General features: G+C 62.3%; 55 protein-coding genes and 5 tRNA genes (2 of these 60 only partly in view). 30 read left to right on the plus strand and 30 right to left on the minus strand.

Annotated features, from left to right (window positions below; all coding sequences use genetic code 11):
- A protein-coding gene (locus I6L33_RS01345) for an MFS transporter (RefSeq protein ID WP_216973432.1) crosses the window boundary here: on the minus strand, positions 1–1,195 show its 5' portion. Its footprint begins 50 nt before the window's first position; only the first 1,195 of its 1,245 coding nucleotides appear in the window; the start codon lies at positions 1,193–1,195; the stop codon falls past the left edge of the window.
- An 87-nt stretch (positions 1,196–1,282) separates the two neighbouring features.
- Between I6L33_RS01345 and I6L33_RS01350 the strand changes: the two genes are divergently transcribed.
- Positions 1,283–2,191: a LysR family transcriptional regulator gene (locus tag I6L33_RS01350; protein WP_216973433.1), complete on the plus strand. Its 909-nt coding sequence runs from the start codon at positions 1,283–1,285 to the stop codon at positions 2,189–2,191.
- A 626-nt stretch (positions 2,192–2,817) separates the two neighbouring features.
- Here I6L33_RS01350 and I6L33_RS01355 read toward each other — a convergent pair.
- From I6L33_RS01355 to nudF, 12 genes are all read right to left on the minus strand, one after another.
- Positions 2,818–3,246 carry a hypothetical protein gene (locus I6L33_RS01355; RefSeq protein ID WP_157850303.1) on the minus strand — a complete coding sequence of 143 codons (429 nt, stop codon included), beginning with the start codon at positions 3,244–3,246 and terminating at the stop codon, positions 2,818–2,820.
- 112 nt (positions 3,247–3,358) lie between these two features.
- On the minus strand, positions 3,359–5,653 hold the full coding sequence (parC, locus tag I6L33_RS01360; protein ID WP_201899968.1) for a DNA topoisomerase IV subunit A: 2,295 nt from the start codon (positions 5,651–5,653) through the stop codon (positions 3,359–3,361).
- A gap of 83 nt (positions 5,654–5,736) precedes the next feature.
- Complete coding sequence (parE, locus tag I6L33_RS01365) at positions 5,737–7,632, minus strand: DNA topoisomerase IV subunit B (protein WP_216973434.1); 1,896 nt, start codon at positions 7,630–7,632, stop codon at positions 5,737–5,739.
- Positions 7,633–7,746: 114 nt separating this feature from the next.
- On the minus strand, positions 7,747–9,756 hold the full coding sequence (locus I6L33_RS01370; protein WP_216973435.1) for an FUSC family protein: 2,010 nt from the start codon (positions 9,754–9,756) through the stop codon (positions 7,747–7,749).
- Position 9,757: 1 nt separating this feature from the next.
- Positions 9,758–10,624, minus strand: a complete 867-nt coding sequence (locus tag I6L33_RS01375; protein ID WP_042006176.1) for an HlyD family secretion protein — start codon at positions 10,622–10,624, stop codon at positions 9,758–9,760.
- Complete coding sequence (locus tag I6L33_RS01380) at positions 10,617–10,835, minus strand: DUF1656 domain-containing protein (protein ID WP_005305321.1); 219 nt, start codon at positions 10,833–10,835, stop codon at positions 10,617–10,619. Before I6L33_RS01380 ends, I6L33_RS01375 begins: the two co-directional genes overlap by 8 nt.
- Positions 10,836–10,952: 117 nt before the next feature.
- Complete coding sequence (locus I6L33_RS01385) at positions 10,953–11,354, minus strand: GFA family protein (protein WP_042006178.1); 402 nt, start codon at positions 11,352–11,354, stop codon at positions 10,953–10,955.
- Between the two features lie 37 nt (positions 11,355–11,391).
- A complete protein-coding gene (locus tag I6L33_RS01390) occupies positions 11,392–12,015 on the minus strand; it encodes an NUDIX hydrolase (RefSeq protein ID WP_042006180.1) in 624 nt (207 codons plus the stop codon).
- Positions 12,016–12,017: 2 nt separating this feature from the next.
- Positions 12,018–12,605 (minus strand): YqiA/YcfP family alpha/beta fold hydrolase, encoded by a 588-nt coding sequence (locus I6L33_RS01395; protein WP_042006181.1) that lies wholly within the window; start codon positions 12,603–12,605, stop codon positions 12,018–12,020.
- 9 nt (positions 12,606–12,614) lie between these two features.
- Complete coding sequence (gene cpdA / locus I6L33_RS01400) at positions 12,615–13,433, minus strand: 3',5'-cyclic-AMP phosphodiesterase (RefSeq protein WP_126880572.1); 819 nt, start codon at positions 13,431–13,433, stop codon at positions 12,615–12,617.
- Between the two features lie 26 nt (positions 13,434–13,459).
- On the minus strand, positions 13,460–13,906 hold the full coding sequence (locus I6L33_RS01405) for a DUF1249 domain-containing protein (RefSeq protein WP_010636038.1): 447 nt from the start codon (positions 13,904–13,906) through the stop codon (positions 13,460–13,462).
- A gap of 1 nt (position 13,907) precedes the next feature.
- Entirely contained in the window at positions 13,908–14,549 is a 642-nt protein-coding gene (nudF, locus tag I6L33_RS01410) for an ADP-ribose diphosphatase (protein WP_026139168.1), read from the minus strand.
- Between the two features lie 305 nt (positions 14,550–14,854).
- Between nudF and tolC the strand changes: the two genes are divergently transcribed.
- On the plus strand, positions 14,855–16,180 hold the full coding sequence (gene tolC, locus I6L33_RS01415; RefSeq protein WP_139397736.1) for an outer membrane channel protein TolC: 1,326 nt from the start codon (positions 14,855–14,857) through the stop codon (positions 16,178–16,180).
- Positions 16,181–16,314: 134 nt separating this feature from the next.
- Here the strand turns inward: tolC and hldE are convergent, their stop codons facing one another.
- Positions 16,315–17,742: a bifunctional D-glycero-beta-D-manno-heptose-7-phosphate kinase/D-glycero-beta-D-manno-heptose 1-phosphate adenylyltransferase HldE gene (gene hldE / locus I6L33_RS01420; RefSeq protein ID WP_010636035.1), complete on the minus strand. Its 1,428-nt coding sequence runs from the start codon at positions 17,740–17,742 to the stop codon at positions 16,315–16,317.
- 263 nt (positions 17,743–18,005) lie between these two features.
- On the opposite strand from hldE, the gene lpxL reads away from it, so the two are divergent.
- Complete coding sequence (lpxL, locus tag I6L33_RS01425; RefSeq protein WP_005305350.1) at positions 18,006–18,929, plus strand: LpxL/LpxP family Kdo(2)-lipid IV(A) lauroyl/palmitoleoyl acyltransferase; 924 nt, start codon at positions 18,006–18,008, stop codon at positions 18,927–18,929.
- Between the two features lie 152 nt (positions 18,930–19,081).
- Positions 19,082–19,549: an energy transducer TonB gene (locus I6L33_RS01430; protein WP_010636033.1), complete on the plus strand. Its 468-nt coding sequence runs from the start codon at positions 19,082–19,084 to the stop codon at positions 19,547–19,549.
- A 100-nt stretch (positions 19,550–19,649) separates the two neighbouring features.
- Here the strand turns inward: I6L33_RS01430 and I6L33_RS01435 are convergent, their stop codons facing one another.
- A complete protein-coding gene (locus tag I6L33_RS01435; protein WP_201990289.1) occupies positions 19,650–20,612 on the minus strand; it encodes an inorganic triphosphatase in 963 nt (320 codons plus the stop codon).
- Between the two features lie 169 nt (positions 20,613–20,781).
- Here I6L33_RS01435 and I6L33_RS01440 point away from each other — a divergent pair, with 169 nt between their 5' ends.
- The 3 genes from I6L33_RS01440 (at position 20,782) to ybaK (ending at position 23,368) form a co-directional block, all read left to right on the plus strand.
- Positions 20,782–21,462 carry a TIGR00153 family protein gene (locus tag I6L33_RS01440; protein ID WP_005305357.1) on the plus strand — a complete coding sequence of 227 codons (681 nt, stop codon included), beginning with the start codon at positions 20,782–20,784 and terminating at the stop codon, positions 21,460–21,462.
- A 24-nt stretch (positions 21,463–21,486) separates the two neighbouring features.
- On the plus strand, positions 21,487–22,752 hold the full coding sequence (locus I6L33_RS01445) for an inorganic phosphate transporter (protein WP_005305360.1): 1,266 nt from the start codon (positions 21,487–21,489) through the stop codon (positions 22,750–22,752).
- A 145-nt stretch (positions 22,753–22,897) separates the two neighbouring features.
- Positions 22,898–23,368 (plus strand): Cys-tRNA(Pro) deacylase, encoded by a 471-nt coding sequence (ybaK, locus tag I6L33_RS01450; RefSeq protein WP_005305363.1) that lies wholly within the window; start codon positions 22,898–22,900, stop codon positions 23,366–23,368.
- Positions 23,369–23,414: 46 nt separating this feature from the next.
- Here ybaK and I6L33_RS01455 read toward each other — a convergent pair whose 3' ends face one another.
- Genes I6L33_RS01455 through I6L33_RS01465 form a run of 3 tightly spaced genes read right to left on the minus strand, consistent with a single transcriptional unit; the run spans position 23,415 to position 25,061 of the window.
- Positions 23,415–24,149 (minus strand): GNAT family N-acetyltransferase, encoded by a 735-nt coding sequence (locus I6L33_RS01455; protein ID WP_124249283.1) that lies wholly within the window; start codon positions 24,147–24,149, stop codon positions 23,415–23,417.
- Positions 24,139–24,576 carry a rhodanese-like domain-containing protein gene (locus tag I6L33_RS01460; protein ID WP_025201106.1) on the minus strand — a complete coding sequence of 146 codons (438 nt, stop codon included), beginning with the start codon at positions 24,574–24,576 and terminating at the stop codon, positions 24,139–24,141. Before I6L33_RS01460 ends, I6L33_RS01455 begins: the two co-directional genes overlap by 11 nt.
- A 17-nt stretch (positions 24,577–24,593) precedes the next feature.
- Positions 24,594–25,061 (minus strand): OsmC family protein, encoded by a 468-nt coding sequence (locus I6L33_RS01465; RefSeq protein WP_124249282.1) that lies wholly within the window; start codon positions 25,059–25,061, stop codon positions 24,594–24,596.
- Positions 25,062–25,192: 131 nt separating this feature from the next.
- Here I6L33_RS01465 and I6L33_RS01470 point away from each other — a divergent pair, with 131 nt between their 5' ends.
- Together I6L33_RS01470 and I6L33_RS01475 are read left to right on the plus strand one after the other, a co-directional pair.
- Positions 25,193–26,629 carry a PLP-dependent aminotransferase family protein gene (locus I6L33_RS01470; protein ID WP_216973436.1) on the plus strand — a complete coding sequence of 479 codons (1,437 nt, stop codon included), beginning with the start codon at positions 25,193–25,195 and terminating at the stop codon, positions 26,627–26,629.
- A 54-nt stretch (positions 26,630–26,683) separates the two neighbouring features.
- On the plus strand, positions 26,684–27,562 hold the full coding sequence (locus I6L33_RS01475) for a hypothetical protein (RefSeq protein ID WP_139397730.1): 879 nt from the start codon (positions 26,684–26,686) through the stop codon (positions 27,560–27,562).
- Positions 27,563–27,568: 6 nt separating this feature from the next.
- Here I6L33_RS01475 and I6L33_RS01480 read toward each other — a convergent pair whose 3' ends face one another.
- The gene (locus I6L33_RS01480) at positions 27,569–28,444 is read right to left on the minus strand and encodes a LysR family transcriptional regulator (RefSeq protein WP_017782498.1); all 876 of its coding nucleotides are present in this window, start codon (positions 28,442–28,444) and stop codon (positions 27,569–27,571) included.
- A gap of 127 nt (positions 28,445–28,571) precedes the next feature.
- Between I6L33_RS01480 and I6L33_RS01485 the strand changes: the two genes are divergently transcribed.
- The 4 genes from I6L33_RS01485 to I6L33_RS01500 all read left to right on the plus strand — a co-directional run bounded on the left by I6L33_RS01485 (position 28,572) and on the right by I6L33_RS01500 (position 31,622).
- Positions 28,572–28,973, plus strand: coding sequence for a CidA/LrgA family protein (locus I6L33_RS01485; protein ID WP_019839011.1), 402 nt, complete (start codon positions 28,572–28,574; stop codon positions 28,971–28,973).
- Positions 28,966–29,655 carry an LrgB family protein gene (locus I6L33_RS01490; protein ID WP_019839012.1) on the plus strand — a complete coding sequence of 230 codons (690 nt, stop codon included), beginning with the start codon at positions 28,966–28,968 and terminating at the stop codon, positions 29,653–29,655. Before I6L33_RS01485 ends, I6L33_RS01490 begins: the two co-directional genes overlap by 8 nt.
- A 118-nt stretch (positions 29,656–29,773) precedes the next feature.
- The gene (locus tag I6L33_RS01495; protein WP_185450424.1) at positions 29,774–30,670 is read left to right on the plus strand and encodes a hypothetical protein; all 897 of its coding nucleotides are present in this window, start codon (positions 29,774–29,776) and stop codon (positions 30,668–30,670) included.
- 73 nt (positions 30,671–30,743) lie between these two features.
- The gene (locus I6L33_RS01500) at positions 30,744–31,622 is read left to right on the plus strand and encodes a hypothetical protein (protein WP_216974093.1); all 879 of its coding nucleotides are present in this window, start codon (positions 30,744–30,746) and stop codon (positions 31,620–31,622) included.
- Between the two features lie 87 nt (positions 31,623–31,709).
- Here I6L33_RS01500 and I6L33_RS01505 read toward each other — a convergent pair whose 3' ends face one another.
- The gene (locus I6L33_RS01505) at positions 31,710–32,948 is read right to left on the minus strand and encodes a multifunctional CCA addition/repair protein (protein ID WP_216973437.1); all 1,239 of its coding nucleotides are present in this window, start codon (positions 32,946–32,948) and stop codon (positions 31,710–31,712) included.
- 272 nt (positions 32,949–33,220) lie between these two features.
- Between I6L33_RS01505 and exeA the strand changes: the two genes are divergently transcribed.
- From exeA to mltC, 5 genes are all read left to right on the plus strand, one after another.
- Entirely contained in the window at positions 33,221–34,864 is a 1,644-nt protein-coding gene (exeA, locus tag I6L33_RS01510) for a type II secretion system protein ExeA (RefSeq protein WP_042006191.1), read from the plus strand.
- Entirely contained in the window at positions 34,864–35,547 is a 684-nt protein-coding gene (gene exeB, locus I6L33_RS01515; protein ID WP_216973438.1) for a GspB family T2SS assembly factor variant ExeB, read from the plus strand. Before exeA ends, exeB begins: the two co-directional genes overlap by 1 nt.
- A gap of 183 nt (positions 35,548–35,730) precedes the next feature.
- On the plus strand, positions 35,731–36,792 hold the full coding sequence (mutY, locus tag I6L33_RS01520) for an A/G-specific adenine glycosylase (RefSeq protein WP_216973439.1): 1,062 nt from the start codon (positions 35,731–35,733) through the stop codon (positions 36,790–36,792).
- Between the two features lie 8 nt (positions 36,793–36,800).
- Positions 36,801–37,073, plus strand: coding sequence for an oxidative damage protection protein (locus I6L33_RS01525; protein WP_005305420.1), 273 nt, complete (start codon positions 36,801–36,803; stop codon positions 37,071–37,073).
- Between the two features lie 93 nt (positions 37,074–37,166).
- Positions 37,167–38,267: a membrane-bound lytic murein transglycosylase MltC gene (gene mltC / locus I6L33_RS01530; RefSeq protein WP_005305423.1), complete on the plus strand. Its 1,101-nt coding sequence runs from the start codon at positions 37,167–37,169 to the stop codon at positions 38,265–38,267.
- Between the two features lie 72 nt (positions 38,268–38,339).
- On the opposite strand, the gene I6L33_RS01535 is transcribed toward mltC, so the two are convergent.
- The gene (locus I6L33_RS01535) at positions 38,340–38,720 is read right to left on the minus strand and encodes a YgiW/YdeI family stress tolerance OB fold protein (RefSeq protein ID WP_005305426.1); all 381 of its coding nucleotides are present in this window, start codon (positions 38,718–38,720) and stop codon (positions 38,340–38,342) included.
- A gap of 237 nt (positions 38,721–38,957) precedes the next feature.
- Between I6L33_RS01535 and I6L33_RS01540 the strand changes: the two genes are divergently transcribed.
- Positions 38,958–39,974 (plus strand): SGNH/GDSL hydrolase family protein, encoded by a 1,017-nt coding sequence (locus I6L33_RS01540; RefSeq protein WP_005305430.1) that lies wholly within the window; start codon positions 38,958–38,960, stop codon positions 39,972–39,974.
- 66 nt (positions 39,975–40,040) lie between these two features.
- On the opposite strand, the gene I6L33_RS01545 is transcribed toward I6L33_RS01540, so the two are convergent.
- Positions 40,041–40,775, minus strand: coding sequence for an ABC transporter substrate-binding protein (locus I6L33_RS01545; protein WP_216973440.1), 735 nt, complete (start codon positions 40,773–40,775; stop codon positions 40,041–40,043).
- Between the two features lie 232 nt (positions 40,776–41,007).
- Between I6L33_RS01545 and ompA the strand changes: the two genes are divergently transcribed.
- Positions 41,008–42,066, plus strand: a complete 1,059-nt coding sequence (gene ompA, locus I6L33_RS01550; protein ID WP_005305437.1) for a porin OmpA — start codon at positions 41,008–41,010, stop codon at positions 42,064–42,066.
- Between the two features lie 87 nt (positions 42,067–42,153).
- Here ompA and I6L33_RS01555 read toward each other — a convergent pair whose 3' ends face one another.
- From I6L33_RS01555 to I6L33_RS01565, 3 genes are read right to left on the minus strand one after another with little or no spacing between them, the layout of a single operon-like run.
- Positions 42,154–42,723 carry a membrane integrity-associated transporter subunit PqiC gene (locus I6L33_RS01555; protein WP_017778389.1) on the minus strand — a complete coding sequence of 190 codons (570 nt, stop codon included), beginning with the start codon at positions 42,721–42,723 and terminating at the stop codon, positions 42,154–42,156.
- Positions 42,723–44,369, minus strand: a complete 1,647-nt coding sequence (pqiB, locus tag I6L33_RS01560; RefSeq protein ID WP_005305443.1) for an intermembrane transport protein PqiB — start codon at positions 44,367–44,369, stop codon at positions 42,723–42,725. Before pqiB ends, I6L33_RS01555 begins: the two co-directional genes overlap by 1 nt.
- Positions 44,362–45,642, minus strand: coding sequence for a paraquat-inducible protein A (locus I6L33_RS01565; protein ID WP_216973441.1), 1,281 nt, complete (start codon positions 45,640–45,642; stop codon positions 44,362–44,364). Before I6L33_RS01565 ends, pqiB begins: the two co-directional genes overlap by 8 nt.
- 177 nt (positions 45,643–45,819) lie before the next feature.
- On the opposite strand from I6L33_RS01565, the gene hfq reads away from it, so the two are divergent.
- Entirely contained in the window at positions 45,820–46,179 is a 360-nt protein-coding gene (gene hfq, locus I6L33_RS01570; RefSeq protein ID WP_005305447.1) for an RNA chaperone Hfq, read from the plus strand.
- A 146-nt stretch (positions 46,180–46,325) separates the two neighbouring features.
- Here the strand turns inward: hfq and I6L33_RS01575 are convergent, their stop codons facing one another.
- From I6L33_RS01575 to dapA, 4 genes are all read right to left on the minus strand, one after another.
- Entirely contained in the window at positions 46,326–46,916 is a 591-nt protein-coding gene (locus I6L33_RS01575) for an HAD family phosphatase (RefSeq protein WP_019839023.1), read from the minus strand.
- A 65-nt stretch (positions 46,917–46,981) separates the two neighbouring features.
- A complete protein-coding gene (locus I6L33_RS01580; RefSeq protein ID WP_019839024.1) occupies positions 46,982–48,085 on the minus strand; it encodes an EAL and HDOD domain-containing protein in 1,104 nt (367 codons plus the stop codon).
- Positions 48,086–48,089: 4 nt separating this feature from the next.
- The gene (locus I6L33_RS01585) at positions 48,090–49,730 is read right to left on the minus strand and encodes a diguanylate cyclase (RefSeq protein WP_216973442.1); all 1,641 of its coding nucleotides are present in this window, start codon (positions 49,728–49,730) and stop codon (positions 48,090–48,092) included.
- 94 nt (positions 49,731–49,824) lie between these two features.
- On the minus strand, positions 49,825–50,697 hold the full coding sequence (dapA, locus tag I6L33_RS01590; RefSeq protein WP_216973443.1) for a 4-hydroxy-tetrahydrodipicolinate synthase: 873 nt from the start codon (positions 50,695–50,697) through the stop codon (positions 49,825–49,827).
- A gap of 280 nt (positions 50,698–50,977) precedes the next feature.
- On the opposite strand from dapA, the gene rsmC reads away from it, so the two are divergent.
- The 9 genes from rsmC to I6L33_RS01635 all read left to right on the plus strand — a co-directional run bounded on the left by rsmC (position 50,978) and on the right by I6L33_RS01635 (position 55,969).
- A complete protein-coding gene (gene rsmC / locus I6L33_RS01595) occupies positions 50,978–52,006 on the plus strand; it encodes a 16S rRNA (guanine(1207)-N(2))-methyltransferase RsmC (RefSeq protein WP_216973444.1) in 1,029 nt (342 codons plus the stop codon).
- A 149-nt stretch (positions 52,007–52,155) separates the two neighbouring features.
- Positions 52,156–53,373, plus strand: a complete 1,218-nt coding sequence (gene glgC / locus I6L33_RS01600) for a glucose-1-phosphate adenylyltransferase (protein ID WP_005305468.1) — start codon at positions 52,156–52,158, stop codon at positions 53,371–53,373.
- Entirely contained in the window at positions 53,363–54,823 is a 1,461-nt protein-coding gene (gene glgA, locus I6L33_RS01605; protein WP_195879315.1) for a glycogen synthase GlgA, read from the plus strand. Before glgC ends, glgA begins: the two co-directional genes overlap by 11 nt.
- Positions 54,824–54,939: 116 nt before the next feature.
- A tRNA-Leu gene (locus I6L33_RS01610) sits at positions 54,940–55,025 on the plus strand.
- A 55-nt stretch (positions 55,026–55,080) separates the two neighbouring features.
- A tRNA-Leu gene (locus I6L33_RS01615) sits at positions 55,081–55,166 on the plus strand.
- A 45-nt stretch (positions 55,167–55,211) separates the two neighbouring features.
- Positions 55,212–55,297, plus strand: a tRNA-Leu gene (locus tag I6L33_RS01620).
- A gap of 48 nt (positions 55,298–55,345) precedes the next feature.
- Positions 55,346–55,431: transfer RNA gene (locus tag I6L33_RS01625), tRNA-Leu, on the plus strand.
- 70 nt (positions 55,432–55,501) lie between these two features.
- Positions 55,502–55,587, plus strand: a tRNA-Leu gene (locus tag I6L33_RS01630).
- Positions 55,588–55,696: 109 nt separating this feature from the next.
- Positions 55,697–55,969 carry a late competence development ComFB family protein gene (locus I6L33_RS01635; protein ID WP_024943142.1) on the plus strand — a complete coding sequence of 91 codons (273 nt, stop codon included), beginning with the start codon at positions 55,697–55,699 and terminating at the stop codon, positions 55,967–55,969.
- Here I6L33_RS01635 and I6L33_RS01640 read toward each other — a convergent pair.
- On the minus strand, positions 55,964–56,072 hold the 3' portion of the coding sequence (locus I6L33_RS01640) for a hypothetical protein (protein ID WP_017766456.1). The gene runs 101 nt beyond the window's last position; 109 of the gene's 210 nt are visible here — the last part of the coding sequence; its start codon lies off the right edge, out of view — the gene reads right to left on this strand; its stop codon occupies positions 55,964–55,966. The two genes, I6L33_RS01635 and I6L33_RS01640, sit on opposite strands and share 6 nt — an antisense overlap.

Below are 56,072 nucleotides of genomic sequence, written 5' to 3' on the forward strand. Positions count from 1 at the left end.
GCTGCACCAGCGTCAGCGCTATCACCAGCCAGGCCAGGTTAGCCATATTGCCCAGGTGACCATCGACATCCGTCAACAGCATCGAAGAGACGACGGCGGCCGAACCGCTGAATATATGCTGGAAGACATTCTGCAATGACATGAACCCTGCTCGTTCCCCGGGCTCTGCAACCTGGCTAGTCACCGCCGCAGCGGTAATCGTCCGTGTCGACGTCACCACCATGAACAAGGTAAAAACAACAATGGTCGGCAACAAGGGGGAACCCAGGAAACCATCCCAGACAATGGCGATAATCAATCCTCCCAGCCACATGGTGACGTGCATTGGGCCAACCCGGTCCATCCAATAGCCCCCCAACTGCATCGCAAGTACGCTGACCACGCCGCCCATGACATAGTACTGACTCATGTCGCCGCGAGGCACACCGAGGTTGAACTGGAAATAGGTGGCCATGTTCGGGACAATCAGGAAGGTACTGAAAATGGCCAACCCGATTGCCATGAATGCATGCCACACCACGGCGCGTTTCAACATCCCCGTGATTGAAAAGACCTTCTGCTCTCGCCCCAGGTGAGCAGTCATATTCGGCAGCCGCATAAATACCAGCACGCTGGCGCACAAGCCCAATCCGCCAACGGCATAAAAGGGGGCGCTCCACCCTTTCAACATGGCCAGCTCCAGCCCCAGGGGGACACCGGCAATGGCAGACAACGAGAAAGCCCCCATCACTATCGCCATCGCTCGACCACGTTGTGGTACTGGCGTCGCATCCACGACGATCGCCATCGCTATCGACGTTGCCGGACCGGCAAATATGCCGGCCAGCAAACGGGTAAAGAACAGGCTTTCCATATTCCACGCCAGCGCGCATGCCCAGGTGGACAGGGTGACCCCCAGCAATGAGAGCAATGCCACCTGTTTTCTATCAAATCGATCAATATATCTGGCACATAATAAGGATGATAATGCGGCGGCCAGTGCATACCCTCCCCCCAAATATCCTATATAGGTTGGGCTGATATCTAGCGCACAAGATAAATCAGGCCCAAGTGGCATAATCATCATAAAGTCCAAAGCACTCACCAATTGGATAAAGGCGGCCAGCCAGACACACCCCATATCCATAACTGCACCGTTAGAATGAGGTTTATTACCTGATTTGTTTTTTTCTGATGTCATAGTGTTCGCGCTCAATATTTGGAGGCAGACAGCATACCCCCTACCATCCTCTATTTTTATCCTTTAGAATGGCACAGACTGTTATCATATCAGGGACAATAAATGCGCACCGGCCTGGACTTTACCTCATCAAGGATATTTATTGCCGTGGTTGAACAGGGCAGTTTTGTCGGCGCATCCAAGACCCTTGAAATACCTACCTCAAACATCAGCAGGAGTATTGCTCAGCTAGAAGAGAGACTATCACTTCAGCTTATTGAACGCAGTACTCGGCATATGAAACTCACCCAGGCGGGCCAGCTGCTCTATTCCCGAGTAAAACCCTTGCTGGAATCACTGGAGCAAACCGAGGCTGAATTGACATCACAGCAGAGCCAGCTGAAAGGGCCACTGCGCCTGTGCATTCCCAATGAAGCCGGTCCCAAGCTGCTCGGCACAGCCATTGCTGACTTTGCCTGCCAGCATCCAGAAATAAAGATCAGCTGTATTACCAACCTGTCAGGATTTGAGACATTAAGGGAAGATCTGGATATAGCCGTCATCATTCACAGAGGAAAGCTGGATGACAGCGATTATATCGCCAGCCATCTGACCACTATTCCCTGTACCGTGGTTGGTTCCCCTGCTCTTATTCAGCGATGCGGGCTTCCCAACCACACGGCCCAGCTAAAGGATCTCCCCTGCATCACCACGGTGAGCGCCCTGAAAGGCATGCCTTGGCAGTTCGCTCGTCCCGACGCTGAATTTTCCACCGTTCAGGTCAATGAACACTATCGGGTCAATAGTGGTGAACTGGCGCTAAAGGCAGCAATAGCCGGGGTCGGGTTTGCCATTCTGGCCAAGGTCTCTTGCCAAGCATTTATTGATGATGGCAGCTTGGTCGAAATTGAACTTGAGTTACCCGCCGCCCCATTGCAGTTGTTTGCTGTTTATGCAAACCGCCAATATCTACCGGCTAAGACGCGCGTATTTATTGATTTTATACGGCAAAACATCATGAGTTATCAGTAGCTAAAATCGGTAACGTCTCACCAGGCTGACTTTTCGAGACACCAAAATGGTGAACCAACCAGATTCTATCACTCAAGCATGCGTCACTAATCCAACCTGCGCCCCTCACCCTGACCCTCTCCCAAAGGGAGAGGGAACCAGCGCCTGCCAACCTGTAGCCATAGATGTCACGCATTCCAAAAATGCTGCGGTCTGGGCTCCCTTCTCCCCTTGCGGGAGAAGGGTCGGGGATGAGGGGGAGCAAGCCATCGACAACTAGTAGAGCGTTAAATCAAGCAGGAGCGCGTAGCGCGTAGGGTCGATTAGCGAAGCGTAATCGTCCGCACTGCAATCCCGGTGGCGATGGCGATGGACATAGAGAAGAGATCAGCTGGAGCATCAACAAAATAACGGCAACCTGTTTTCACGATCGTCTGATTACGCTTCGCTAATCAGACCTACAGCTCTGCAATCCCGGTGGCGATGGACATAGAGAAGAGATCAGCTGGAGCAGCAGCAGAATTGGGGTAACTGTTTTCGCGATCGTCTGATTACGCTTCGCTAATCAGACCTACGGCCTGTATATTACCAATAAAACCTAAACCAACATTATCGTCCTATATTTTTATTCTTAAAGAAACTAAGCGTCAATTAAAAAACTGGAGTTCAACATTGAATTTTTTCAAAAAATAATTCGTTAATGGAAGTAATAACAATGATGTTACTGCATAAGTAACACCAAAAAAAATGTTAATGTGAGAAATTAAAAAGAAAAACGCATAATAAAGAATCATGAATGCGCATGATGTTAATAACTTCACCCAAGGTATTGATAAATTATCTTCAATTCCATTAATGTCGTCACTGGTCTTTTCACCAGATATAGCAATGTGTACTATCGTAAAACATGAAAAAATAATTAGAGCAATCACAAATAACCCAATAGCTATTTGTAAGGTTAAACTGTCATCGATTACACTCGACTCAAGAGTTAAAGTTGTTAAGATCACAGCCAAACAAATCCCAGAAAGACTAGAGTAAACCCATTTCAACTGTTCAAGCGCATCATGTGACATATAAGCCCTATATAAATATATACAATCAATAGTTATACCTAAAGATATTCATTTAATAATCGACATAAAATCATTTTAATAAGAAGGGCGCTTTCGCGCCCTTCTATATTAATTACCCTTCCTGATTTTCCCCTGCTACCGGTTCGGCGCCGGCGACAGTTTCAATCTCGATGCGATCGACTCGCTGCAAACCGCGGGGCAGCTTGGCGCCGCGGCGACCGCGTTCGCCGCGGTAGTAGTCAAGGTCAGATGGCTTGAGGGTCAGCTTGCGCTTGCCGGCAAACAGGGTCACCGACTGGCCTTGCGGGATGACGGCGGCCATCACCACAAACTCCTCCCGTGCCTTCACGCGCGCAGAGGGGATGCTGATGAGCTTGTTGCCCTTGCCCTTGCCGAGCACCGGCAGTGTGCTCAACGGGAACAGCAACATGCGCCCCTCGTTGGAGATGGCCATGCAGAGATCGGTCTCCGGCGCGCCTATCTTCTGGGGTGCCATCACCAGGCCCCCTTCCGGCACGGTGAGCAGCGCCTTGCCGTTCTTGTTCTTGCCAATGAGGTCGTCATATTTGCAGACGAAGCCGTAACCGGCGTCGGAACAGATCAGATACGGCTCGCCCTCGTTGCCCATCACCAGATGGCGTACCTCTTCGCCAGCCCCCAGCGCAAAGCGACCGGTGAGCGGCTCGCCCTGACTGCGGGCCGACGGCAGGGTATGGGCCTCCAGCGAGTAGGTTCTCCCCAGGGTGGAGAGGAACACCGCCTGCTGGTTGCTGCGGCCATGGGCGTGGGCGAGATAGTTATCCCCCGCCTTGTAGGAGAGGCCTTCCACATCCACGTCGTGGCCCTTGGCGGCGCGCACCCAGCCCTTGTCAGAGAGGATCACGGTGACCGGCTCGCTCGGGGTGAGCTCTTTCTCGGTCAGCGCCACGGCGGTGGCGCGCTCCACCAGCGGGGTGCGGCGATCGTCGCCATACTTCTCGGCGTCCGCCAGGATCTCTTTCTTCAGCAGGGTACTGAGACGGCGCTCGGAACCCAGGATCTGTTCCAGCTTGTCGCGCTCTTCCGCCAGTTCGTTCTGTTCGGCGCGCAGCTTGAACTCTTCGAGCTTGGCCAGGTGGCGCAGTTTGAGCTCGAGGATCGCCTCGGCCTGGGTCTCGCTGATGTTGAAGCGCTCCATCATCACCCGGCCCGGCTCCTCCTCGGTGCGGATGATCTCGATCACCTCGTCGATGTTGAGGTAGGCGATCAGCAAACCTTCGAGGATGTGCAGGCGGGCCAGCACCTTGTCGAGGCGATACTGCAGGCGGCGGCGCACCGTCTCGCGGCGGAAACTCAGCCACTCGGTGAGGATGGTCTTGAGATCTTTCACCTGGGGACGGTTGTCCAGACCCAGGATATTGAGGTTGACCCGGTAGTTCTTCTCCAGATCCGTGGTGGCGAACAGGTGGGCCATCAGCCCCTCCACGTCCACCCGGTTGGAGCGCGGTACGATGACCAGGCGGGTCGGGTTCTCGTGGTCCGACTCATCGCGCAGATCGGTGACCATGGGCAGCTTTTTTGCCACCATCTGGGCGGCAATCTGCTCCATGATCTTGGCGCCGGAGGCCTGGTGGGGCAGCGCCGTGATGACGATGTCGCCATCCTCTTCGCTCCACACCGCCCGCTGCTTGATGGAGCCCTTGCCGGTCTCGTAGATTTTACGGATGTCGTCGCGGGGCGTGATGATCTCGGCATTGGTCGGGTAGTCCGGCCCCTGCACATGGGCCATCAGGGCATCCAGGCCGGCATTGGGGTTGTCCAGCAGCTCCACGCAGGCGTGGGCCACTTCCCGCGCGTTGTGGGGCGGGATATCGGTCGCCATCCCCACCGCGATACCGGTCACCCCGTTGAGTAGGATGTGCGGCAGGCGGGCGGGCAGCACCACCGGCTCTTTCATGGTGCCGTCGAAGTTCGGCGTCCACTCCACCGTGCCCTGGCCGAGCTCGGAGAGCAGCAGCTCGGAGAAGCGCGACAGCCGCGCCTCGGTATAACGCATGGCGGCAAAGGATTTGGGATCGTCCGGCGCCCCCCAGTTGCCCTGACCGTCCACCAGCGGGTAGCGGTAGGAGAAGGGCTGTGCCATCAGCACCATGGCTTCATAACAGGCGCTGTCGCCGTGGGGGTGGTACTTACCCAGCACATCACCCACGGTACGGGCGGATTTCTTGTGCTTGGAGAGGGCCGACAGACCCAGCTCGCTCATGGCGTAGATGATTCGCCGCTGCACGGGCTTGAGGCCATCGCCGATATGCGGCAGGGCCCGATCCATGATGACGTACATGGAGTAGTTCAAGTAAGCCTGTTCGGTAAAGGTGCGCATTGGCTGGCGCTCTACCCCGTCCAGACTGAGCTCGATAGCATCACTCATGTGATTATCTCTTTCGGTTCGGGAGCCGCCACAGGGCGACTCCGGCTAAATGCTTGCTGGCCCTGTCCGGGCCAGCCGACGGCTTAGATGATGGCGAGGTTGCCCTTCTCTTCCAGCCACTCGCGGCGATCACTCGCCCGCTTCTTGGCCAGCAGCATGTCCATCAGCTGCAGGGTCTCATCCCCCTCGGCCTCTGGCCCCATGGTGAGCTGCACCAGGCGGCGAGTGTTGGGATCCATGGTGGTTTCCCGCAGCTGTTTCGGGTTCATCTCACCCAGGCCCTTGAATCGGGTTACCATCACCTTGCCCTTCTTCTTCTCGGCTTCGACCCGCTGCAGCACGCCGTTCTTCTCGTCCTCGTCGAGGGCGTAGTAGACCTCCTTGCCGATGTCGATCCGGTAGAGGGGCGGCATGGCCACGTAGACGTGCCCCTTCTCCACCAAGGCTCGGAAGTGCTTCACAAAGAGCGCGCAGAGCAGGGTGGCGATGTGCAGACCGTCCGAGTCCGCATCCGCCAGGATGCACACCTTGCCGTAACGCAGGCCGGAGAGATCGTCCGAGTCCGGGTCGAGCCCGATGGCCACCGAGATGTCGTGCACTTCTTGCGAGGCGAGCACCTGACCGGCCTCCACCTCCCAGGTGTTCAGGATCTTGCCACGCAGCGGCATGATGGCCTGAAACTCGCGATCCCGCGCCTGCTTGGCACTGCCGCCCGCGGAGTCACCCTCCACCAGGAACAACTCCCCCTGCATGGGGTCGGCGCAGCCGCAGTCGGTGAGCTTGCCGGGCAATGCCGGGCCTTGCGTTATCTTCTTGCGCACTACCGTCTTGGCGGCGCGCATCCGGCGCTGGGCGCTGGAGATGCAGAGCTCGGCCAGCTGTTCGGCCAGCTCGGTGTTGCTGTTCAAGTAAAGGCTGAAGGCATCCTTCACCACGCCGGAGACGAACGCCGAGCTCTGACGGGAAGAGAGCCGCTCCTTGGTCTGGCCGGCAAACTGCGGATCCTGCATCTTGATGGAGAGGATGTAGGCGCAGCGATCCCAGATATCTTCTGGGGTCAGCTTGACCCCGCGCGGCAGCAGGTTGCGGAACTCGCAGAACTCGCGCATGGCATCGAGCAGGCCCTGGCGCAGACCGTTGACGTGGGTACCGCCCTGGGCGGTGGGGATCAGGTTCACATAGGATTCGGCGAGGCATTCACCCCCTTCCGGCAGCCAGCACAGGGCCCAGTCCACCGCCGACTGCTCGGTGCTGAAGGCGCCGACGAAGGGCTGCTCCGGCAGGCAGGTGAACTGCTTGACCGCGTCGACCAGGTAATCCTTGAGGCCGTCTTCATAGCACCACTCCAGCTTGATGCCGGTGTTCTTGTCGAGGAACTTGATGGTGAGGCCCGGGCAGAGCACCGCCTTGGCTTTGAGCAGGTGCTCCAGCTTGGAGACCGAGAAACGGGGCGAATCGAAGTACTGGGCTTCCGGCCAGAAGCGTACCCGGGTGCCGGTGTTGCGGCGCCCGCAGGTGCCGGTGATGGTCAGCTCCTGCACCTTCTCGCCCTTCTCAAAGGCGATGTCATAGACCTGGCCGTCGCGGCGCACCGTCACCTCGACCCGATCGGAGAGGGCGTTCACCACCGAAATACCCACCCCGTGCAGACCGCCGGAGAACTGGTAGTTCTTGTTGGAGAACTTGCCGCCCGCGTGCAGCTTGCAGAGGATCAGCTCCACCCCGCACACCCCTTCCTCCGGGTGGATGTCGACCGGCATGCCGCGGCCGTCGTCGATCACCTCGAGAGACTGATCTTCATACAGGGTCACCTCCAGGGTACGGGCGTGACCCGCCAGCGCCTCGTCGACGCTGTTGTCGATGACCTCCTGGCCAAGGTGATTGGGCCGGGTGGTGTCGGTATACATGCCGGGGCGGCGACGCACCGGTTCAAGGCCATTGAGGACCTCAATGGCATCCGCATTGTATTGAGTAGACATGGAGGGCCTTGCGAATTGACGTTTGGGGAGAATCTTACTCGTTGGGAGGGTATTGGACAAACCCGGCGGCGGCAAAGCTTGATCCGGACGGGGTAAGTCGCCCCGCCGGCCCGTTCAGCGCGCCTCGACCGCCACCGGCAGCGCCTGCTGCAACTGGGAAAGCGAGCTGTGCAGCCGCCACACCATGCCGGCCAGCTCCCGCGCCGTCGGCTCCCTGTGGTTGGCCAGGGCCGCGCTGATCCGCTGCAGCTCGGCCAGGGTGCGATCCAGGGAGGCGTGCTGCACCCCCTGCTCGGTGAGGATCCCCTGCAGAGAGCGGATGCAGTTGTCGCGCACCAGGTAGAGGGGCTGATCCTCGCCGCGCCACTGGCGCAGCTGCCAGACGATATGGCTGCAGTTGAGCAGCACCACGCCCCAGCGCAGCACCCAGAGGCGGGCGGTCTGATCCTGGCTCTGGCTGAGCTGGCTGATGCAGTGATAGATGAGCGATTCGAACTGGCTCTCGCTCTGGCGCGGGGCCGACGCCAGCTGATCCATGAAGTGGCGGCGCAGGGTGCGGATGAGGCGGCGGCCCTTGCGCCGATCCGAGCTCGGTCGCAGCAGCTGGAACGCCAGTCCGGCACTCATCACCCCCAGCGCCTGCCCCAGGCTGCCGTTGATGTACTGCAGGTAGTCGTAGCTCGGTGGATTGGTGATGGCGAGAAAGGAGCCGAGCAGCACGATGAGCTGGCCCCACAGCACCGCCTGCCTGGGCTGTTGCTGCTTGAACAGCTGCATGGTGATGAGCACGGGGAACAGCAGGGCGCAGAAGAGCCAGAAGTCGTCGAGGCGGATCATCAGGCCGAACTTGACCACAAAACAGATGAGGCTCAGCAGCAGGATCGCCTTGAGCATGGTGTTGGCCCCCTTGGCAGGTGCCGGGGTGGCCGAGTAGAGCACGCAGCAGATGGAGAGCAGGGTCAGCGCCGAGCTGCCCGCATCCCACTGGCTGTGGATCCAGAAGGCGCAGCCGAGCAGCACGCAGAGGAAGGTGCGCCCGCCGTTGTAGGCCGCCTCCAGCGTGTCGGTGTGGCTGGTGAGCGAGGAGTGGCGCGGCGGCGCCGGCCACTCCTGATCATCGTAGCGGGCCAGCCGATCCAGCCAGCGCTGACACTCCAGATAGCTCCAGCAGAAGTGGTGCAGCCGCCGCCAGAAGGTGTACAGCCGGTAGTCGCTGGCCGCCGTCGGCACCAGCGGGGCCAGCAGCCGGGCGATGCGGTACTTGTCGCAGCCGGGCTGGCCCAGCTCGGCCAGCAACCGCTCCAGCAGCGCCTGCAGCCCCTCAGGTTGCTCCGGCCAGTTGTGCAGCATGCGGCGCTGGCTGGAGATGAGGCTGATGAGCCGCAGCTGGCGGTGCAGCAGGAAGTTGAGCAGCTTGTTGTGTCGCCGCAACCTGTGGTGGCTCCAGACCGCCTGGATGCGCAGCACGTTCATGGTGAGGATCTGGCCGATCAACCCCTCGTGGGCGGTGCGCACCTCCGGACTCGCTTCCCCCAGCCAGAGCAGCTGGGCATGCTCCAGCAGACGGGCCTGGGTCTTTTGCAGCGACTGCAGCAGGGTCTCGCCATCGGAGGTGCTGGGCAGGATCATCATCAGCAGGCCGCCGCAGAGGATGCCGACGATCACCTCGCTCACCCGCGCCTGGGCGATGTCGAAGATGTGCTGCGGGTCGGTCACGTTGACGCAGGAGAAGGCGATGAGGGCGGCGGTGTAGCCCGCCAGCGCAAAGGCGTAGGAGACGTTGTTCTGATGGTGGTTGGAGATATAGGTGCACAGCGCCAGCCAGAGTGCGATGAGAAAGCTGAACAGCCAGGGATCGCTGATGCCAAGGCCAGTGATCACCACCGCCGCCATGGCACCGATAAGGCTGCCCACCACCCGCCCCAGACTCTTGCTGATGACCCCGCCCACGGTGGGAAAGCTCACCACCGCGGCTGAGGTCATCGCCCAGTAGGGGGAGTCCAGCTCCAGCACGAAGGCCAGCCAGAGCGACAGGCACATAGCCAGGCTGTTGCGCAGGGCGTAGCGCCACTGGCCGCCATTGGCCTTGCCCCAGGGGGTCTGGCGCCAGAGCGAGGCGACCACCTTACTCCCCTATGGTGATGGTGCAGGTGGTGCCTGCAATCAGCGTCAGTTCGGGCGGCACCTCCAGCAGCTTGATCCGCACCGGTACCCGCTGGGCCAGCCGTACCCAGGGCACATTGGGTTTGACGTCCAGCAGCAGGTTGTCGGCCCCCTCCACGCTCTGATCGTGGATGGCGCGCCCTATGCTCTCCACCTCGCCGCGCAGCCGCTGCTCCCCGCTGTAGAGCACCACCTCGGCCGGTTTGCCCGGCGCTATGTGCCTGAGCTTGGTCTCCTCGAAGTAGCCCTGCACGTAGAAGGAGTGGATGTCCACCAGCGCCACCAGCGGCACGCCGGCGCTGGCATAGTTGCCGACCCGGGTCTGCAGGTTGGTGATGTAACCGTCGCTCGCGGCATGCACCCGGGTCTTGGCCAGCGACCATCTGGCCTGCTCCAGATTGGCCTGAGCCACCTGGTAGGCCGCCCTCATCGCCTGGGCATTGAGGCGGGCCTCGTCCACCGCCTCGGCGGAGATGACACTGCGCGACAGGCCACTGCGCCGGCTCGCCTCGTGCTCCGCCTTGTCGAGATCCGATTTGGCCTTGGCCAGCGCCGCTAGGGCGTTGTCCAGCGCAATCCGGTAGGGCTCGGGATCCAGGGTAAAGATCTCCTCCCCCGCCTTGACCAGCTGGTTGTCTTTCACCGCTATCTTGATGATCTTGCCCGACACCTCGGGGGTGATGCTGACCAGCTCGGCGCGCACCTTGCCATCCCGGGTCCAAGGCCCCTGCATGTAGTAGTTCCACAGCCACCAGCCCGCCGCCAGCGCCAGCGCGCAGACCAGCAGGGTGGAGAAGTATTTGAGGGTCGCGAGGGGTGATTTAGCCATGTAGCAATATCCATAGGGCGCCGCTGACGGCGAGGATAAACAGGGAGAGATCCATCAGCAGGGGATGCCAGACATCCCCGCCGTAGAGCCAGTCACGCAGCAGGTGATGCACCGGCAGCCAGCCCAGCAGACCGAGCAGGACCGCCTTGAACAGGGGCGGAAAGTAGAGAGAGGCGCCCAGGATCAGATCCGGCAGGGCTGAAGTTGTCACAAGCGGGCTCCCTGTTGGCAAGCGAGATAATGCGGACTCAAGGCCCGCCCTGCGGCGGGTCTGGCAAGATTATCACAGCCCCGCAGGACGCTACAGAAGCAGATGAGACCCTACCGGTCAGACCAGCCGATCCGCCGGATGGTTGATGCCGTCGCGCGTCGGCACCTCGCCCAGCTCGAATGGATTGACCCCTTCGAGGCAGGCGAGGTTGTAACCATACTGGGCCGGATTGGAGCGACGCTGATGGTGGGTATAGATACCGCAGATGCTGCAGAAGTAGTGTTTGGCGGTGCGGGTATTGAACTGGTAGCAGCGCAGCACCTCCTCCCCCTGCAGGATGCGGATGCCGGACAGCGGCACCGAGGCGACGATGGCGCCCCGCCGCCGGCAGAGCGAACAGTCGCAGTGGCGCGGATCCACCACGCCGTCCGGCAGGGTCAACTCCAGCACCACGGCGCCGCAGTGGCAGCTGGCCTTGTGTCGCTCCTGGATGGGGGTATTGCCGATGCGCTTGATCATGCTGTCTCCTTGCAGACGGGTTCAGGTTCCGAGCCAATCAATCAAACAGGGTATCTCGCCGCCCCTGCAGCAGATGGTCATAAAGGGTGCGCAGCTGGGACGCCACGACCCGATGGCGAGAGAGCGGGGGCAAGTCATCGATGGAGAAGTACCCCGCCCCTTTGGTTTCATCGGTTTCGTCCAGCAGCTGGCCGCCGGTCACCTCGCACAGGAAGAAGGCCTTGTGAGCGTGGGGCAGCTGGGGCGGATGGGGGTGTTTGAGCTTGTCGAACAGCGCCAGCAGTTGCACGGCCCGACACGCCAGGCCGGTCTCCTCCACCACTTCGCGCACCACGGCCCCCGCCGGCGAGTCACCGATGTCGCACCAACCCCCCGGCAGCGTCCAGCAGCCATCGCTGCGCTCCTGCACCAGCAGGATATGGCCCGCATCGTTCTGAATGAAGGCCCGCACATCGAGCTTGGGGGTAGGATAACCGCTGTCGAGGGCGATCCAGTCGTCGATGGCTTCAGGTGCCAGCTCGCTCTGGCTGGCGATGAGCGCCACAGTGGCGGCGCGCAGCGCCTCGAAGCGGCCGATATCGAAGGGATCCTTGGAGTACGTGAGGCCCGCCTGCGCCGTGGCCAGCACCTGTTCCAGAAAGGCGGCCAACGGTGGTTGCATTATTAAAGCCCGAGGAAACGGACGATCTGGGCGGGGTAGCGCTCGAATGCCACGAAGGCGTGGTCGCCACCGCACTCCAGCGAGAGGCGGGCAAAACGGTATTCGTCCAGCGCCTTGCGGTAGTCGAGCACCTCGTCTTCCTGCTGTTGCAGTACCCAGAGCCGCTCGGGGGTCCTCACCGCTACCGCCAGCGCCCGCAGCTCATCCATGTGTTCAGGCAGCAGTAGATACTGCTCCCCCGTGTAGGGATTGGTCTGGGGGCCGAGGTAGTCGCAGAGCAGCTCGTGCGGGCGCACCGCCGGGTTGATCAGGGCGGCGTGGCAGCCATATCGCTCGCTGACCCGGGTCGCCATAAAGCCGCCGAGGGAGCTGCCCACGGCGCCAAGTTTGAATGCGCTGCCATAACGGCTCTGCAGATCGGCAATGGTCTGCTCGATGGCCGCCCAGGCCGCCGCCGGGGTGTTGGGCTGGGCCGGGATCACCACCTCGATATCGGGTCTGTGCTCGGCCACCCAGGCCGCCATTTGCTGCGCCTTGGCAGAACCGGGCGAGGAGTTGAAACCGTGCAGGTAGAGGAGTACGGGCTTCATCGCGACTCCTCAATAGCCGGTGGCATCGGGGTCGGGCACGAACTGCCCCACCGGCAGGCGCCACACCTGGCTGGCGATGCGGCCATCCGGGTAGAGGGTGAGGTAGCGCCAGCCCGGGCCGGACTCGTCCAGCGCGAAGCCATCGGAGAGCGGTTTGAACTGGATGCAGGTGGAGGGGCTGGCGATCAGCCGCACCCCGCGGTGCACCTCGTCAAACTCCTGGTGGACGTGGCCGAACAGTATGGTCTTCTGCTGCGGGTGGCGGGCCAGCACGGCAAACAGGTCGTCGGCATTCTTGAGATTGTGCTGATCGAGCCAGGCACAGCCCACCGGCACCGCCTGATGGTGCAGGGCGATCAGGGCATGACGCTCGGGATGCTGGCGCAGCGCCTGATCCAGCGCCGCCAGCTGGTGATCCCCCAGCACCCCGTGAGGTTTGCCGCGCACCTGGGTATCCAGCAGGATCACCTGCCAGTGCTCGCCTACCAGCTGCTTGGCCTCGCTGATGCCGGCCGCGTGCAGGTATTCGGTCATCAAAGGGCCATCGTCGTGGTTGCCGGGCAGCCAGTAGATGGGGCGCGCCAGCGGCGCCACCATGGAGGCGAAGCGCTGGTAGGACTCCGGACTGTGATCCTGGGAAAGATCCCCGGTGGCGAGGATCAGATCGAACGGATGGTCATTGGCCTGCACCCGTTCCAGCACGGCAGCCAGGCTCTCGGCAGTGCGCACGGCCAATAGCCGCCCCTCGGCACTCGCGAAGAGGTGGGTGTCGGTAATTTGCAACAGGCGCACACTGCCGTCCTGCGCCTGGGGTAGCTCTGTTTCCAAAATCACGCTTCTTTTTATGAGTTCAACTAGAGGATGTTTATCAGGCTGGTACCATGTCTGAGACAAAATTTTAGCCAATCGGCCAGAAACAGGTTTACCTGCTCCTTTTCATCCCGCTGGTGCATATTTTTATTGGGATAATCATAACGTGGTTGCAACCTTGAAATCTGTTGCGCCGCACACACTTCCGCCATCCGCACATCATGGTACAAACGAATCTCTATCCGGGCCTGCAAATAACTCGGCAATTCCGGGTTGTGCTGGGCCAGGATCACCTGGCTGGTGAAGCGGCTCTCCTCGCTCACCGTGAGCTGGAACTGCAGGCCGTTGCCTACCTGATAACGGCGTTCCGCCCCCACAGTGCCGCCCGGGGGCAGCAGCTTCATCAGGGTCATGTAGTTCACCTCACAGGTACGCTGCAAGGACATCAAATCAGGCACATAGCGCTTGGCCTGGGTATGAACGAGCGCCACCTCAGCGCTCCGCCAGCCAGCGGGCACGCAGCTCGCCGTGGTTGAGGGCCAGCCACTGCAGGGCGATGACCGAGGCGGCGTTGTCGATACGCCCCTCTTTGAGCCAGGCATAGGCCTGCTCGCGGCTCACCACGTGGACCCGGATGTCTTCCCCCTCTTCCGCCAGACCGTGGATCCCCTCGGCCTGGCTGGCATCCACTTCGCCCACGTAGACCTCGATCCGTTCGGTGCTGCCGCCCGGGCTCACCAGATAGCTGATGGCGTGCTCGCAGCGACCGACCTCGATGCCCGCCTCTTCCACCGCTTCGCGCCGCACCACGGCCTCGGCGGTCTCCCCTTCATCTATGATGCCGGCCACCAGCTCCAGCAGCCAGGGGGTGGCGCTGGTCTCGATGGCGCCGATGCGAAACTGCTCCACCAGCACGATCTGATCGCGTACCGGGTCGTAGGGCAACAGGGCGGCGGCATGGCCACGCTCGAACAGCTCGCGGACGATGGGCTCGTTCCAGCCTCCCGCAAACAACTTGTGCTGCAGGCGATAGATGTTCACCTTGAAGAAGCCGTTATATCCCGATGATTTATCGATGATTTTTACGTCATCAGCAGAGTAGTGACGGGTTTGGGGCAAGGCTTGCTGCGACATACGAGACTCCCACCAGCTTGACTTGGCTCGGTTAGACCATAAAATCCGGGAACATGAATGAACATTCATTCACTCGCTCCCGTCGGAGAAGAGGGATGGATTTTAGCAGCCACAGGGCATTTGGCTAGGCGCGAGGGGGAGAAAACTCACCCTCGCCCTTGACGTTCCTGTCGCTGGAAAAGAGACAGTTAGCATAAAATTTTGCTTATAGTAGAGTGATTAAGCTGAAATCAAGCTTGCTCAATGACAATACCCTCCTTCATCCAGCGACAGCTTTGGGTTAATACATAAGGTTAAAACGATCTATGAAAAGAACACTCTTGTCAGCCATGGTGTTGTTGGGCGTCAGCGCCGGCGCCCATGCCGAAAACCTGCTCGATATCTACCAACAGGCCCAGATCAAGGATACCCAGCTGCTGGAATCCAAAGCCAAGCGCGACCAGGCCTTCGAGAAGATCAACGAGTCCCGCGCCGCCCTCTTGCCGCAGATCAACCTGGGTGCCGGGCTGAACTACCTGCAGAACAAGGGTGACACCCAGACCAACAGCAACGCCACCGGTTCCCTGTCGCTGGATCAATCCATCTACCGCCGCAGCAACTGGGTCAACCTGAGCCTGACCGAGAAGAGCGCCACCCAGTCCGACGTGGCCTACAACCTCGAGATCCAGAACCTGATGCTGCGTACCGCCCAGGCCTACTTCAACGTGCTCAAGGCGATGGACACCCTGGAGTTCGTGCGCGCCAACAAGGCCGCGGTGGAACGTCAGCTGGAACAGACCCAGCAGCGCTTCGAAGTGGGCCTGACCGCCATCACCGACGTGCACGAAGCCGAGGCCGAGCGCGACCAGGCGCTGGCGGACGAGATCAACGCCGAGAACACCCTGGACAACAGCTACGAGAGCCTGCGCGAGCTGACCGGTATCGATCACCGTCAGCTGGACGTGCTCAACACAGATCGCTTCAGCCCGCAGAAGACTCCGTTCAACTCCGACAAGTGGCTGGAGCTGGCACTGGACAAGAACCTGCAACTGCACAGCGCACGCATCGGCAAGGATATCGCCAAGGAGCAGATCGATCTGGCCAAGACCGGTCATGAGCCGACCCTGGATCTGGGCGCCGGCCTCTCCAGCACCTACAGCGACTACAAGGACGAGATCCGCAACCCGGAGAGCAACGCCAATCAGGCCAACATAGGTCTGAACTTCAAGCTGCCGCTCTACACCGGCGGGGCGACCACCTCCCAGGTCAAGCAGTCCCAGTTCAACTACGTGGCCGCCAGCGAGCAGCTGGAGCGCAGCTTCCGCAACGTGCAGAGCACGGTGCGCTCCTCCTACAACAACGTGAACGCCAGCATCGGCTCGGTCCGCGCCTACGGCCAGTCCGTCATCTCCGCCGACAGCGCCCTGAAGGCGACCGAAGCGGGTTACGAGGTCGGCACCCGTACCATAGTCGACGTGCTGGACTCCACCCGCAAGCTGTACCAGGCCAAGCAGAAGCTCTCCGAGGCCCGCTACAACTACATCCTGAGCATCCTCTCCCTCAAGCAGGCCGCCGGCACGCTGGAACAGAAGGATCTGGAAGACGTGAACCAGGGGCTGATGCCAGCCGCTCAGGCCAAGAGCAAATCCTGAGCCGATTGATGGCAGCAAAAAGGCGACCCCAGGGTCGCCTTTTTCATCTCTGGCCTGCGGGGGTCGGTGGGTTCGAATCGCCGTCCAGCTCCCACCGCAGAGCATAAAAAACCCGGCCTTGGCCGGGTTTTCGCTTATCCGCGTTCGCGGATGGTCTTGATGATGTCAGTGGTGGAGCAGCCATCCTCGAAGTTGAGAACCCGCACCTCGCCGCCGTTGGCGGTCACCTCGGCGTAGCCGGCAATCTCTTCCGGCTTGTAGTCACCGCCCTTGACCAGCAGGTCCGGCAGCACCTCGGCGATCAGTCGCTGCGGGGTCTCCTCGGAGAAGGGCACCACCCAGTCCACGGCGCCCAGCGCGGCCAGCACGGCCATGCGGCGCTCGGTCGGATTGACCGGACGACCCGGCCCCTTGAGACGGCGCACCGACTCGTCGGTGTTGACCGCCACGATCAGGCGATCCCCCAGCTTGCCGGCATTGGCCAGGTAGGAGACGTGACCGGCGTGCAGAATGTCGAAACAGCCGTTGGTCATCACTACCTTCTCGCCACGCAGACGGGCGGCCTGCACGGCAATCTTGAGCTGGGCTTCGGACATGACACCAAAACCGGTCTCCTGCTCGGTGTAGAGCGCATTGGCCAGCTCGACCGGGCTGACGGTGGAGGTCCCCAGCTTGCCGACCACGATGCCGGCGGCGGTGTTGGCCAGGGCACAGGCCTCGTCCAGGCTCTTGCCGGCGGCCAGCGAGGTGGCCAGGGTGGAGATGACGGTATCACCGGCACCGGTCACGTCATACACCTCGTGGGCCTGGGCCGGCAGATGCAGCTCGGGCTGACCTTCGCGGATCAGGGTCATGCCGTTTTCGGAACGGGTGACCAGCAGGGCCTCCAGCTCGAAGCGCTTGACCAGCTCCAGCCCCTTAGCAACCAGCTCCTCTTCGCTCTTCACCTTGCCTACCACAGCCTCGAACTCGGACATGTTGGGGGTCAGCAGGGTGGCGCCGCGGTACTTTTCGAAATCGGTCCCCTTGGGATCGACCAGCACAGGGATCCCGGCGGCGCGAGCGCGCTGGATCATGCCGGGCACGTCGTTGAGGGCGCCCTTGCCGTAGTCGGAGAGGATCATCACGTCGCTATTTGGCAGCGCCTGCTCCACCTTGCCCATCAGCAGGGTGGCATCCACATCGTGGAAGGCCTCTTCGAAATCGAGGCGCAGCAGCTGCTGGTTGCGCGACAGCACCCGCAGCTTGGTGATGGTCGGATAGTCGGCCAGACGAACGAAATCACAGGCGACCTTGACACCGGCCATCTGGCCAGCCAAGGCATCGGCAGCCTCATCCTGACCGGTCAGGCCCAGCAGCACGGCGTGAGCCCCCAGGGCGGCGGAGTTGAGCGCCACGTTGGCGGCGCCACCCGGACGCTCCTCAATGTGTTCGACCTTGACCACGGGCACCGGTGCCTCGGGCGAGATCCGGCCGGTGGGGCCATGCCAATAACGGTCCAACATGACATCGCCAACGACCAGAATGCGGGCTTTTTCAAACTCGGGCAGGGTGATCTTCATCTGTATCGACTCTCAAAACCTGAAAAATCAGCCGCCGATTTTATCACACTCTTTTATTGGGTGTGAAAAAAGCGCGAGAGCGCCGCTTGGTGCTTTTCAGCTCTGACCAGGGCAGAGGCCATTCGCACCCGGACCCGCTTTTCGGCTAGAATCCCCCGATTGCGAGTAAAACGATCCGCTCTGGATATCCACGTGCCTTTATCGCCTCCCCTTATCCGGCCGGGTCTTCCCTGCCCATGGCGATTGCGAACAAGAGACTTTTCATGGCCCACGACAATGCTCCCCGTCTAGAACCCCGCCTGTTTCATCCCCGTTACTGGGCCAGCTGGTTCGGCCTCAGCCTGCTCTGGCTGCTGGTGCTGCTGCCCTGGCGCAGCCAGATGTGGCTGGGTCGCCAGCTCGGCAACCTGGCCCGCAAGGTTTTGAAATCCCGCGTCAAGGTTGCCCGCCGCAATCTGGAGCTGGCGATGCCCGAGTTGAGTCGGGATCAGCGCGAGACGCTGCTCAAGCAGAATTTCGAGAGCGTGGGCTGCGCCATCTTCGAGGTGGGCATGGCCTGGTTCTGGCCAGACTGGCGGATGCGCAACCTGATGAAAGTGGAAGGGGAAGAGCACGTCATCGCCGCCATGGAGAAGGGTCAGGGCATGCTGCTGCTCTCCTGCCACTTCCTGACGCTGGAGCTCAACGCCCGCTGTTTCGGCCTGGTGCGACCCGGGGTCGGCGTCTACCGTCCCAACACCAATCCGGTACTGGAGTATGCCCAGTATCACGGCCGCTGCGCCTCCAACAAATACCTGGTGGACCGGATGGACGTGAAGGGGATGATCAAGGCACTGCGCAACGGCGATGCGCTCTGGTACGCGCCGGATCACGACTACGGCAGCCATGCCAGCGTGTTCGTGCCCTACTTCGCGGTGGAACAGGCCGCCACCATCACAGGCACCGCCACCCTGGCGCGGGTGAAGAACACCGTCACCCTTCCCTGCTACAACATCCGCACCAGCGAGGGTTACACCCTGCATATCGGGGCGCCGCTCGCCGACTATCCAAGCGGTGACGACCTGGCCGATGCAGCCCGAGCCAACCGCGAGATCGAGGCCGCCGTGCGCAAGGCGCCGGAGCAGTACATGTGGCTGCACCGCCGCTTCAAGACCAGACCCAACCCGGAAGATGCGGGCTATTACTAAGTCAGAAAAGAGTGAAAAAGCCGCCGAAAGGCGGTTTTTTCTGGCCTGTTGCCGGTAAAGGGTTTTCATTCGTGGCTGAATATTTTATTAATGGCCCTGCCGAGCGGCGGGCCCCGGCCCGCCTGCAATACCAATAACGAAGGGAAGCGAACATGAAAGCCACTCTTTTGCTGGGCGCCCTGTGCGCATTGACCGGCTGCAGCCAGCAGAGCCACACCGTCCACCTGACCTCCCTCCCCTTAAGCGATCTCAAGGAAGTGAATGCCCAGTGGAGCCCGCTCACCCGGCTGGAGTCCCGCTACCCCAGAGAGGCCATCCTGGCGGAGCAGACCGGCTGCAGCTCCCTCGAGTACGTGATAAGTCCAGCGGGGCGGGCCGAGCAGATCCGGGTGCTGGAGAGCAGCGACCCACAGTTCAGCGATGCCGCCATCGCCGTACTGCAGCAGTGGCAATGGCAGGCCACCGCCGCCAACCCGCAGCACACCCCTGTCAAATCCCGCACCCGCTTCGAATTCTGCATCGAGCACAACGGCCAGCCCTGCGACACCAGTGCACTGGAACAGCGCTGTCAGGGGGAAGACGTGGTGCGCAGCACCGGGCTGGTCTACACCCAGGTCTGATCTGGCCTCGATTGCCTGCCGGCGACGCGCCCACCGCCAACCAAAGAAAAAGGTGAGCCAGGCTCACCTTTTTTGCATTGCAGGCGCGACCCAGCTCGGCTCATCCGCCTTGCCGGTGCAGCCAGGCGGCGATGGCCAGTTGCAGGCCCACGTAATCGGCCTGCAGAAACAGCGCCGGCAACGCCTGCTGCCAGTCGGCCTGCCCGGCGACCAAGGCCAGCCGCTGCCCGAGCCGGGTCAGGCTGTCGAGCCAGGCCGGGCTCGGCAACAGGTCGGCCGCCTCGGCAACCAGATCCATCCCCAGGCGCAGCTGCTGCAACGCCAGCGTCTGCTGCGCGGCGTCCGTCTGCTCCAGCCAGAACTGTTCATGGTGCTGCCAATGCCGCAGACCCAGGGTGATGCGTGCTACAGCACTCAGCTCGATAGCCGCGGGCAGGGATTGCAGGGCCAGCGGCTTGCCAAGCCCCGCCAGCCGATACCCGCGCTGGGCCTTGGACTGAGCCCCGAGGCGCAGGCCACCCAGCCCGGCCAGCTGCTCAGCCAAGCCAAACAGGGCGCTCGCCTCGCCAGATTTGAGCTCCAGCTCCAGCTCGTCGATGGGGCTCTTACCGAGCACGCCGACAATCTCCCCCTGATCCCAGGCCAGCTCGATTTCGGCCCCCTCGAAGGCGATCAGCCAGTGGCGACGCAGAAAGTCGGTGCGAAACTGGGCCACCAGGGCGCCCTGGATCCCGTCGCGCACCGCCAGGCTTGGCCAGATCGCATCGGGGAAGGCGGCCAAGGCAGGCAGATCGCCCTCGACGGGGGCATTGTATTCGGGTCTGGCATGCAATCCGCCCACCACCTGACCCCGACATTTAATCGTCTGTTCGGCAAAATCATCGCTGCGACGAATTCGCAATCCCATTTCCAGTCGGCGTAAATCCAGCGCGGGCGTATCAAAATAGACATTGCCGAGCTCGGCTTGGGAGCTGGATATAATTTCCAGTGAATTCAGAAGGTTGAAAAAAGGCTGTCGAATATCTCGGGAGACAAAAAACTTTATCTCGATCTCAGTTTGCATAGTCATTCCGGGCTGGCAGGCAACTTTGGGGGGCGTGATGCTAAGCGCGAGGATATAATGCCTGCGATACATCAGGATTAATTCACGGTTTTATTGATGGCGCAGTTCGGTTACCATGCGCCCCTCATAAAATCGTATCGAGTGTTTTTTCACCGACACAGGTTTGGCCATGCCAGTAAATACTATTTTGGGGCTTTTTGCCAAGTCCCCCATCAAGCCGCTGCAGAAGCATATCGTCAAGGTTCACCAGTGCTCCCAGCAGTTGGTTCCCTTCTTTGATGCCGTTGCCGAAGACCGTTGGGAAGATGCCGAGAAGATCCGGCAGCAGATTGCCCAGCTGGAGAAAGAAGCGGACATCCTCAAGCGTGAAATCCGTCTGAAGCTGCCCCGTGGTCTGTTCCTGCCGGTCGCCCGTACCGACCTGCTCGAACTGCTGACCCAGCAGGACAAGATCGCCAACCGTGCCAAGGATATTTCCGGCCGCATGCTTGGCCGCAAAATGGAATTCCCCTCCGAGATGCGGGCCGATTTCATGGCCTATCTCAAACGCTGTATCGATGCGACCGCCCAAGCCGAGAAAGCCATCGGAGAACTCGATGAGCTGCTCGAAACCGGCTTTAAAGGACGTGAAGTTGAAATGGTTGCCGAGATGATCCACCAGCTGGATCTTATCGAGGACGATACTGACACCATGCAGATCGGGCTGCGCCAACAGCTGCAAGCCGTTGAGCAGAAATACAATCCGATCGACGTTATGTTCCTCTACAAGATCCTCGAATGGGTAGGTGACCTGGCAGATCAGGCCGAGCGTGTAGGCGCCCGTCTGGAACTGATGCTGGCTCGTTCGTAATCGACTGACTGGGTAAAACACTGAATGGACATTATCGCGAATTACGGCACCACTCTGGTGCTCGTGGCGGCCTTGTTCGGCTTTTTGATGGCCTGGGGCATTGGTGCGAATGACGTGGCCAACGCCATGGGCACGTCGGTCGGCACCAAATCCCTGACCATCCGTCAGGCGATCATCATCGCCATGATCTTTGAATTTGCCGGTGCCTATCTGGCCGGTGGTGAAGTCACCGCCACCATCCGCAACGGCATCATCGACAGCAACGCCTTTGCCGCCACCCCGGATCTGCTGGTGCTCGGCATGATCGCCTCCCTGCTGGCCGCCGGCGCCTGGTTGATCCTGGCCTCCTACTTCGGCTGGCCCGTCTCCACCACCCACTCCATCATCGGCGCCATCGTCGGCTTCGCCGTGGTGAGCGTGGGCCCGGAAGCGGTGCAGTGGAGCAAGTTCGGCGGCATCGTCGGCTCCTGGGTGGTCACTCCGGCCATCTCCGGCGTCATCGCCTACTTCATGTTCATCAGCGTGCAGAAGCTCATCTTCAACACCGATGATCCCCTCAACAACGCCAAGCGCTACGTCCCCTTCTACATGTTCCTGACCGCGCTGGTGATCTGCCTGGTCACCATCAAGAAGGGGCTGACCCACGTCGGTCTGCACCTGAGCGATGGCGAGGGTATCCTGCTCTCCGTCGCCATCTCCATCGCGGTGGCCTTTGCCGGCTGGATCTACATCCGTGGCCAGCAGTACAACCCGCAGGATGACAGCAAGATGCACTTCGCCAACGTGGAGAAGGTGTTCGGCATCCTGATGATCATCACCGCCTGTGCCATGGCCTTTGCCCACGGCTCCAACGACGTGGCCAACGCCATCGGTCCGCTCTCCGCGGTCGCCTCCATCGTGGCGGCCGGCGGCGAGATCGGCGGCAGCTCCCACATCGCCTGGTGGATCCTGCCGCTCGGCGGCATCGGCATCGTGATCGGTCTGGCCACCATGGGCGAGAAGGTGATGGCGACCGTCGGCACCGGCATCACCCACCTGACCCCGAGCCGTGGCTTCGCCGCCCAGCTGGCCACCGCCGCCACCGTGGTGATCGCCTCCGGTACCGGCCTGCCCATCTCCACCACCCAGACCCTGGTCGGTGCTGTCATGGGCGTGGGTCTGGCCCGCGGTATCGCGGCCCTGAACCTGGGCGTGCTGCGCAACATCGTAGTCTCCTGGGTCATCACCCTGCCTGCGGGTGCCATCCTGGCCATCGCCATCTTCTACGTGCTGCAGATCTGCTTCTCCTGAGGCGCACCGCAGTGAAGAGCCCGGGTCATTGACCCGGGCTTTTTTGTCTCTCTTCCCTTGTCCATCCCTGTCAATGCAGGCTGCTTGCATCACCCGCCCGGCAGGCGCAGACTGTTTGGCCTTGTTTCGACTCAAGGCTCTCATCATGACACCAGCCATCAACCTGCTGAAAAAGCTCAAGATCCCCCACAAACTCTACCCCTACGAGTGCGAAGCCCACGACGACTTCGGCAAGCATGCCGCGACCCAGCTCGGCCTGCCGGAAGCCCAGGTATTCAAGACCCTGATCGCCCATCACGACAAGCAGGCAGTGGTGGCCATCGTCCCCTCGTCCGGCCTGTGCAGCCTCAAGCAGCTGGCCAAGGCCACCGGTCTCAAGAAGGTGGAGATGATGAAACCGGCGGAGGCCGAGAAGCTGACCGGCTACAAGGTGGGTGGCATCAGCCCGCTGGCCCAGAAGAAGCTGCTGCCCACCGTGCTCGACGACTCGGCCATGCAGTTTGACGAGATCCTGGTGAGCGGCGGCAAGCGCGGCCTCTCGGTCGGGGTAGCCCCCGCTGACATGCTGCGCCTGATGAAGTGGATTGCCGCCCCCATCGGCGAGCACCATGAATAACGCCTGAAACGACAGAGGCCCCGCGAGCGGGGCCTCGTTTGTCTTGTCACGGCAACTGGCCATCGGCACGACAAGCTGTGGTCAGTTCGGACAACCGCAACCGCTGCCTGCCGCGCTCATCGAAGTTGTCGGACGCCAGCCAGCGCGCAAAGCAATCCTGCAGCGCCGGCCACTCACGGTCGATCACCGAGAACCAGGCGGTATCGCGCGTCCGCCCCTTGTCCACCCTGCTCTGGCGAAAGGTCCCCTCGTAACTGAAACCGAGCCGCAGCGCCGCCTGCCAGGAGGGCTTGTTCAAGGCATTGCACTTCCATTCGTAACGACGGTAGCCGAGGGCAAAGGCATTGGCCATCATCAGCGCCATGGCCGCCGTCGCCAGCCTTGAGCGCTGCAGGGCGGGGGAAAAGTGCAGCCAGCCCACCTCTATGCTGCCCGCCAGAGGGTCGATGCGCAGGTAGCTGGCCAGCCCCAGCGGCTGTTCGCCATGCTCGTCGAAGATGGTGTAGAACTGGGGGTCTGTCTTGGCGGCACACTCTCGCAGCCAGACCAACATGTCCGCCTCCTCTGCGTAAGGGCCTGTGGTCAGATAGGTCCACATGGCCCCACTGTCGGCACTGAAAGCCTGCCACAGGCCGGGGCCGTGACGCTCGGGTTCCAACGGCTCCAGCCGACAGCCCCAGCCGTTGAGCGTGCGGCGGGGCGGAAACTCGGCGCCCCGCCAGTCGGGCAGCGGCGCTCCGACCGGCTGGTCGAACTCGTTCAGATGGATATCAGCAGCCACAGGCAATCCCTCCCGTTTGCAGCACGCCCGGTTCGCTACCAGTAGCGACCGCAAAACCGTCCTGCCGCCACCAGTGCAGGCCACCGATCAGCTCCTTGACCTGAAAACCGAGCGCCGCCAGCTTGCAGGCACCCCGGGTCGAACCGTTGCAGCCGATGCCGTCGCAATAGCAGACATAGACCTTGTCCCGCGCCAGCGCGGCCGTGCTGGCCGGGTTCATGGTGGCATGGGGGAAGCTGATGGCACCGGGGATGTGTCCCTCGGCGTAGTGACCGGCAGAGCGGGTGTCGATGACCACGATCCGCTCTTCGCCGGCCAGCAGATCGGCGGCCAGATCCGCCGGGTCGGTGCGAAAGGCCAGCTGGGCCTCGAAGAAGAGGCTGGCCTGTTCGGCACTGGCCAGCCCGCTGCTCAATACATGACTCATAGTGACGCTCCTTGTACTCACACCCGGATCCGGGTGGTGATGACTGTGGTGACCGAGTTGGCGATGAAACACTCCTCGTGGGCCTGGTGGTGCAACTGCTCCAGCGCGGCCAGATCCGGCTGGCGTTGACCGCCGAACTGCACCAGTGGCTGCAGGGTGACCCGGGTGATGGCCTGACGACCACGGGCATTGGCTTCCATGATGCCCACCGCCTCGTCCCGGTAGCTCTCCACCAGGTAGTCCGCCCTGGCCGCCAGCCAGAGGAAGGTGAGCATGTGACAGCTGGAGATGGCCGCGACGAAGGCCTCTTCCGGATCGACGTGCTCGGCCACCGACCAGGGTAGCGGCACCACGTGGGGGGATGAGGACGCCGGCACCCTGACGCCGCCGTCGAACTCCCACCAGTGGGCCCGGCTGTAGCGTTGATCGACGAAGGGCTCGCTAGCCCCGCGCTGCCAGCTGATGGTGGCGCTGTATTCCGACATGCAGACTCCTTTCTCAATTGCCAATCGTTGTGGATCCCGAACCTTGAGCCTCAATGTAGCGACATAATGGCCTTGCCACGCCGACCAATTTTGCCAATATGAGCAGACCAATTAGCGCCCGGGAGCTCCCCATGCCTGCCCTGCCCACCCTGTTTGCCACCCAGCAAGCCAGCGATCTGCCGCTGCACGAACAACTGGTGCGTACCCTGCGTTCGGCCATGCTGGCCGGCCACCTGCCCCAGCACAGCCGGCTGCCCGCCAGCCGCATGCTGGCCGCCGACCTGGGGGTCTCTCGCAGCACGGTGGAGCTGGCCTATGGCCGGCTGGAGGCGGAGGGCTATCTGGTGCGCAAGGTGGGGGCCGGCAGCTTCGTGGCGCTGGCGGCGGTCTCCCCGGCTCCGCGCCCGCCCCAGTCGGCGGCCGGTCTGTCGCGCCGAGGTCAGGAGATGGCCGACAGCGGCGCCTGCCACGACGTGCCCGAGGTGGGCCGCTCCTTTGCCTCCAGCCAGCCGGATCCGCGTCTCTTCCCCCAGGCCCTGTGGGGCCGGCTGATGCAGCAGCAGTGGCGCCGGCACGCCGGTGACTGGATGAACTACGGGGATCCGCAGGGGCTGGAGGCGCTGCGCGGCGCCATCAGCAGCTATCTGGTGCAGTCGCGCGGCGTGGTGTGCGAGCCGGATCAGATCCTGATCCTCACCAGCTCCCAGCAGGGGATCCTGCTGGCGACCCAGCTGCTGATCGATGCCGGCGATACCGTCTGGGTGGAGGACCCCGGCTACCCCGGGGCCCGCACCGCCATGGAGAGTGCCGGCGCCCGGGTGCACCCGGTGCCGGTGGATGAAGAGGGGCTCAAACCACAGGGGGATCACCCGGCGCCGCGGCTCATCTACACCACGCCGGCCCACCAGTATCCGCTCGGCGTGCCCATGAGCCTGCCGCGGCGGATGGCGCTGCTGGCCGAGGCCGAGCGGCACGGCGCCTGGATCCTGGAGGACGACTACGACAGCGAGTACCAGTACGATCAGCGGCCGCTCCCCGCCCTGCAGGGGCTGGATGGCCAGGGACGGGTGCTCTATGTGGGCACCTTCAGCAAGGTGCTGTTCGGCTCGCTGCGCCTCGCCTACCTGGTGCTGCCCAGGCCGCTGATGGAGTCCTTCTGTCGAACCCGGGCCGCGGTCGACGGCCACAGCAACCAGCTGCTGCAAGCAGTGACTGCCGACTTCATCCGCGCCGGCCACTTCGCCACCCACCTGCGCCAGAGCCGGCTGGTCTATCAGAGCCGCCGCGACCTGCTGCTGGCCGAGCTGGCCAGCCACTGCCCCGCCCTCACCCCCATCCACGGCGGGGCCGGCCTGCAGTGCGCCGTACGGCTGCCCCCCGGCGGCGAGGCCCGCTGGACAGAGGCCGCCAACACCGAGGGGCTGGGGCTGCGTCCCCTCGGCCAGTTCTACCTGGGCCCGCCGACGCAGGAGGGGTGGCTGCTCGGTTTTGCCTCCCTCGACAACCAGACCCTGCGCCACCTCTGCCGCCGGCTGGGCAGCCTGCTGGCAAGCGACCGACACGCCTGAACGGCTGGGGGCCGAACTATAATGGATGAAACAAAATCATAGAGCCTAGCCTGGATGTATAGACTCCTGTTCCTGCTTCTCTCCCTCCTCCTCTCCTCCACGTCGCTGGCGGCGACCCGCTTTACCTATATCAGCCCGGAGAGCGAGAAGGACCCGCGCATGACCTATGACAGGGAGCTGCTCCGCCTCGCCCTCGACAAGACCCGCGACACCTTTGGCGATTATGAGCTGCAACCAGCGCCGCCCATGACCAAGGCTCGGGTCCGGCTCAGTCTGGAGCTCAACAGCTTTACCAACCTGTTCGCCATGGACAGCTACAGCAGCGCGCGGGACGAGAAAGGGCTGGCCTATGTCCGTTTTCCTGTCCATCTCGGCATCGTCAGTTACCGCATCTGTTTCGTCAGCCCAGGCCAACAGGCGGCCATGGCACAGGTGCACGACCTCGAGGGGTTGCGTCGCTTCAGCTTCGGTCAGGGCAAGGGCTGGCTGGACGTGGAGATACTGCGCCATGCAGGCCTCAAGGTGGTGGAGGTCGACGGCTACGAGATGCTGTTCAAGATGGTGGCTCGCGGCCGCTTTGACCTCCTGTGCCGCGGGGCGAGCGAGCTGCGCAGCGAACTGCTCACCCACAAGGAGATCAAGGGGTTGAAGATGGACAGCTCCCTGCTGCTCTACTATCCGCTGCCCAGGGTCTTCTATACCAATGCCGCCAACGGCGAGGCCATGAGGCGGGTGGAGACGGGGCTGCAGCAAGCCTGGCAGGATGGTTCGCTGCAAGCCTTGTGGCGCCGCAGTTTCGGCCCTGCCATCGCCTTCGCCGGGCTCAAGCAGAGGCGGATGCTGAAGCTGGAGAACCCCTTCCTCAAGGGCATCAACTTCGATTACCAGCACTACTTCTACAACCCGGTGACGGATCGCTTCGGCAAACCCTGATGAGACTCAGCCCTGCTCGCGGCAAAGCGCCAGCCAGGCCTCGGCGGTGCGGGAGAGATAGCGCTCGCTCGGCCAGATCACCCCGAGCCGCCAGCTCAGCTCTGGCACCAGCGGCCTCAGCACCAGGCCGTCCGGCGTCAGCCGGCGGCAGATGGGCTCGGGCAGAAAGGCGACCCCCATGCCGCTGCGCACCATGGCGGTGAGAAAGTCCCACTGGCTGCTGCGCGCCGCCACCTGAGGCTCGAAACCGGCCGCCCGGCATGCCTGTTCCAGCCGCTCGCTCAGGGTGAAGGCCTGGGTGTAGAGCAGGAAGGGCTCGTCCCGCAGCGCCTCCAGCCGGATCTCGCCGCAATCCCGCCAGCGCGGCAGGTCGGGCAGCACCACCTGAATGGGATACTGATCCAGCTCCAGGACGCTCAAAGCACCCTCCTCCCTGGTCGGCAGCATGGTGATGGCGAGATCCAGCTCCCCTTCCAGCACCGCCTGCTCGATGCGCCGGCCACCGTACTCGACAATGGAGAGCTCGACCTTGGGGTAGCGGCTGCGATAGGCGCGGATCAGATCCGCATAAACGTGACCCACCATGGGCGGAATGCCGAGGGCCAGCCGGCCAAATTGCAGGCTCTGCAGATCGGCGAGTTCCGCCTCCAGCTGCTGCATTTCGGCCAGGATGGTCTGGGCCCGGTTGAACAATACCCGGCCGCTGTCGGTCAGGGTGAAGCGGCGTCCCGCGCGGCTCAGCAGGGGCTGGCCCAGCTCCTCCTCCATGTTGCGGATCATCTTGCTGATGGTGGGCTGGGTGACGAACAGCTTCTCGGAGGCGCGGGTGAAGCTCTGTTCCCGCACCAGTTCGACAAAGTAACGCAGGGCGCGGATGTCCATGGCGATCTCCTGACAGACGGCAAAACCGAATCATGCCTCTTTGGCATGATTTTGATAATTTTAATTCATTTTTTGCAGGTTTAACCCATCTCTATACTGTGAGCAAGTTCACAGAAAGACCCATATCATGAAAGCCCTCTCCCTTCGCTGGTTCCAGACTCCCTTCCAAATCGCCCTGCTGGCCGCCATCTGGCTGCTGGCCGATACCGCGGTGCGCACCCTCCACCTGCCGCTGCCCGCCAACCTCACCGGCATGCTGTTGCTGCTGGCCTGCATCCTGCTCGGGGTGGTCAAGGCCCAGTGGTTTGAAGCCGGCGCCCGCTGGCTGCTGGCGGAGATGCTGCTGTTTTTCGTCCCCGCCGTGGTGGCGGTGGTCAACTATCAGGAGCTGCTGTTGCAGGAGGGGTGGCGCATCATGGTGGTGCTGCTGGTGAGTACTACCCTGGTGCTCGGCACCACGGCGCTGGTGGTGGACAGGGTCTACCGCCTCGAGTTGAAACTGGCCCGCCGGAGTCGTCGCCATGTCTGATACCCTGCTCGGCCTGCTCTGCTTCGCCCTGACCCTGCTCTTCTACTACGCCAGCAAATGGCTCTACGGCAAGAAGCGCATCCTGCCGCTGATGCCGCTGCTGCTGGCGCCGACCCTGCTGGTGGCGGTCGTCATGCTGTTCCACATCCCCTATCAGGACTACATGGCCGAATCCCACTGGCTGCTCTGGCTGCTGGGGCCGGCCACCGTGGCCTTCGCGGTGCCGGTCTACGAGAACCGCCAGCTCATTCGCCGCCACTGGCTGTCGCTGTCGGTGGGGGTGGTCGCCTCGGTCATCATGGCGGTGGGCAGTACCGTGCTGCTGGCCCGCTGGCTTGATCTCTCCGACATGCTGCAGCGCAGTCTGGCGATGCGCTCCATCACCACCCCCTTCGCGGTGGAGGCGACCCGCGCCATCGGCGGTCAGAGCGATCTCACCGCGCTGTTCGTGGTGCTGACCGGCGTCATCGGCATGGCGGTGGGGGAGAGCGTGCTCACCCTGCTGGCCATTCGCAGCCGGCTCGGCAAGGGGGCGGGCTTTGGTGCCTCGGCCCACGGCGCCGGTACCGCCAAGGCCTATCAGATGGGCAACGAGGAGGGGGTGGTCTCCAGCATGGTGATGATGATAGCCGGCATGGTGACCGTGCTGCTGGCGCCTCTGCTGGGTCAGCTGTTCTGGTAGCGATCCCGCGGCAGGTCAAGGGCGCAGGTTCCGGCGCCGGAGAGCCCGTCCTGACGCCATCAACCGCTACACTCAACTCAATGTGACAGTAGTGAGCGGTATGATGAACCACAGAACGATGATCCTGGGGCTGCTGGCCGGCAGTCTGCTCTTCTCCCCCCTGCTGCCGGCCGCGGACATAGTGACCTATGTCAGCCCGGAGAGTGACCGGGATTTGCGTTCCCTCTACGGCCAGCAGCTGCTGCAGCTGGCCCTGGAGAAGACCCGCGACAGCTTCGGTGACTACGAACTACGCCCGGCCCCGTCCATGAGCCGGACCCGGCTGCGCCAGGTACTGCAATACAACCTCTACCCCAATCTGCTGGCCATCGACAGCTTCCCGCGCCCGGAGGGGAGCCACCATCTCGACTATGTCCGCTTCCCGGTGGATCTCGGCATCCTCGGCTATCGCATCTGCTTCGTCAGCCCCAAGCAGCAGCAGGCCGTGGCCCGGGTGCGCACCCTCAGCGATCTGCAGCAGTTCATCCATGGCCAGGGCCGCGGCTGGCAGGACGCCGACATACTGCGCGCCGCCGGCTTCAAGGTACAGGAGGTCGAGGGCTACGAGCGGCTGTTCAAGCTGGTGGTGCGCGGCCGGGTTGACCTCTTCTGCCGGGGTGCCAACGAACTGCTGAGCGAGCTGGATACCCACAAGGATCTGGGGCCGCTGACGGTCGACCAGCACCTGGCGCTCTACTACCCCTTCGTCCACCTCTTCTACAGCCACAAGGAGAACCAGCGGGCCCTGCGCCGGATCCGGACCGGCCTGCAGCTGGCCTGGCAGGATGGCTCACTGCAGGCGCTCTGGCTCAAGACCTACCAGCCGGCGCTGGCGTTTGCCAGGCTAGACCAGCGGCAACTGTTCAGACTGGACAACCCCCTGCTGCAGGGGCTCGACTTCGATTACCACCCCTATCTTTACGATCCCCTCACCCAGCGCTTCGGACCGGGCGAGCCCGCCACCGGCAAACCCTGACCTCGCCTCTGCCGCTCACGGCCGGGAGAGTCACTACACTCAGAAGAGTCTCTGCTTTTCACAGGAGCGCATGATGCACTGGACCCCGCTGCTCGCCCTGCTGACGGCCATGCCCGTGCTGGCCGGCCCGACCCTGTTCACCTACATGAGTCCGGAGAGCGAGCACGACCCCAGAAGCACCTATGATCGCGAGGTCCTGCGCCTAGCGCTGGAGAAGACCCGCGCCAGCCATGGCGACTACCGGATGCAGGCCGCCCCTCCCATGACCCTGGCCAGGATGTGGGTCAGCCTGCGCTTCAACCACTACCCCAACCTGTTCGCCATGGACAGCTATCGCGCCGATCGGGACATGAGCGGCATCGACTACGTGCGCTTTCCCATCCATATCGGCATCGTCAGCTACCGCATCTGCTTCGTCAGCCCTACCCGCAAGGATGAGGTTGCCAAGGCCACCAGCCTGGATGAGCTGAAGCGCTTCGACATCGGCCAGGGCAAGGGCTGGCTCGATGTAGAGATCCTGCGCCGGGCCGGCTTCAAGGTGCTGGAGGTGGAGGGCTACGAGCAGTTGTTCAAGATGGCGGCGCGCGGTCGTTTCGATCTTTTCTGCCGCGGTATCAACGAGTTGCCTCAGGAAAAGCTGAACCACAAAGAAGTGGAAGGGCTGATGATGGATGAGAGCCTGGCCCTCTACTATCCCCTGCCCCGGGTCTTCTTCACCCACAACGGCAACCGGCAGGCCATCGACCGGGTGCAGCAGGGGCTCAAGGCCGCCTGGCGCGACGGCTCCCTGCAGGCGCTCTGGCTGAAGGCCTTCAAGCCCTCCCTCAGCTTCGCCCACCTCAATACCCGCCGGCTGTTCCGGCTGGAAAACCCCTACATCAAGGGGATCGACTTCAACTACCAGGCCTACTTCTACGACCCGGTGCATGAGCGCTTCGGTCCCGGTGACTAGGCGGCCACCCGCCATGCCGGCGCGACCATGAAAAAGCCCGGGTCACTGACCCGGGCTTTTTTGTCCATGCCTCGTCTCCATGCCTCGTCAATCCTCGAGGAAGGTCCACTCGTCGCGCACCCGGCTGATGGCGTCGAGCCGGCGCTTGGCCAGCTGCTCGCGGATGGCCTCCCCCTTGAAGCCGGCCGCCACTATCTCCTTCACCGGTACCGCCTGGGCTGCCGCCAGCGCCTGCGCCACATAGTCGGGTTCGGCATAGACCCGCTCCTCGAAGCCGGTACGGCCGTGAAAGTCGGCCCGGCAGGCGTCCAGCAGCTGGGCGAAGCGCTCGGGCTTGCGCCAGGCATCGGCCTTGTCGAACACCTTGAGCAGGGTTGCGGGCTTGAGCTCGAAGGCGATGTGGATATGGGTGTGCAGGTCGCTCACCAGCAGGGCCAGGTCACGACACTCGTTCGGTACCCGGAAGCGCTCGCAGAAGTCGCGGATGAGCGGCAGCCCCTTCTGGCCGTGACCGTGGTGGCTCGGCCAGAACTCCGGCGGAGTCAGACCCTTGCCAAAGTCGTGGCACAGCGCCGCGAAGCGCACCGCCAGCTCCGGCGAAAACCGACAAGCCTGAGCCAGCACCATCATGGTGTGGATGCCGGTATCGATCTCCGGGTGCCACTTGGCGGGGGCCGGCACCCCGAACAGGGCGTCCAGCTCGGGGAACAGGGCGGCCAGAGCGCCGCACTCGCGCAGCACCTCGAAGAACACCTGCGGGGTCGGCCCTAGCAGTACCTTCTCCAGCTCCTTCCAGACCCGCTCCGGGGTCAGGTGGGCCAGCTCGCCAGCCTCGGTCATCTCGCGCATCAGCGCCAGCGTCTCGGGGGCCACCACGAAACCCTGGGCGTGGAAACGGGCGGCGAAGCGGGCCACCCGCAGGATGCGCAGCGGATCTTCGGCAAAGGTGGGGGAGACATGGCGCAACACCCGTTGTTTCAGATCCTCGATGCCGCCATAGGGATCGTGCAGTTGCCCCGCCTCATCTTCGGCGATGGCGTTGACGGTGAGATCCCGGCGCAGCAGATCCTGCTCCAGCGTCACCTCCGGCGAGGCGTGGCAGACGAAGCCGGTGTAACCCTGCCCCTGCTTGCGCTCGGTGCGGGCCAGCGCGTACTCCTGCTGGGTCTTGGGGTGCAGAAACACGGGAAAGTCGCGGCCCACCTGGGTAAAACCCAGTGCCAGCATCTGTTCCACGGTCGCCCCGACCACCAGGTGATCCCTGTCCCCCTGCGGCAATCCCAGCAGGCGATCCCGCACCGCGCCCCCAACCAGATAAGTCTGCAAGCTCTGTCTCCCTTGATAAACCTGTCCCGATTATACCGGTTTGGCCGGTGGAGACTATGGCTGCCCCCATTCCCCGTCGGCGGGAACGAGCCGACGACGGCCCCATGAGAGGCAAAACGCCCCTCGCCAGCAGCCTCGCCAGCCAACCCGGCAGCGCCCTTTCTCCCGCCGGCAAATCAGGGTGCGCGCTGGCCCCCCTTATGGCATCCGGGTCTTTGACATCCCTTGGGGGAGGCTTTAACCTGCCGCCCATAACAACGGAATGGATCCTTATGTACACACAGTTCTTCGGTCTGTCGGAGCACCCGTTCTCCATCTCGCCTAATCCCAAATACCTCTACATGAGTGAACGGCACGGGGAAGCCCTCGCCCACCTCAACTACGGGTTGCAGGATGGGGGCGGCTTCGTGCTGCTGACCGGGGAAGTGGGCACCGGCAAAACCACCGTCTCCCGCTGCCTGTTGCAGCAGTTGCCGGCAGAGACCGAGATCGCCTACATCCTCAATCCATCCCTGACCGAACGGGACCTGCTGGCGGCCATCTGCGACGAGTTCCAGCTGGGCTATGGCCAGGATGCCGGCCTCAAGCAGCTGTTCGACCTTATCCGCGATCACCTGCTGGCCAATCTGGCGGCTGGCAAGCGCAGCGTGGTGCTGGTGGACGAAGCCCAGCACCTGCTGCCCGGCGTGCTGGAGCAGTTGCGTCTGCTCACCAACCTGGAGACCGACGAGAAGAAGCTGCTGCAGGTGGTGCTCATCGGCCAGCCCGAGCTGCAGCAGATGCTGCGCCAGCCCCTGCTGCGCCAGCTGGCCCAACGCATCACCGCCCGCTACCACCTGCTGCCGCTCTCCTGCCAGGACGTGGATGCCTATGTCCGCTTTCGTCTGCAGGTGGCCGGCTGCGTGCAGCCCATCTTTACCCCCAAGGCGATCCAGACCCTGCACCGCCTCTCCGGCGGCATCCCGCGCCTCATCAACCTCATCTGCGACCGTGCCCTGATCGCCGCCTTCGCCCGCGGCAGCCACAAGATAGTGCACGGCGACATCAGCCTGGCGGCCTTCGAGGTGAGCGGCATCCGTGACGAGGGCACCTGGCAGTCCGGCCTGATGGTGGCGCTGGTTGGCGCCTTGCTGGTGGCCACCGGCTGGTGGGGCTGGCAGTTCTTCGGCGTCTTCCCGACCCGCCCGGTGGTGACGGTGGAGGTGCCGGTCAAGGTGGACGACACCCCGGAGCAGCAGGAGCAGCTGACCCGCGCCATCAATCAGGCACTGGAGCCGGACAGCGCCATGCAGAATCTCTACAAGGTATGGGGCTACCAGACCGAACTGGAAGAGGCCACCTGCGACAACGCGCCGCGCGCCGGCCTGCGCTGCCAAGAGGGCGAGGCCTCCCTAGCGGAACTGCAGACGCTGCAGTATCCCGCCCTCGTCAGCCTGACCGACGAGACCGGCGGCACCTATTACGCCACCCTGGTCAACCTCGGCCCCGACAAGGCCAACCTGCTCATCGGCAACCAGAGCTGGCAGGTGGACAGGCAGTGGCTGAGCGATTACTGGGGGGGCAGCTACACCCTGCTGTGGCGCATGCCCAAGGGCGGCGTCACCCTGATCGGCAACAACGCCGGCCCCACTCAGGTGCAGTGGCTCGACAACGCCCTCAGCCGGGCCCTGCAGCAGCCGGATCGCAAGGTCCGTCGCTTCGATGCCGAGCTCAAGACCAAGCTGCAGCAGTTCCAGCGCGAGCAAGGACTGACGCCGGACGGCATCGCCGGCAGCAACACCCTGCTGCGCCTCAACGTGATGGCCGGCGAACCCATGCCGAAGCTGGAGGATGACGCCCAGCGAGCCAGCAAACCGGCCAAGCTGGATCCGGCAGAGGATGATGCCATCAACACACTGTCGGAGGAGGCTTCCTGATGTCCACCCTGCTCAAGGCGCTGCGGCGGGCCGATCAGCCCCAGTTCACCCCGCACATTCCGGCGATGGGGCTGCCGGTCAGCCAGGATGAGGAACAACCCAGGCGCTGGATCTGGTGGCTGCTGGCCCCGCTGGCGCTGGTGATGGGGGCTGCCGCCAACTATGGCTGGCACCTGCTCAACAACCGCCCCATCGAGAAGACGGTGGAGGTGAAGGAGGTGGTGACCCCGCCCTTCGTACGGGTCGAGCCCAAACCGATGATCACCCGGCCGCTGCCACCGCCGCCGCCCGAGCCCGTGATCACCCCCAAGGCCGATGCCCAGCCCGCACCGGCGCCCGCCGACAGCAGCCAGGGGCTGGCCGAGCGCATCCTCAATGCCCTCAACAACACTCCGCTGCGGGATCAGGGCGCGCCGCCGCAGGTGCCGGCCGAGCTGCAGGCCACGCCGCTCAGCGCTCTGCCGCAGGCGCTCCGCCAACAGGTACCGCCGCTGGCCTACGGCGCCCACGTCTTCTCCTCCAACCCGGCCAACCGGGCCGTGAGGTTGAACGGGCGCACCTACCGGGAAGGGAGCGAAGTCGCCCCCGGCGTCACCCTGCTCGCCATCGCCCAGGATTACATCATCCTGCAGGTGGGTGGGCAGAATGCCAGCCTCAAGGCGCTGCAGGACTGGCGCGGCTAAACCGCGCATACCACCGCCATTTCAAGAGGGAGCCTGAGAGCTCCCCTTTTTAATCAATGACATGAGAACAAAGTGAGCAGTCCGAGCAACACCACCTTCGCCAACCGGACGTTGCACTGGTATCAGCGCCAAGACCGCTACACGTTAGTCAATTTAGTTTTAAATCAATAATATGAGCATAATGTGAACAACTCAGATAACGCGACCTTCGCCACCAGGATCCTGGACTGGTATCAGCTCCACGGTCGCAAGACCCTGCCCTGGCAACAGGAGAAGACCCCCTACCGGGTCTGGGTCTCGGAAATCATGCTGCAGCAGACCCAGGTCGCTACGGTCATTCCCTACTATCAGCGCTTCATGGCCCGCTTTCCCGACGTGCTGGCACTGGCCGATGCCCCCATCGACGAGGTGCTGCACCACTGGACCGGGCTCGGCTATTACGCCCGCGCCCGCAACCTGCACAAGGCGGCCCAGCAGATCCGCGACCTCCATGGCGGCCTCTTCCCGGAGCGGCTGGAGGAGGTGATGGCGCTGCCGGGGATCGGCCGCTCCACCGCGGGCGCCGTGCTCTCCCTCTCCCTTGGCCAGCCCCACGCCATCCTGGATGGCAACGTGAAGCGGGTACTCACCCGCTGGCTGGCCCTGCCCGGCTGGCCCGGTCAGAAACAGGTGGAGAACGATCTGTGGGAGCTGGCCATCCGCCTCACCCCCAAGCTCGGGGTGGCCCACTACAACCAGGCCATGATGGACATGGGAGCCACCGTCTGCACCCGCAGCAAGCCCGCTTGCGACCGTTGCCCGGTGCGGGAGGATTGCCAGGGGCTGTCGCAGGGCAATCCCACCGCCTACCCCAACAGCAAGCCCAAGAAGAGCATCCCGGCCCGTACCGGCATCATGCTGCTCATCTGCCACGGTGATCAGCTGCTGCTGGAGAAGCGGCCGCCGCAGGGGATCTGGGGCGGGCTCTACTGCTTCCCCCAGGTGGAGTCGGACGCCGAGGTGGCTGGGCTGTTGCAGCGGCTCGGCCTGACCGGCAGCGAACCCCGCGAACTGGCCGGTTTTCGCCATACTTTCAGCCACTTTCACCTCGACATCCGGCCCATGCTGATCGAAACCGACGCGCCGCCGGCCCCCCTGCTCATGGAAGCGGATAACCGACTCTGGTATAACTTACGCCATCCTGCAGAGGTGGGTCTGGCGGCCGCCACGGCCCGTCTGCTCGCCTATCCGGACTTACAACCATAGAGGTCAACATGAGCCGTACCGTATTTTGCCAGCGCCTGAAAAAAGAGGGCCCGGGTCTCGATTTCCAGCTCTACCCCGGTGAACTCGGCAAGCGCATTTTTGACAATATCAGCAAGGAAGCCTGGACTGAGTGGCAGAAGAAGCAGGTGATGCTGATCAACGAGAAGAAGTTGAACATGATGAACCTCGAGCATCGCCAGCTGCTGGAGAAAGAGATGGTGAACTACCTGTTCGAAGCGGGTGAAGTGGCCATCGACGGTTATACCCCGCCCAGCAAATAACCCGTGAACGGGACCGGCCTGCGCAGGCCGGCCCCGTCGACTCACGGCAACGACGGAAGTGACGGGCGGCCCGCCGCCCAGTTTGAGGACTCTATGGGCCGAATTTTCTGGCTGCTGTGCACCCTGCTGTTTCTCTCTGCCTGCTCATCCTCCCCCAAGCCCAATGGCAACGAGGATGACGATCTCGTCAACGGCAAGGACATCCGCGGCTTTGAACACATGATCAGCGCGCTCTCCCACAATGTGAACGAGATTTGGGGGCGTGAGGCGCTGTTTGCGGGCAAGTTTGACTACGTCAAATACACGGATCAATACAAGAGCCGGGCCCACATCGACTTCTCCAGCGGCCACATCATGGTCGAGACCGTCTCCGGCATCGACCCGCGCTCCCACCTGCGCCGCGCCATCATCGAAACCCTGCTCACCCCGGACGATCCGGCGGAAGTGGATCTTTACTCCGACGCCGAGATCCTGCCCGGCGGCGAGCCCTTCCTTTACGGCCAGGTGCTGGACAACCAGGGCCAGCCGATCCGCTTCGACTGGCGTGCCGAGCGCTATGCCGACTACCTGCTCAACACGGCGATGAAGAAGCGCACCCTCGGCATCCGTACCATCTTCTTCGTCGACATCCCCATGGTGGCCAACCACGAGGACCGGCGGGGCTACAAGTACGCCAGCCTGATCCGGGAAGCCTCCCGCAAGTACGGGGTGGCGGAGAGCCTGATCTACGCGGTGATCAAGACCGAGAGCAGCTTCAACCCCTATGCGGTCAGCCATGCCAACGCCTACGGCCTGATGCAGGTGATCCCGGCCACCGCCGGGCGGGACGTCTACGTGCGGGTCAAGGGCAAGAGCGGCCAGCCGACCCGGGAGGACCTGTTCAACCCGGCCTACAACATCGACGTCGGAACCGCCTACCTGCACCTGCTGCAGACCGTCTATCTGGTGGATATCCAGGATCCGCGCTCGCGTCGCTACGCCGTCATCTCGGCCTACAACGGCGGTGCCGGCGGGGTGCTCAATACCTTCTCCAGCGACCGCAAGGCGGCGCCCGGCATGATCAACCAGCTCTCGCCCGAGGCGGTCTACCAGATCCTGACCGAGCAGCACCCCAAGGCGGAAGCCCGCCGCTATCTCTACAAGGTCAACCAAGCCGAGAAGGGGTTCAAGCGCACGCTGGCCCGCACCGGCTGACGCCGGGATACGATATGCAAAAGGGCGCCTCATTGAGGCGCCCTTGTTACGTCTGGCGTGCGGAGTCAGCTCTTATTTGGCGATGAAACCACCCTTGCTCTGCGGGGCTGCACCTACCTTCTCCAGCTTCTCCACCTCCACTTCGGTCTTGTTCCAGCTGTGGTCCACCTCGCCACGGATGCGGATCAGATCGTCCGGGCCCACTTCGGTGCCACGCCACACATCCTGATCCACTTCCACCTCCACCTCGCCACTGGCGTCGCGGAACAGATAGTTCTCGCCGCCCAGGTGCTTGACCAGCTTCCCTTCCAGGGTGGCCCAGCTGTCATCGGCCAGATCCTTCAACTGCGCGACGGACACCTTGTTCTGCTCCTGCGGGCCGGTATATGCCGCCATGGCGAAAGAAGAGATGGACATCAGGGTCAACAGACCGATTACGCTTGCCTTGTTCATTTCATGCTCCTGTCATTGGGTACGGGTGCAGTCTGCCTGCCGGGGCGTGAAACAAACGTGAAGCCTCCCCATCTGGGGGAAGGGGATGTGACCGTAATCGATTTAATCAGCCCGCACTGCTGCGAAATAAAATTCGGCCTTATACCCTGCAAGATGGCAAAACAGCTTCCCAGCACCTTTGCCTATCGAGGAACAGCCTGCAGGCACCACCTGCTTCCAATCAATGAGAACAACAAGATGAAGAAATGGTTTGTGTGTTTATTGGGACTCTTCGCGCTGACAGTTCAGGCAGCCGACAGTCGCCCCGCCTTCTCCCGGATCGTGATGTTTGGCGACAGCCTCTCCGACACCGGCAAGATGTACAGCAAGATGCGCGGTTATCTCCCCTCCAGCCCTCCCTACTATCAGGGCCGCTTCTCCAACGGACCGGTCTGGCTGGAGCAGCTGACCCGGCAGTTCCCGGGGCTGACCATCGCCAACGAGGCGGAGGGGGGCGCCACCGCGGTGGCCTACAACAAGATCTCCTGGAATCCCAAGTATCAGGTCATCAACAACCTGGATTACGAGGTGACCCAGTTCCTGCAAAAGGACAGCTTCAAGCCCGATGATCTGGTGATCCTCTGGGTCGGCGCCAACGATTACCTGGCCTATGGCTGGAACACCGAGCAGGATGCCAAGCGGGTGCGCGACGCCATCAGCGATGCGGCCAACCGCATGGTATTGAACGGCGCCAAGCAGATTCTGCTGTTCAACCTGCCGGATCTGGGTCAGAACCCCTCGGCCCGCAGCCAGAAGGTGGTCGAGGCGGCCAGCCATGTCTCCGCCTACCACAACCAGTTGCTGCTGAACCTGGCACGCCAGCTGGCCCCCACCGGCATCGTCAAGCTGTTCGAGATCGACAAGCAGTTCGCCGAGATGCTGCGCGAGCCGCAGAACTTCGGCCTGAGCGACACCGAGAACGCCTGCTACGGCGGTGGCTATGTGTGGAAGCCGTTTGCCTCCCGCAGTGCCACCAGTGTCGCCAGCGACAGCAGCCTCTCCGCCTTCAACCCGCAGGAACGCCTCGCCATCGCCGGCAACCCGCTGCTGGCCCAGGCCGTGGCCAGCCCCATGGTGCGGCGCAGCGCCAGCACCCTCGACTGCGAAGGCAAGATGTTCTGGGATCAGGTTCACCCCACCACTGTCGTGCACGCCGCCCTGAGCGAGCGGGCCGGTGCCTTCATCGAGGCTCAGTACGAGTTCCTCGCCCATTGATGACAAAGGGCCGACGACAGTCGGCCCTTTTTGTTACATGGCCCAGCCCTCACAGGCTGGCACCACTCAGCGATAGCGCTTCACGATGCCGTCGTAGATGCCGTTCTGCTTGATGGTGACCAGCGCCTCCTGCAGCCGCTTGACCACCTCGGGCGAGGTTTTCAGACTCGCCGCCACGTAGAGATCCCCCCCGGTAAAATCCTCGATGTCGTGCACTATCTTGAGGGTGGACGGCCCATAGCCCGCCTGGCGCGCATAGTAGTAGGCCGTCTCCTGCGACACCGGCCAGAGATCGATGCGCCCCATCAACAGTTTGAGCAGATTGGCTTCATGGTTGTTGTTGCGCTGCAGGTTGGAAAAATTGCGGCTGATGAGGTACTGCTCCAGCGCGTCGTTGCGCACCGTGCCGATGGACCAGGCTCGCGCCTGTGACAGCTGGCTAAAGGGCTTGATATCGTCGCGCTTGGCCAGGGCGAACACATGGAAGTCGATACGCGCTATCACCCCGATCCACTGGAACTGCGCCTCCCGTTCTGGGAAGCGGCTGATGCTGTAGATGAGCACGTTGGGACGGCTGCGCGCCAGCGAGATGGCCCGCGCCCAGGGGTAGATGTCCAGACTGTATTCGAAGCCGGCCTCTTCCAGCATGGCCTCCACCACCTCGGTGCCCAGCCCCTTGACCTCGGCCTCTTCCAGATAGTTGTAGGGGGCATAGTCTTCGGTCACCACCTGCAGGGTCTCGGCCGCCCAGCCCGGCACCAGCCACAATGCCCAGCACAGCCATATCCACCTGATGTTCATGCTCACCTCGCTGCAGACCCGCCTCGATTAACTATTGCGTCCCCTCGGCAGAGCGCAAATCACGGCGGCAAATTGCGGCGATGAAAATCACATTATGTTTTATATCAGTTGCTTGAGAACCCGGAGAAAGCGACTACCCTTACTCTGTTGTGGCTGTGCTATAAGCCCGACCCATAAGGAGAGGCGACCTCGTCAACCTCCCCTCAACAATATGAAATTGCAGAGGCTCAACATGAATAAAACACTGATTACCTTGCTGGTTTCAGGCTTGCTTGCGGCCAACGCCCAGGCAGCCGGACAGGACAACACCTGGTATGGCGGTGCCAAGCTGGGTTGGTCCAACTTCTATGGCGTCGATCACAACCAGGACATCAAGGACAACTACGCCATCAGCGAAGAGGACAAGAACGATGTCGGCGCCGGCGCCTTCCTCGGCTATCAGGTCAACCAGAACCTGGGCTTCGAACTGGGTTACGACTGGCTCGGCAAGTACAAATACACGGCGACCGACAAGCTGATCCCCACCGACATCGGCCGGGACGAGATAAAAGCCCAGCTGGCCCAGCTCACCATGAAGATCGGCATGCCGGTCAGTGACAGCCTGGATCTCTATACCCGCCTCGGTGGCGCTTACGCCTGGACCGACAGCAAGCAGTTCGACAATGACAACGGCGCCGCCTTCGTCGGTGCCCTGGGCGCCGAATACGCCTTCAACCGTGACTGGGCCGCCCGCCTCGAGTACCAATACACCACCCCGCTCGGCGACAACTCGCTCGACAAGACCGGGGCCGAACTCGACAACGGCCTGCTGGCGGTCGCCGTGGTCTATCGCTTCGGCCAGGTCGCCCCCGTGGTGGCGGCGCCGATGCCGGCTCCGGCCCCCGAACCCGTGATGGTCGACAAGCAGTTCACCCTGAGCTCGGACGTGCTGTTCGACTTCAACAAGGCGACCCTCAAGCCGGCCGGTGGTCAGGCGCTGGATAACCTCTACAGCCAGATCGAGCAGGCCAGACCCAAGGATGGTGTCGCCACCGTGATCGGCTACACCGACCGTATCGGTTCCGATGCCTACAACCAGAAGCTCTCCGAGCAGCGTGCCCGGACCGTCGCCGACTACCTGGTCGGCAAGGGTCTGCCGGCAGACAAGGTCAACGTGGAAGGGCGCGGCAAGGGCAATCCGGTCACCGGCGACAGTTGCACCAGCAAGTCCAAGCGCGAGCTGATCGTCTGCCTGGCCCCGGATCGCCGGGTCGAGGTCAAGGTCGAAGGGATCTCCGAAGTGCAGCAGTGATCCTCGCCGGTGGGTAACCACCCCAATACAAAAAAACGGGAGGCCAAGGCCTCCCGTTTCATTTTGAGTCGGTGCATCGACATGTCGTCAGGCGCCCTTGCGCACCTCGGCCGCAATCTGGTCGAGCAGTTGCTGCCAGCCAGCCCCCAGCTCGCTCACCAGAGTGCCGTAGCCATCGGCAGGCAGCACCCGCACCTGCTGGAAGGGGACGTCACGCAGGACAGAGCCCTCTTCGGTCAGCAGGCGCCAGCGGCCGCTCAGCACGGCGCGACCGTCGTGGCGGCCCTGGAAGCGCTCCACCGAGATGGTCAGCACCGGCCCCTTGCGGGCTCCATCCTGCCGCACCACCCAGCCCGGCAAGCGGCTGGAGAGGCCGTTCAGGGTCAGCTGATCGAGCTGGGCATCCAGCGACCCCGCCCAGCGATGGTATTCGGCGAAGTGCAGCTCCTTGCCCTCCAGCTGATAGACCAGGCTCATCCGATCCAGCTGGCCGGACAGAGAGACAGGTTTGAGCACCAGCTGATGCTGCGGCTGCGCCACCACGGCAGCCGGTTGCTGCGCCTCGGCGTCGAGGGAGTAGTAGTGCAGCTGCGTCGGTGCCGCGCTGCAACCCGCCAGCAGGCCCAGCAAGGCCAGCGTCATCATCCGTTTCTTCATCATTGACCTCGCTTGGGCTCGGGATCACGGGGACGAGCCCGATCGAAAATCAACGAGCTCGGCTGCTCGTTGAGCGAATGTACCAACGGCTGCAACTCGCGCATCAGCTGGTTGAGCGACTGCACCGACTGCCGCAGATCCTGGTTGGTCTGGGAGTTGGCATCATACTCCTGCAGCGTGCTCTGCAGCTGTTTCAGGCTGTCGTTGAGGGACGCCGGCAACTGCTGGGTCGCGCTCTGACCGGTGAACTTGTTCAGGTTGGCACTCAGCGCACTGACATTCTTCAGGGTTTGATCCAGGGTCGCCAGGGTGTGGTTGACCTGGTTCAGGGTCTGGGCGGTGTCCATGTCGACGAACTTGTCGAGGATCTGGTTCACCTTGCGTTCGATCTGATCCAGCCCTGCCTGCACGGTCGGGAATACCTGATAGCCCGCCAGCTTGGTGGGCTGGAACTTGGGCGCATCGGGGTAGAAGTTCAGATCCACCACCTTGCCCCCGGTCAGCAGGCTGGAGGTCTTGAGCGTCGCCCGCAACCCCTCCTTGAACTGCTTGCCGAACAGGGCGCGCCACTGCTCTTTCTCCGCGTTGGCATAGCGATGGGAGAGACGCTGTACCTCGATCCGCGCCAGCACCGGGATCTGCCGGCTCTGGAACATCTGCACCCCTTTCTCGTCGATGAGATAGGGCGCCGAGATGACGGTACCGACCCGGATGCCGCGATACTCCACCGCCGCGCCCGGGTGCAGGCCGCCGACGCTGTCCTCGAACAGGAACACGTAGTCGATGAACTGGTCCAGGCTACCGGCCAGCACGCTGGCCTGATCCTGGAACAGGGTGAAGTCGTCCATCTGCTTGACCGGCTCACCGGGTGCCCAACCAGGGGGCAGCCCCATGGTGATGCCGCCGTCCAGCAGGCTCTCCAGCGAATCCATCTTCACCTTCATCCCCTCGCTGCTCATGGAAACTTCGAAGCCCGGGGTCATCCAGAAGCGGGAGTTGCTGCTCACCAGCACGTCATAGGGGGCGTTGATGAAGATCTGGTACTGCATCTCGCTCTTCTCGGGCAGGAACTTCGCCTCTTCCACCTGGCCTATGGTGAAGCCCTGGTAGTTGATGGGCGAACCCACCCCGAGCGCCCGGGTATCCCGGCTGCTCAGCGATAACCGCAACCCCTTGGCGTCCTGCGAGGCCAGCGGCGGTTTGTCCAGCATGGCGTACTCATCGCGCGCCTTGCCCTTCTTGCCGGGGGCCAGCTCGATATAGGCGCCGGAGAGCAGGGTGCCTAGGCCCGACACCCCTTCGCGTCCCACCCGCGGCTTGACCACCCAGAACTGGCTGTCCTTCTTGAGCATGCCGGCGGCGGCATTGGTCAGGCGGGCCTTCAGCACCGCGTGGCTGTAGTCATCGCTGAGCTCCACCGCCTCGATGCGACCCACCTCCACCTCGCGGGAGCGGATCATGGTCTTGCCCGCTACTATGCCTTCGGCCGTTGCCACCGTCAGGGTGAAACTGGGACCTTGCGAATACCAGTGCTGGAACAGCATCCAGATCCCGATGAACAGCGCCAGCAGCGGCACCATCCAGATTGCGGCGGCCGAGCTCAGAAAGTCCGAGCCAGGTTTCCACCTCTTCTTACGCTCACTCACGTTCGCGTTCTCCTTGTTGTAAATCCCAAATCAGGCGGGAATCGAAACTCATGGCTGCCACCATGGTCACCAGCACCACACCTGCAAAAGCGACGGCCGCAGGGCCCGGATAGATGGTCATCAGGTTGTCGAGCCGGATCAGGCCCGCCAGGATGGCCACCACGAAGACGTCGATCATCGACCAGCGCCCCACAAATTCAGTCATGCGATAGAGCTTGAGCTTGCCAAGGGGCGAGGTGCCCTGCCCGCGCTGCACCATGTAGCAGAGCCACAACAGCGCCAGGATCTTCACCAGCGGCACTACCACGCTGGCGAAGAAGATCACCGCCGCGATGGGATAGGAGCCCATGGCCCACAGCACCAGCACCCCGCCCAGAATGGTGGAGGGGCTGTCATCCCCGAGGAAGACGGTATCCATGATGGGATAAAGGTTGGCCGGCACATAGAGGATGATGGAGGTAAAGAGCAGGGCCCAGGTACGGTTCAACCCGCCCGGCTTGCGGCTGTGCAGATGCTCGCCGCAGCGTTTGCAACTGTGGGCACCGGCTTCGCTCAGGGCGCCGCAGATGTGGCAACCCACCAGACCGGCGCTCATGGCGCTGGCCTCTTCGTCATCCACCGTCACGCCATGCGGCTCGCTCGGCCCGAACAGCCGCTGCCACAGCCACATCTGGTCCAGCGACGAGATCATCTTGATCAGCAGCAGGGTGTAGCCGACGAAGGCCCAGAACGACAACCCCATCTTGATGTCGGCCATCCCCATCAGTTTGACCAGGGAGATGAGCACCCCGATGAGGAAGACATCCACCATCAGCCAGGGCTTGATCCGGCACAGCAGCCGACCGAGAGAGCGCAGGGCATTGCTGTGCAGATCCTTGTCGACCCGCCACAGCACCAGCATGATGGAGCCCATGTAGACCAGTGGCAGGCCGATGAGGGTCAGGCTCAGCACGGCCCCGAGGAACAGGTAGCCCTGATCCACCAGGGTGGTGATGCACTGCAGGAAGGTCATCTCCTGCCCCACCCCCTTGGCGGAGAAGGACATGAAGGTAAAGGCGTTGGAGAGCACGAACATGATGATGGCCGCAAAGCCGTAGGCGATGGGCCTGCGCTCCTGCTCCGGCAGATGGCGGCTCAGGGTATGACCGCAGCGCGGACAGCTGCTCGCCTCCCCCACGGCCAGCGTGGTGGCCGGCACCAGCAGGTCGCACTCTTCGCACGCGGTGGCGTCATGGGTATAGGTGGGTTGATGTTGGTGTGAAACCGGATGCAAGATGAAACCCCAGCATGAGGCCCGCCACGGGGCCAGAACCGCCAATTATTACAGCAGCAGCCCGTGCCGACCAGCCCTCTCATTGCACCACCCCGACCGGGCGTGAGAATGACTTTGACAAGCAAGTGACCATTTAGCACAATCAAACGCCACTTTTTTTCCGCGGGACAATAATTTATGACAACTGAATCCCCAAGCTACTCCACGATCGAGCAAGCCTTCTCCCTCGGGAACGGGCAAGATTCTGCCCTCAACTGGTTGCGCAAAAACCGCAGTCAGGTCGCCATCTTCCTGGTGAGCGGCATCAAGCTGGAGGGGACCATCAGCGGTTTCGACCAGTACAGCGTGCTGCTGACCGATGCCCATGGCAACCAGCAGTTGGTCTACAAGGCCAAGATCTCCACCATCGCCATGCACTCCGGCCGGCCGCAGGTCAATATCCAGCGTGCTCGCAAGCCTCGCGTCTCCATGGCGCCGCGCCCCCACGGCGCACCCGGTCGTTACGACGACAACCAGGGCGGCAACAGCGACCAGTAAGGCCATGCCCATGTCACCCCGCGACCATCGCTGCGTCAGAGGGTGACCGAGTCCATTCCCATTTGTCATGACAGTCCCGTATGGGAATGGACTTTCTACCTCAGCGCCCATGATGACGCTCTCTGCCCAGATTCAATGCGGCAGCTTCAATACTGCAAGCCGACCGGTCTGCCCTCCCTGACCATGCAGGTCTGCATCCCCGCAGCCTGACCGGCCTGTACGCCAATCCCCGTGTCCTCGAACACCAGACAACCCGCCGGATCGACCCCCAGCTTGCTGGCCACCAGCAGGAAGGTATCCGGGTGGGGTTTGTGCAACTCGACATCATCGGCCGTCACCACCACGGAGAAGTAGCGATCCAGCCCGGTATTGCGCAGCACGGCGGCGGCGTTGACCCGCGGTGAGCCGGTGCCGATCCCCATGGGGATGCGACCATGATAACGCTCGACCAGTGTCTGCATGGCCGGGAAGACGGTTGCCTTGTGCAGGTTGGCCACGTAGTGCTCGGTCTTGCAACGGGTCACGATGAGCGGATCCAGCACGATCTGCTGCTGCTCGGCCACCAGCAGGGCTATCTTGCGGCTCGGCATGCCACCCAGTTCATAGAACCAGTCGGGATCGAAGTGAAAGCCAAACTCCCGGGCCGTGTGCGCCCAGGCGGCGAGGTGCAGCGGCATGGAGTCCACCAGGGTGCCGTCGAGGTCGAATACCAGGCCTTGAAAGCCGGAGAGGGTCATGGTGCGGGATCCGTGTCTGAAAAAGGGCCCCCATTCTAGCCAGAGCCCCTCTCGCTCGCCACGGCCTAGGTGGCGAGAAACGCTTGCCCCCACATTTGTGCCTGAAAATAGATGGGAGTCAGCTTGGCGGGATCCAGCTGATAGTTCGGCGCCAGCTGGGCCAGCAGTGGCCAGTTGCCCTGTTCATAGCACTTCACCAGCTGAAACAGATGAAACAGCGGCCCCTCGCGGGACTCCAGCGCTCGCTTCACGTCCTTGGGCAGATGGGCCTTGAGCTGTTCGGAGAGCAGCGAGCCGTCCAGCACCAGCCCCACCAGGAAGGCCCAGCTGGCGGCGGACTTGCCGAGCGCGCTCAGGGCGATCAGCTCGCAGAAGCGGCCGCGGGCAATGGCCATGCGGGTGCAGGCCTCCGGAATGTGCTGGCTGACCCTGGCCAATCCGTAGATGAGCACGAACTTGCGGATCTCCTGCTCCCCCAGATAGGAGAGCGCCCGGTTAACCGAGACGATGGGGCTGGCATGATCGAAACCGGGAGCGTTGACGTAGCTCAACAACTGCCCCGGCAGCCAGGCATCCTGCTGCAGCAGGGTCGCCACCCGGGCGAAGGAGAACTCCTCGTGACAGATGAGCTGCAGTATCTCCTGCACCAGCTTCATGTCAGGCTGGGCGGCGCGCTGGTTCACCAACTCGGGGCGTGCCAGGAAGCCGCCGGCAAAGAAGTCGACCCCTGCCTCCTTGAGCGGCAGAAAATCCCCCCAGCTCTCGATGCCGAGGGCCATCCGCTTGTGTTCGGTCGGCTGACGGATCCCCTCCTCCCCCATCCAGAACACCAGCAGACGGGAGGCGCTGAGCCAGCGCTGCTCGCGCTGGGCACCGTGCACCGCCAGCCGGCGCCGGTAGTCGCGCCACTGCTCCAATACGGGAAAAGAGGTGGGCAACCGTTCGGCCGAAGCCTCTACCAGTGGAATGGTGTCCTGATCGAACAGCAGGGGGCGCAGCTCATCGAGCTGTTCGTGGGTGAAAGGCAGCAGATATTGGCGCCCCTGTGCCAGCAGCCGGCACTGGGCGGCCAGCAGGGGCCATTCGGCAGGGTCGGCAAGCTGATAGTCAATGCCATAGGCCACGAGAGCGAGACGACGGTTGAAGATGGGATAACGACGTAACAACATGGGCTCACCGATAGGCTAGCGTACACGCCCTCCCCTGCGATTTGGCATGATAGAGCGCCTGATCGGCCTGTTCGGTCAGGCTCTGCCATGTTCCATCCAGCGAGGGAACCAGATAGCTAAAGCCTATGCTAACCGTAATGAAATCAGCAACTCGGGAGGCCGGATGCGGGATTTTTAATTCACTGAGCCCCTGGTGAATCTGTTCCGCCAGCCGCTCCGCCTCACCGGGTTGCGGACCGCACAGCAGGATCACGAACTCCTCGCCGCCGTAACGCGCCACCAGATTGGTACGCCGCCGTTCCGCATCCTGCAGCAGGGCGGCCACCTGTTGCAGACACTGATCCCCCTTGGCATGGCCGAAGTGGTCGTTGTAGGACTTGAACTCGTCCACGTCGATCATCAGCACCGCCAGCAGACTCTGGTGCCGGCGTGCCCACTCCCACTCCCGCTGCATGGTGAGATCCCACTGGCGACGGTTGGCGATGCCGGTGAGGGGATCTTCCAGCGACAGCATGGAGAGCCGTTTGTTGGCCTCCGCCAGTGCCCGGTTGCTCTCCGCCAGTTGCATGGTGCGCTCGCTGACCCGCTGCTCCAGCTCGCGGTTGAAACGCTCGAGTGCCGCCTGGGTACGCTGGCGGATCAGCAACTGGGAGAGCATGGCGGCATACTGCTTGAAGATCTCGCTCTGATAAGCCTTGAGCGGTCGGCGCCACAGCAGGTTGTCGGCGGCGATCCAGCCAATGGGGGTGGCCCCGTCCCACAGCGAGACCATGGCATTCCAGCCACGCCCCACCTCCTGCTTTTCGTAGTAGAGCGGCGCGTCCTCCAGCACCAGCACATAATCCTTGCGGCGCAGCGCCTCCTGCACCGTGGGGTGATCAGGGATCGGGCTGATGAAGTGGTGCTCGTCGATCAGCTCGCCCACCTCGTTGGTGCCCCAGGTGCCGTGCATGGTCTTGAACTCGGCATCCACCAGAAAGATGGCGATGCGGTCGAACTGCAGCTCCTGACGAGCCAGCGCCACCGCATCGTGCAGCAGCTGGTGTTCACTGTCACAACGCGCCAGCTTGACTCCCACCTGATGCAGCGCCTGCAGCATGCTGAGGAAAGAACCTTGCAGCGCCTGGCTGCGGATGAGGTCGGCCTGGGTGTGCAGCCGCTGATCCCGCTCCAGATCGACCTGGCTGGCCAGCAGCCGGCTCTCGAGCTCGGCGGCAAGATAGTGCATCAACAGCTGGATGCCCTGTTGCTGGCGCCGGGGCAGGCGATCGATGCGGCGGCGGGTCTCCAGGTAGACCACGGCCTCCAACCCCTTGTGGCGCTTGAGCGGGAAACAGGCGCGCAGGCGCACCGTCTGTGGCTCGACCGTTTCCCAGAGCTCGTTGTGCTGGGCGAGCGGCTCCACCATCAGTTGTCCCTTGTCGAGGGCGTGTTCGATGAAGAGGATCGGTAACTTGAGGGGGACGATGGCATCGGCCGTCAGGCTGACCAGCCCCTGATCGAGCTGGAAGCTGTAGAGCTGCGACTCGGGGGCGCGCAGCCACAAATAGATCTGTTCGGCTTCGGTTTTTTCCCTGATTGCCGCCAGTGTCACTTCACAGAGGTGTTCAAAGCTGGTGAAGTGCTCTGGATCCCATTCCTGCATGCCTGCCATCCTTGGTTGTATCCAAGCGAGTATATCGGCAAAGCCTGCATTTTAATTGACTGGCCAGTCAAAAGCGCGATCCAGAGCCCATTTTTTATAACAAATTCAAGGCGTGCATCGCCTCGCGGATGCGGGTACGCGTTGCCTCGGAGAGCGGCATCACCGGCAGGCGGCACTCCTCGCTGCAAAAACCCAGCAGGGAGACGGCATACTTGGCACCGGCCGGGCTCGGCTCGGCAAACATCGCCTGATGCAGCGGAATGAGTTTGTCTTGCAGTTCACGCGCAGCTTGCCACTGGCCGGCCAGCGCCAGGTTCTGCACCTCGGCCACCAGCTTGGGGGCCACGTTGGCCGTCACCGAGATACAACCCTGACCACCGCCGATGTTGTAGGCCACGGCGGTGGCATCCTCACCGGAGAGCCAGGCGAATGGCTTCTTGATCAGCTGGCGCTCCACCCAGGGACGGGCCAGATCGCCGGTCGCATCCTTCACCCCGACGATGCGCGGCAGCTCGGCCAGGCGGGCCAGGGTCGCCGGCTGCACGTCGACGATGGCGCGCGGCGGGATGTTATAGACGATGATGGGCTTGCTGGTGGCGTCGTGCACCGCCTTGAAGTGGTGATAGAGCCCCTCCTGATTGGGGCGGTTGTAGTAACCGGCCACGTGCAGGGTGGCATCGGCCCCCATCTGCTCGGCATAGCGGGTGTATTCGATGGCTTCAACCGGGTTGTTGGAACCGGCCCCGGCGATCACCGGGATGCGGCCAGCCACCAGTTTGACCACCAGCTCCACCACCCGGCAATGCTCGTCGTGGGTCAGGGTCGGACTCTCGCCCGTGGTGCCCACCGGCACTATGCCGTGGGTACCCTGCTCGATATGCCACTCCACCAGACGCGCCAACGCCTCTTCATCCAGCTTGCCCTGTCGAAAGGGGGTAATCAGGGCGACGATTGAACCTTTGAACATGGAATTTCCTTCTCCGTTGACTCATGAATGTGGCAATAAAAAACCCCGGTACGATGTGCGCAACCGGGGTTTGAATCTGCTCAGGGATGAGAGGTTACGCGCGAACGTCGGCAGGCCCGAATGTCAGGCTTTTTTTATGCTTTCGTTTCAACCCGTTGAACCGCATTGCGTCATCTCTGCTCAAAAAATGGTGTCTGGGCATATTTCGGGAACACGGCATAAATGTCAAGGCGAAAGCGGCTATGTATAATGGCCGCCCAAAATTGCGTGGAGAGACCCGATGAGCAGCCCGATCAGTGCCGTCAGCCAGATGCTGGAACGAAACCAAGCCCTCTTTGTCGGCAAGCGGCTGCTGGTGTGCGGCGCCCTGGAGGATGACTATCCGCGCCAGCTGGCAACCCTGACCCACTCCCTCACCGTGTTTACCACGGATTACTGCTATTACCGCAGCCAGCAGGCCGCGCTGGGCGACGCCATCCTGTTCGATCACCAGCTGGGTGGCGCCCCCCGCTTCGATGCCCTGCTGCTGCTGATGCCCAAGGCCAAGGCCGAGGCCCAATACCTGCTGGCCATGATGACCCCGCTGCTGGAAGCCGGTGCCGAGCTGTTCCTCGCCGGCGAGAACCGCGGCGGCATCAACGGGGCCGACAAGCTGCTGGCTCCCTATGGCGAGAAGCCGGTCAAACGCGATTCGGCCCGTCGCTGCTCCCTCTATCACGGCGAACTGAGCAAACCGGTGGCCCCGTTCGAGCTGGACGCCTGGTTTGGCCGCTACCAGTGCCAGGCTGGCGATACCGAGCTGACCGTGCTGGCCCTGCCCGGCGTGTTCAGTGCATCCGAGCTGGATCTGGGCAGCCAGATGCTGCTGGCCAGCCTGCCGGCCATGCAGGGAACGCTGCTCGATTTCGGTTGCGGTGCCGGGGTGATCGGCTCTGTGCTGGCCAAGCGCAATACTGAACTCAGGGTCACCATGGTGGACATCAACGCGCTGGCGCTGGAATCCAGCCGCCGTACCCTGGCTATCAACGGTCTGCAGGGCGCGGTGCGGGCGTCCGACGTCTATTCCGACATCCAGGAAAAATTTGACCGCATCGTCTCCAACCCGCCGTTCCACGCCGGTCTCAAGACCTTCTACGCCGCCACCGAAACCTTCCTGGCCAAGGCGCCGGAGCATCTGTCGCAGCAGGGCACCCTCACCATAGTTGCCAACGCCTTTCTGCGATATCAGCCTATACTGGAGACGCACTTCAAACGGACGGAAGTGATCAGTGGCGATGCCAAATTCAAGGTCTATCTGAGCAAAGTGTAAATAAGTGTAAGCAGTCACCGGAAACAGGTAGAGAGCCCCATACGGGATCTGATAAGGTAATTGACACACCTCAAACCACCCCTTTAGGGGTGTTTTTTTGCAGCAAGCTGAAAACCTTTTCATAGTATGAATTCAGGGAGAGAAATACGATGGCAGGCATACTCACCATGATCCTGGCGGGCGGCGAAGGTACTCGCCTCCAGCCACTCACCACCACCCGCAGCAAGCCCTCGGTTCCCTTTGGCGGCAGCTACCGACTGATCGACTTCGTGCTCAACAACTTCGTCAACGCCGACTTCCTGCGCATCTACGTGCTCACCCAGTTCAAGTCCCAGTCCCTCTATCTGCACATGAAGAAAGGGTGGAATATCGTCGGCATCACGGATCGCTTCATCGACCCCATTCCGGCCCAGATGCGGATGGGCAAACGCTGGTATGACGGCACCGCCGACGCCATCTATCAGAACCTGCGCTTCATCGAGATCTCCGACCCCGAGCACGTCTGCATCTTCGGCTCCGACCACATCTACAAGATGGACGTGAGCCAGATGGTGAGCTTCCACAAGCAGAAGGCTGCCGCCCTGACCGTCGCCGCCCTGCGCATGCCCATCGAGGAGGCGAGCGCCTTCGGGGTGATCGAGGTGGATCAGGAGGGCCGGATGATCGGCTTCGAGGAAAAACCCAAGCGGCCCAAGCACATCCCCGGTGATCCCACCCAGGCGCTGGTCTCCATGGGCAACTACATCTTCGAGACCGAGTCGCTCTATCGCGAACTCAAGCGCGACGCCGCCGAGGAGAACTCCAGCCACGACTTCGGCAAGGACATCATCCCCAGCCTGTTCCCGCGTGCCCCCGTCTATGTCTACGACTACAGCACCAACGTGATCCCGGGCGAGAAGCCCAACGTCTACTGGCGCGACGTGGGGACGCTGGACTCCTACTGGCAGGCGCACATGGACCTGGTGGCCGACGATGCCCCCTTCTCCCTCTACAATCGCAAGTGGCCGCTGCATACCCACTATCCGCCGCTGCCGCCTGCCACCTTCGTCGACACCGACGACTGCAAGGTGAAGATCGCCAACTCCTTGATCTCCGGCGGTTGCTTCATCCAGGGCAGCCAGATCCAGCGCTCCATCCTGGGTTTTCGCTGCAACATAGGCCCTTGCAGCCACATCAGCGAGTCGGTTCTGCTCGGTGACGTGAAGATTGGCGAGGGCTGCTCCATCCGCCGCGCCATCATCGACAAGAACGTTGAAATTGCGCCCGGCACCGTGATCGGTGAAAATCTGGACCATGACAGAGAGCGATTTACCGTGTCCGAAGGCGGTATCGTCGTGGTACCTAAGGGAGCAAGAGTTGGCTATTAACCCACTGAAAATCCTGTTCGTTGCCTCGGAAGTTGAGGGGCTTGTGAAGACCGGAGGCCTGGCGGACGTGGCCAGAGCCCTGCCGCTGTACCTGGCCCAGAAGGGACATGATGTCAGGATCATGCTCCCCTTCTACAAGACGATAAAGCGACGGGATGAGGCCAAACTGCTGGTCTCGCGCTGGTTGCCAACCCACCCGGGCCTGCCGGATATCGGCTATCGCATCTATCAAATGGATCTCGAAGGGGTCTGTGTCTACCTGCTCGACTGCCCGCAGTACTTCGATCGCCCCCAGCTCTATGCCGAAAACAACCAGGCCTATCCGGACAACGGCGAGCGTTTCGCCTTCCTGGCCGCCGCCGCGCTGCACGCCTGCGAGCAGCTCGCCTTTGCCCCCGACATAGTGCACTGCAACGACTGGCACACCGGCCTGCTGCCGCTGCTGCTGAAAACCCGACACGCCCACAACCCCTTCTTCCAGCACACTCGCAGCGTGATCAGCATTCACAACGCGGCGTTCCAGGGGGTGTTCGAGCGCCAGCAGTTCTGGGCCGTGCCCGAGATTGCCGACTACGAACAGCGCATCAGCTATGACTACGGCCACGTCAACCTGCTCAAGTGCGGGGTGCTCTATGCCGACAAGATCAACGCGGTCAGCCCCAACTATGCCAGCGAATTGCTGACCCACCTGGGGGCCCACGGCATGGCCAGCGTCTTCCAGCAGCGGGCGGCGGATCTGCGCGGCATCCTCAACGGCTGCGACTATCAGGACTGGGATCCGGCCTTCGACGACTTTCTGCCGGCCACCTATGACGTCGACAACCTGGCCGGCAAGGGCGTCTGCAAGCAGAGCCTGCAGCAGGAGCTGGGCCTGCCGGTGGTGGACCTGCCCATCTACGGCATGGTGTGCCGGCTGACCGAACAAAAAGGCGTGCATCTGCTGCTGCCGGTGCTGGACAAGTTTCTCCATCACAAGGTGCAGGTGGTGATCGTCGGCTCGGGAGATCCCTCCCTCGCCGCCCAGCTGCACACCCTGGCCCAGCAATTCCCGGACCGGCTCGCCTTCATCAATACCTATGACGACCGGCTCGCCCACCTGGTGGAGGCTGGCGCCGACTTCTTCCTGATGCCCTCCCTGTTCGAGCCGTGCGGTCTCAACCAGATGTACAGCCTGGCCTACGGTACCCTGCCGCTGGTACGGGCGGTCGGCGGCCTGAAGGATACGGTGGTGGACTGGGATGCCGATCCGGCACATGCGACCGGCTTCTGCTTCAACGATCCGACCGCCAACATACTGCTCGATGCCATGCGCCGCAGCCTGCTCTATTACCTGCAGGACCCCGAGCAGTTTGCCCGGGTTCAGCGCAATGCCATGAACACCCGTTTCAACTGGCCCGATTCGGTCATCCAGTACGAACAGATGTATCGGGACGCCCTGGCTCGCCAGTGACGCTAATTGCTGAAGTTTTGTCCCCTTGATGCTGCTTTGGGCGTCAACAGCGAAAAAAGTACCTTCTGGCTGTTGACGCCCCCCCAAAACTCTATAGAATCCCCCACCGCAGTGATGCGAAGGTGGCGGAATTGGTAGACGCGCTAGCTTCAGGTGTTAGTGTCCCACGGATGTGAGGGTTCGAGTCCCTCTCTTCGCACCATACTGCAACATGCTCTTATCAGACGGCATGTAAATTCAGACTGATAACCCGATGTGCGAAGGTGGCGGAATTGGTAGACGCGCTAGCTTCAGGTGTTAGTGCCCCCCGGGTGTGAGGGTTCGAGTCCCTCTCTTCGCACCATGCTTTTATCAGACAGCATGTAAATCCAGACTGATAACCCGATGTGCGAAGGTGGCGGAATTGGTAGACGCGCTAGCTTCAGGTGTTAGTGCCCCCCGGGTGTGAGGGTTCGAGTCCCTCTCTTCGCACCATGCTTTTATCAGACAGCATGTAAATCCAGACTGATAACCCGATGATGTGCGAAGGTGGCGGAATTGGTAGACGCGCTAGCTTCAGGTGTTAGTGCCCCCCGGGTGTGAGGGTTCGAGTCCCTCTCTTCGCACCATGCTTCTGGCATGTAAAACGCAGAAAATGCGCTCCAACCGCATTTAAAAACCAGCTGGAGAAATCAGTGTGCGAAGGTGGCGGAATTGGTAGACGCGCTAGCTTCAGGTGTTAGTGTCCCACGGATGTGAGGGTTCGAGTCCCTCTCTTCGCACCATTCATTATGCAAAAGGCCCATCACGAAAGTGACGGGCCTTTTGTTTTTAACCCTTGTTATGACTATGCTTTTGACGACTCACCGCCCATCGTCATGCCAAGGAATGCATATGATACTGGATACCGACATTCACAACTTCTACGAACATCTGGTGCTCAAGGAGATTGAGAAGCAGGGGCTCAGCCAGACGCTGAGCGCCAACCAGATGGCCGATCTCTGCTGCCTGACCCTGAACCAGCTCCCCTCCCACTATATTCGCCACGACGTCGACATGATCTACTTCCTGACCGATGCCAAGCGCAACGAGATGGAGAAGAACGTCATCACCTCCCTCAAACAGGCGCTGGAAAAGGTGCAGAACGCACCGGCCACTTCGTCATAACCAGGGCTGCTGCCAGACAAGGGCCGCCACTCCGGTCATGCCGGCTACCGGCAACAGGATCAGCGCTGGTCTCAGCCTGGGTTCGAACATGACCCAGGCGGCC

This window comes from Aeromonas sp. FDAARGOS 1403 (assembly GCF_019047325.1).
Lineage (GTDB): Bacteria > Pseudomonadota > Gammaproteobacteria > Enterobacterales > Aeromonadaceae > Aeromonas > Aeromonas dhakensis.

Excerpts from the sequence above, each read along its gene's own strand:
- I6L33_RS01350 (WP_216973433.1), top strand. The coding sequence starts at position 1,283 with ATGCGCACCGGCCTGGACTTTACCTCATCAAGGATATTTATTGCCGTG.
- I6L33_RS01355 (WP_157850303.1), bottom strand. The coding sequence starts at position 3,246 with ATGTCACATGATGCGCTTGAACAGTTGAAATGGGTTTACTCTAGTCTT.
- parC (WP_201899968.1), bottom strand. The coding sequence starts at position 5,653 with ATGAGTGATGCTATCGAGCTCAGTCTGGACGGGGTAGAGCGCCAGCCA.
- parE (WP_216973434.1), bottom strand. The coding sequence starts at position 7,632 with ATGTCTACTCAATACAATGCGGATGCCATTGAGGTCCTCAATGGCCTT.
- I6L33_RS01375 (WP_042006176.1), bottom strand. The coding sequence starts at position 10,624 with ATGGCTAAATCACCCCTCGCGACCCTCAAATACTTCTCCACCCTGCTG.
- I6L33_RS01385 (WP_042006178.1), bottom strand. The coding sequence starts at position 11,354 with ATGATCAAGCGCATCGGCAATACCCCCATCCAGGAGCGACACAAGGCC.
- I6L33_RS01390 (WP_042006180.1), bottom strand. The coding sequence starts at position 12,015 with ATGCAACCACCGTTGGCCGCCTTTCTGGAACAGGTGCTGGCCACGGCG.
- I6L33_RS01395 (WP_042006181.1), bottom strand. The coding sequence starts at position 12,605 with ATGAAGCCCGTACTCCTCTACCTGCACGGTTTCAACTCCTCGCCCGGT.
- nudF (WP_026139168.1), bottom strand. The coding sequence starts at position 14,549 with ATGTCGCAGCAAGCCTTGCCCCAAACCCGTCACTACTCTGCTGATGAC.
- tolC (WP_139397736.1), top strand. The coding sequence starts at position 14,855 with ATGAAAAGAACACTCTTGTCAGCCATGGTGTTGTTGGGCGTCAGCGCC.
- hldE (WP_010636035.1), bottom strand. The coding sequence starts at position 17,742 with ATGAAGATCACCCTGCCCGAGTTTGAAAAAGCCCGCATTCTGGTCGTT.
- lpxL (WP_005305350.1), top strand. The coding sequence starts at position 18,006 with ATGGCCCACGACAATGCTCCCCGTCTAGAACCCCGCCTGTTTCATCCC.
- I6L33_RS01430 (WP_010636033.1), top strand. The coding sequence starts at position 19,082 with ATGAAAGCCACTCTTTTGCTGGGCGCCCTGTGCGCATTGACCGGCTGC.
- I6L33_RS01435 (WP_201990289.1), bottom strand. The coding sequence starts at position 20,612 with ATGCAAACTGAGATCGAGATAAAGTTTTTTGTCTCCCGAGATATTCGA.
- I6L33_RS01440 (WP_005305357.1), top strand. The coding sequence starts at position 20,782 with ATGCCAGTAAATACTATTTTGGGGCTTTTTGCCAAGTCCCCCATCAAG.
- I6L33_RS01445 (WP_005305360.1), top strand. The coding sequence starts at position 21,487 with ATGGACATTATCGCGAATTACGGCACCACTCTGGTGCTCGTGGCGGCC.
- ybaK (WP_005305363.1), top strand. The coding sequence starts at position 22,898 with ATGACACCAGCCATCAACCTGCTGAAAAAGCTCAAGATCCCCCACAAA.
- I6L33_RS01460 (WP_025201106.1), bottom strand. The coding sequence starts at position 24,576 with ATGAGTCATGTATTGAGCAGCGGGCTGGCCAGTGCCGAACAGGCCAGC.
- I6L33_RS01465 (WP_124249282.1), bottom strand. The coding sequence starts at position 25,061 with ATGTCGGAATACAGCGCCACCATCAGCTGGCAGCGCGGGGCTAGCGAG.
- I6L33_RS01470 (WP_216973436.1), top strand. The coding sequence starts at position 25,193 with ATGCCTGCCCTGCCCACCCTGTTTGCCACCCAGCAAGCCAGCGATCTG.
- I6L33_RS01475 (WP_139397730.1), top strand. The coding sequence starts at position 26,684 with ATGTATAGACTCCTGTTCCTGCTTCTCTCCCTCCTCCTCTCCTCCACG.
- I6L33_RS01480 (WP_017782498.1), bottom strand. The coding sequence starts at position 28,444 with ATGGACATCCGCGCCCTGCGTTACTTTGTCGAACTGGTGCGGGAACAG.
- I6L33_RS01485 (WP_019839011.1), top strand. The coding sequence starts at position 28,572 with ATGAAAGCCCTCTCCCTTCGCTGGTTCCAGACTCCCTTCCAAATCGCC.
- I6L33_RS01490 (WP_019839012.1), top strand. The coding sequence starts at position 28,966 with ATGTCTGATACCCTGCTCGGCCTGCTCTGCTTCGCCCTGACCCTGCTC.
- I6L33_RS01495 (WP_185450424.1), top strand. The coding sequence starts at position 29,774 with ATGATCCTGGGGCTGCTGGCCGGCAGTCTGCTCTTCTCCCCCCTGCTG.
- I6L33_RS01500 (WP_216974093.1), top strand. The coding sequence starts at position 30,744 with ATGCACTGGACCCCGCTGCTCGCCCTGCTGACGGCCATGCCCGTGCTG.
- exeA (WP_042006191.1), top strand. The coding sequence starts at position 33,221 with ATGTACACACAGTTCTTCGGTCTGTCGGAGCACCCGTTCTCCATCTCG.
- exeB (WP_216973438.1), top strand. The coding sequence starts at position 34,864 with ATGTCCACCCTGCTCAAGGCGCTGCGGCGGGCCGATCAGCCCCAGTTC.
- I6L33_RS01525 (WP_005305420.1), top strand. The coding sequence starts at position 36,801 with ATGAGCCGTACCGTATTTTGCCAGCGCCTGAAAAAAGAGGGCCCGGGT.
- mltC (WP_005305423.1), top strand. The coding sequence starts at position 37,167 with ATGGGCCGAATTTTCTGGCTGCTGTGCACCCTGCTGTTTCTCTCTGCC.
- I6L33_RS01535 (WP_005305426.1), bottom strand. The coding sequence starts at position 38,720 with ATGAACAAGGCAAGCGTAATCGGTCTGTTGACCCTGATGTCCATCTCT.
- I6L33_RS01540 (WP_005305430.1), top strand. The coding sequence starts at position 38,958 with ATGAAGAAATGGTTTGTGTGTTTATTGGGACTCTTCGCGCTGACAGTT.
- I6L33_RS01545 (WP_216973440.1), bottom strand. The coding sequence starts at position 40,775 with ATGAACATCAGGTGGATATGGCTGTGCTGGGCATTGTGGCTGGTGCCG.
- ompA (WP_005305437.1), top strand. The coding sequence starts at position 41,008 with ATGAATAAAACACTGATTACCTTGCTGGTTTCAGGCTTGCTTGCGGCC.
- I6L33_RS01555 (WP_017778389.1), bottom strand. The coding sequence starts at position 42,723 with ATGAAGAAACGGATGATGACGCTGGCCTTGCTGGGCCTGCTGGCGGGT.
- hfq (WP_005305447.1), top strand. The coding sequence starts at position 45,820 with ATGACAACTGAATCCCCAAGCTACTCCACGATCGAGCAAGCCTTCTCC.
- I6L33_RS01575 (WP_019839023.1), bottom strand. The coding sequence starts at position 46,916 with ATGACCCTCTCCGGCTTTCAAGGCCTGGTATTCGACCTCGACGGCACC.
- I6L33_RS01580 (WP_019839024.1), bottom strand. The coding sequence starts at position 48,085 with ATGTTGTTACGTCGTTATCCCATCTTCAACCGTCGTCTCGCTCTCGTG.
- I6L33_RS01585 (WP_216973442.1), bottom strand. The coding sequence starts at position 49,730 with ATGCAGGAATGGGATCCAGAGCACTTCACCAGCTTTGAACACCTCTGT.
- dapA (WP_216973443.1), bottom strand. The coding sequence starts at position 50,697 with ATGTTCAAAGGTTCAATCGTCGCCCTGATTACCCCCTTTCGACAGGGC.
- rsmC (WP_216973444.1), top strand. The coding sequence starts at position 50,978 with ATGAGCAGCCCGATCAGTGCCGTCAGCCAGATGCTGGAACGAAACCAA.
- glgC (WP_005305468.1), top strand. The coding sequence starts at position 52,156 with ATGGCAGGCATACTCACCATGATCCTGGCGGGCGGCGAAGGTACTCGC.
- I6L33_RS01635 (WP_024943142.1), top strand. The coding sequence starts at position 55,697 with ATGATACTGGATACCGACATTCACAACTTCTACGAACATCTGGTGCTC.